The organism is Streptantibioticus ferralitis (assembly GCF_029223525.1).
GTDB lineage: Bacteria > Actinomycetota > Actinomycetes > Streptomycetales > Streptomycetaceae > Streptantibioticus_A > Streptantibioticus_A ferralitis.
This window is the reverse complement of record NZ_JARHTQ010000013.1, coordinates 54,835-112,505: the sequence shown is the minus strand read 5'-3', so window position 1 is coordinate 112,505 and position 57,671 is coordinate 54,835. Positions and strand designations below refer to the sequence as shown.

52 protein-coding genes (2 of these 52 only partly in view) are annotated in these 57,671 nt (G+C 70.4%); 29 read left to right on the top strand and 23 right to left on the bottom strand.

The window, feature by feature from the left end:
* From lepA to hemW, 4 genes are all read left to right on the top strand, one after another.
* Positions 1–1,830, top strand: partial view of a translation elongation factor 4 gene (lepA, locus tag P2L57_RS20915; protein WP_275816755.1) — the 3' portion only. 39 nt of this gene lie to the left of the window's left edge; only the last 1,830 of its 1,869 coding nucleotides appear in the window; the start codon falls outside the window, past its left edge; its stop codon occupies positions 1,828–1,830.
* Between the two features lie 151 nt (positions 1,831–1,981).
* A complete protein-coding gene (locus tag P2L57_RS20910) occupies positions 1,982–2,323 on the top strand; it encodes a hypothetical protein (RefSeq protein WP_275816753.1) in 342 nt (113 codons plus the stop codon).
* 298 nt (positions 2,324–2,621) lie between these two features.
* Positions 2,622–4,502, top strand: a complete 1,881-nt coding sequence (locus tag P2L57_RS20905) for an AMP-dependent synthetase/ligase (RefSeq protein ID WP_275816751.1) — start codon at positions 2,622–2,624, stop codon at positions 4,500–4,502.
* An 87-nt stretch (positions 4,503–4,589) separates the two neighbouring features.
* Entirely contained in the window at positions 4,590–5,822 is a 1,233-nt protein-coding gene (gene hemW, locus P2L57_RS20900) for a radical SAM family heme chaperone HemW (protein ID WP_275816749.1), read from the top strand.
* 69 nt (positions 5,823–5,891) lie between these two features.
* Here the strand turns inward: hemW and P2L57_RS20895 are convergent, their stop codons facing one another.
* Positions 5,892–6,716 (bottom strand): DUF3097 domain-containing protein, encoded by an 825-nt coding sequence (locus P2L57_RS20895; protein ID WP_275816747.1) that lies wholly within the window; start codon positions 6,714–6,716, stop codon positions 5,892–5,894.
* Positions 6,717–6,740: 24 nt separating this feature from the next.
* Positions 6,741–7,484: an MBL fold metallo-hydrolase gene (locus P2L57_RS20890; protein WP_275816745.1), complete on the bottom strand. Its 744-nt coding sequence runs from the start codon at positions 7,482–7,484 to the stop codon at positions 6,741–6,743.
* Positions 7,485–7,707: 223 nt separating this feature from the next.
* Here P2L57_RS20890 and hrcA point away from each other — a divergent pair, with 223 nt between their 5' ends.
* The 7 genes from hrcA (at position 7,708) to P2L57_RS20855 (ending at position 16,543) form a co-directional block, all read left to right on the top strand.
* Positions 7,708–8,724, top strand: coding sequence for a heat-inducible transcriptional repressor HrcA (gene hrcA, locus P2L57_RS20885; protein ID WP_275816742.1), 1,017 nt, complete (start codon positions 7,708–7,710; stop codon positions 8,722–8,724).
* Entirely contained in the window at positions 8,725–9,864 is a 1,140-nt protein-coding gene (gene dnaJ / locus P2L57_RS20880; protein ID WP_275816740.1) for a molecular chaperone DnaJ, read from the top strand.
* A 189-nt stretch (positions 9,865–10,053) separates the two neighbouring features.
* The gene (locus P2L57_RS20875) at positions 10,054–11,121 is read left to right on the top strand and encodes a nitronate monooxygenase (RefSeq protein ID WP_275816738.1); all 1,068 of its coding nucleotides are present in this window, start codon (positions 10,054–10,056) and stop codon (positions 11,119–11,121) included.
* On the top strand, positions 11,118–11,855 hold the full coding sequence (locus P2L57_RS20870) for a 16S rRNA (uracil(1498)-N(3))-methyltransferase (RefSeq protein WP_275816736.1): 738 nt from the start codon (positions 11,118–11,120) through the stop codon (positions 11,853–11,855). The genes P2L57_RS20875 and P2L57_RS20870 overlap by 4 nt, the downstream gene beginning before the upstream one ends.
* A gap of 67 nt (positions 11,856–11,922) precedes the next feature.
* Positions 11,923–15,168, top strand: coding sequence for a S41 family peptidase (locus tag P2L57_RS20865; protein WP_275816734.1), 3,246 nt, complete (start codon positions 11,923–11,925; stop codon positions 15,166–15,168).
* 81 nt (positions 15,169–15,249) lie between these two features.
* Positions 15,250–15,609, top strand: coding sequence for a histidine triad nucleotide-binding protein (locus tag P2L57_RS20860; RefSeq protein WP_275816732.1), 360 nt, complete (start codon positions 15,250–15,252; stop codon positions 15,607–15,609).
* A gap of 28 nt (positions 15,610–15,637) precedes the next feature.
* On the top strand, positions 15,638–16,543 hold the full coding sequence (locus P2L57_RS20855; protein WP_275816729.1) for a ribonuclease Z: 906 nt from the start codon (positions 15,638–15,640) through the stop codon (positions 16,541–16,543).
* A 403-nt stretch (positions 16,544–16,946) separates the two neighbouring features.
* Here the strand turns inward: P2L57_RS20855 and P2L57_RS20850 are convergent, their stop codons facing one another.
* The gene (locus P2L57_RS20850) at positions 16,947–17,675 is read right to left on the bottom strand and encodes an MgtC/SapB family protein (protein ID WP_275816728.1); all 729 of its coding nucleotides are present in this window, start codon (positions 17,673–17,675) and stop codon (positions 16,947–16,949) included.
* A 103-nt stretch (positions 17,676–17,778) separates the two neighbouring features.
* On the opposite strand from P2L57_RS20850, the gene P2L57_RS20845 reads away from it, so the two are divergent.
* The gene (locus P2L57_RS20845) at positions 17,779–18,774 is read left to right on the top strand and encodes an adenosine deaminase (protein ID WP_275816726.1); all 996 of its coding nucleotides are present in this window, start codon (positions 17,779–17,781) and stop codon (positions 18,772–18,774) included.
* Positions 18,775–18,912: 138 nt separating this feature from the next.
* A complete protein-coding gene (locus P2L57_RS20840) occupies positions 18,913–21,048 on the top strand; it encodes a trehalose-6-phosphate synthase (protein ID WP_275816724.1) in 2,136 nt (711 codons plus the stop codon).
* Here the strand turns inward: P2L57_RS20840 and P2L57_RS20835 are convergent.
* Complete coding sequence (locus tag P2L57_RS20835) at positions 21,041–22,360, bottom strand: 6-phospho-beta-glucosidase (protein ID WP_275816722.1); 1,320 nt, start codon at positions 22,358–22,360, stop codon at positions 21,041–21,043. The genes P2L57_RS20840 and P2L57_RS20835 overlap by 8 nt on opposite strands.
* A 190-nt stretch (positions 22,361–22,550) precedes the next feature.
* Here P2L57_RS20835 and P2L57_RS20830 point away from each other — a divergent pair, with 190 nt between their 5' ends.
* From P2L57_RS20830 to P2L57_RS20810, 5 genes are all read left to right on the top strand, one after another.
* Entirely contained in the window at positions 22,551–23,636 is a 1,086-nt protein-coding gene (locus P2L57_RS20830; RefSeq protein ID WP_275816720.1) for a carbohydrate kinase family protein, read from the top strand.
* On the top strand, positions 23,633–23,932 hold the full coding sequence (locus P2L57_RS20825; protein ID WP_275816718.1) for a hypothetical protein: 300 nt from the start codon (positions 23,633–23,635) through the stop codon (positions 23,930–23,932). The genes P2L57_RS20830 and P2L57_RS20825 overlap by 4 nt, the downstream gene beginning before the upstream one ends.
* Positions 23,933–24,055: 123 nt before the next feature.
* Positions 24,056–25,093 (top strand): PhoH family protein, encoded by a 1,038-nt coding sequence (locus P2L57_RS20820; protein ID WP_275816716.1) that lies wholly within the window; start codon positions 24,056–24,058, stop codon positions 25,091–25,093.
* 13 nt (positions 25,094–25,106) lie between these two features.
* A complete protein-coding gene (gene ybeY, locus P2L57_RS20815; RefSeq protein ID WP_275816714.1) occupies positions 25,107–25,604 on the top strand; it encodes an rRNA maturation RNase YbeY in 498 nt (165 codons plus the stop codon).
* A 5-nt stretch (positions 25,605–25,609) separates the two neighbouring features.
* The gene (locus tag P2L57_RS20810; RefSeq protein WP_275816712.1) at positions 25,610–26,929 is read left to right on the top strand and encodes a hemolysin family protein; all 1,320 of its coding nucleotides are present in this window, start codon (positions 25,610–25,612) and stop codon (positions 26,927–26,929) included.
* Between the two features lie 53 nt (positions 26,930–26,982).
* On the opposite strand, the gene P2L57_RS20805 is transcribed toward P2L57_RS20810, so the two are convergent.
* The gene (locus P2L57_RS20805; RefSeq protein ID WP_275816710.1) at positions 26,983–27,183 is read right to left on the bottom strand and encodes a hypothetical protein; all 201 of its coding nucleotides are present in this window, start codon (positions 27,181–27,183) and stop codon (positions 26,983–26,985) included.
* Between P2L57_RS20805 and P2L57_RS20800 the strand changes: the two genes are divergently transcribed.
* From P2L57_RS20800 to era, 3 genes are read left to right on the top strand one after another with little or no spacing between them, the layout of a single operon-like run.
* A complete protein-coding gene (locus tag P2L57_RS20800) occupies positions 27,097–27,354 on the top strand; it encodes an MmyB family transcriptional regulator (protein ID WP_308292498.1) in 258 nt (85 codons plus the stop codon). The genes P2L57_RS20805 and P2L57_RS20800 overlap by 87 nt on opposite strands.
* Positions 27,355–27,376: 22 nt before the next feature.
* A complete protein-coding gene (locus P2L57_RS20795; protein ID WP_275816708.1) occupies positions 27,377–27,727 on the top strand; it encodes a cytidine deaminase in 351 nt (116 codons plus the stop codon).
* 60 nt (positions 27,728–27,787) lie between these two features.
* Positions 27,788–28,729, top strand: coding sequence for a GTPase Era (era, locus tag P2L57_RS20790; protein WP_372515815.1), 942 nt, complete (start codon positions 27,788–27,790; stop codon positions 28,727–28,729).
* An 18-nt stretch (positions 28,730–28,747) separates the two neighbouring features.
* Here era and P2L57_RS20785 read toward each other — a convergent pair whose 3' ends face one another.
* Positions 28,748–29,014, bottom strand: a complete 267-nt coding sequence (locus P2L57_RS20785) for a protealysin inhibitor emfourin (protein ID WP_275816703.1) — start codon at positions 29,012–29,014, stop codon at positions 28,748–28,750.
* A gap of 9 nt (positions 29,015–29,023) precedes the next feature.
* Positions 29,024–30,163, bottom strand: a complete 1,140-nt coding sequence (locus tag P2L57_RS20780) for a M4 family metallopeptidase (RefSeq protein ID WP_275816701.1) — start codon at positions 30,161–30,163, stop codon at positions 29,024–29,026.
* A 304-nt stretch (positions 30,164–30,467) separates the two neighbouring features.
* Here P2L57_RS20780 and leuA point away from each other — a divergent pair, with 304 nt between their 5' ends.
* The 4 genes from leuA (at position 30,468) to P2L57_RS20755 (ending at position 34,949) form a co-directional block, all read left to right on the top strand.
* The gene (leuA, locus tag P2L57_RS20775) at positions 30,468–32,237 is read left to right on the top strand and encodes a 2-isopropylmalate synthase (protein WP_275816699.1); all 1,770 of its coding nucleotides are present in this window, start codon (positions 30,468–30,470) and stop codon (positions 32,235–32,237) included.
* 244 nt (positions 32,238–32,481) lie between these two features.
* Positions 32,482–33,201 (top strand): TerB family tellurite resistance protein, encoded by a 720-nt coding sequence (locus tag P2L57_RS20770; protein WP_275816697.1) that lies wholly within the window; start codon positions 32,482–32,484, stop codon positions 33,199–33,201.
* A 154-nt stretch (positions 33,202–33,355) separates the two neighbouring features.
* On the top strand, positions 33,356–34,132 hold the full coding sequence (gene recO / locus P2L57_RS20760; protein WP_275816695.1) for a DNA repair protein RecO: 777 nt from the start codon (positions 33,356–33,358) through the stop codon (positions 34,130–34,132).
* A 13-nt stretch (positions 34,133–34,145) separates the two neighbouring features.
* Complete coding sequence (locus P2L57_RS20755) at positions 34,146–34,949, top strand: isoprenyl transferase (protein WP_275816693.1); 804 nt, start codon at positions 34,146–34,148, stop codon at positions 34,947–34,949.
* Between the two features lie 40 nt (positions 34,950–34,989).
* On the opposite strand, the gene P2L57_RS20750 is transcribed toward P2L57_RS20755, so the two are convergent.
* The gene (locus tag P2L57_RS20750; RefSeq protein WP_275816691.1) at positions 34,990–35,406 is read right to left on the bottom strand and encodes a Fur family transcriptional regulator; all 417 of its coding nucleotides are present in this window, start codon (positions 35,404–35,406) and stop codon (positions 34,990–34,992) included.
* 216 nt (positions 35,407–35,622) lie between these two features.
* Between P2L57_RS20750 and P2L57_RS20745 the strand changes: the two genes are divergently transcribed.
* Positions 35,623–37,005, top strand: coding sequence for a glycine--tRNA ligase (locus tag P2L57_RS20745; protein WP_275816689.1), 1,383 nt, complete (start codon positions 35,623–35,625; stop codon positions 37,003–37,005).
* A 53-nt stretch (positions 37,006–37,058) separates the two neighbouring features.
* On the opposite strand, the gene P2L57_RS20740 is transcribed toward P2L57_RS20745, so the two are convergent.
* From P2L57_RS20740 to P2L57_RS20715, 6 genes are all read right to left on the bottom strand, one after another.
* The gene (locus tag P2L57_RS20740; RefSeq protein WP_275816687.1) at positions 37,059–37,478 is read right to left on the bottom strand and encodes a MarR family winged helix-turn-helix transcriptional regulator; all 420 of its coding nucleotides are present in this window, start codon (positions 37,476–37,478) and stop codon (positions 37,059–37,061) included.
* On the bottom strand, positions 37,475–38,920 hold the full coding sequence (locus P2L57_RS20735) for an MFS transporter (RefSeq protein WP_275816685.1): 1,446 nt from the start codon (positions 38,918–38,920) through the stop codon (positions 37,475–37,477). Before P2L57_RS20735 ends, P2L57_RS20740 begins: the two co-directional genes overlap by 4 nt.
* Before the next feature lie 112 nt (positions 38,921–39,032).
* Entirely contained in the window at positions 39,033–39,623 is a 591-nt protein-coding gene (locus P2L57_RS20730; RefSeq protein ID WP_275816683.1) for a TetR/AcrR family transcriptional regulator, read from the bottom strand.
* 26 nt (positions 39,624–39,649) lie between these two features.
* Entirely contained in the window at positions 39,650–40,654 is a 1,005-nt protein-coding gene (locus P2L57_RS20725; RefSeq protein WP_275816681.1) for an aldo/keto reductase, read from the bottom strand.
* A 95-nt stretch (positions 40,655–40,749) separates the two neighbouring features.
* Entirely contained in the window at positions 40,750–41,331 is a 582-nt protein-coding gene (gene ybiA, locus P2L57_RS20720) for a riboflavin biosynthesis intermediates N-glycosidase (RefSeq protein ID WP_275816679.1), read from the bottom strand.
* A 94-nt stretch (positions 41,332–41,425) separates the two neighbouring features.
* Positions 41,426–42,865, bottom strand: coding sequence for an MFS transporter (locus tag P2L57_RS20715; protein WP_372515824.1), 1,440 nt, complete (start codon positions 42,863–42,865; stop codon positions 41,426–41,428).
* 149 nt (positions 42,866–43,014) lie between these two features.
* On the opposite strand from P2L57_RS20715, the gene P2L57_RS20710 reads away from it, so the two are divergent.
* The 3 genes from P2L57_RS20710 (at position 43,015) to ppdK (ending at position 48,232) form a co-directional block, all read left to right on the top strand.
* Entirely contained in the window at positions 43,015–43,881 is an 867-nt protein-coding gene (locus tag P2L57_RS20710; RefSeq protein WP_275816677.1) for a helix-turn-helix transcriptional regulator, read from the top strand.
* 74 nt (positions 43,882–43,955) lie between these two features.
* Positions 43,956–45,083 (top strand): tRNA dihydrouridine synthase DusB, encoded by a 1,128-nt coding sequence (gene dusB / locus P2L57_RS20705; RefSeq protein ID WP_275816675.1) that lies wholly within the window; start codon positions 43,956–43,958, stop codon positions 45,081–45,083.
* Positions 45,084–45,463: 380 nt separating this feature from the next.
* A complete protein-coding gene (ppdK, locus tag P2L57_RS20700) occupies positions 45,464–48,232 on the top strand; it encodes a pyruvate, phosphate dikinase (protein WP_372515813.1) in 2,769 nt (922 codons plus the stop codon).
* A 373-nt stretch (positions 48,233–48,605) separates the two neighbouring features.
* Here the strand turns inward: ppdK and P2L57_RS20695 are convergent, their stop codons facing one another.
* The 9 genes from P2L57_RS20695 to P2L57_RS20655 all read right to left on the bottom strand — a co-directional run.
* A complete protein-coding gene (locus P2L57_RS20695) occupies positions 48,606–50,450 on the bottom strand; it encodes an APC family permease (RefSeq protein ID WP_372515812.1) in 1,845 nt (614 codons plus the stop codon).
* A gap of 283 nt (positions 50,451–50,733) precedes the next feature.
* Positions 50,734–51,516, bottom strand: coding sequence for an ABC transporter permease (locus P2L57_RS20690; protein ID WP_275816669.1), 783 nt, complete (start codon positions 51,514–51,516; stop codon positions 50,734–50,736).
* Positions 51,513–52,505, bottom strand: a complete 993-nt coding sequence (locus P2L57_RS20685) for an ATP-binding cassette domain-containing protein (protein WP_275816870.1) — start codon at positions 52,503–52,505, stop codon at positions 51,513–51,515. Before P2L57_RS20685 ends, P2L57_RS20690 begins: the two co-directional genes overlap by 4 nt.
* 81 nt (positions 52,506–52,586) lie before the next feature.
* Complete coding sequence (locus tag P2L57_RS20680) at positions 52,587–53,444, bottom strand: DUF4097 family beta strand repeat-containing protein (protein WP_275816667.1); 858 nt, start codon at positions 53,442–53,444, stop codon at positions 52,587–52,589.
* 81 nt (positions 53,445–53,525) lie between these two features.
* A complete protein-coding gene (locus tag P2L57_RS20675) occupies positions 53,526–54,047 on the bottom strand; it encodes a toxin-antitoxin system HicB family antitoxin (RefSeq protein WP_275816665.1) in 522 nt (173 codons plus the stop codon).
* 177 nt (positions 54,048–54,224) lie between these two features.
* Entirely contained in the window at positions 54,225–55,157 is a 933-nt protein-coding gene (locus P2L57_RS20670; RefSeq protein ID WP_275816663.1) for an oxidoreductase, read from the bottom strand.
* 75 nt (positions 55,158–55,232) lie between these two features.
* Positions 55,233–56,069: a carbohydrate ABC transporter permease gene (locus P2L57_RS20665; protein WP_275816661.1), complete on the bottom strand. Its 837-nt coding sequence runs from the start codon at positions 56,067–56,069 to the stop codon at positions 55,233–55,235.
* Positions 56,069–56,983 carry a carbohydrate ABC transporter permease gene (locus P2L57_RS20660; protein ID WP_275816659.1) on the bottom strand — a complete coding sequence of 305 codons (915 nt, stop codon included), beginning with the start codon at positions 56,981–56,983 and terminating at the stop codon, positions 56,069–56,071. The genes P2L57_RS20665 and P2L57_RS20660 overlap by 1 nt, the downstream gene beginning before the upstream one ends.
* 4 nt (positions 56,984–56,987) lie before the next feature.
* On the bottom strand, positions 56,988–57,671 hold the 3' portion of the coding sequence (locus P2L57_RS20655; protein WP_275816657.1) for an ABC transporter substrate-binding protein. It continues 621 nt past the right edge of the window; 684 of the gene's 1,305 nt are visible here — the last part of the coding sequence; its start codon lies off the right edge, out of view; it ends in the stop codon at positions 56,988–56,990.

The following is a 57,671-nucleotide window of genomic DNA, read 5'->3' as shown; positions in this document are numbered from 1 at the left end:
ACCGACCCGGCGCTGATCCGCAATTTCTGCATCATCGCGCACATCGACCACGGCAAGTCGACGCTCGCCGACCGGATGCTCCAGCTCACCGGCGTGGTCGAGCAGCGGCAGATGCGCGCCCAGTACCTGGACCGCATGGACATCGAGCGTGAACGCGGCATCACGATCAAGTCCCAGGCGGTCCGGCTGCCGTGGGCGCCCACCACCGGTGACGGCGAGGGCACCACCCATGTCCTCAACATGATCGACACCCCGGGGCACGTCGACTTCACCTACGAGGTCTCCCGTTCGCTCGCCGCGTGTGAGGGGACGATCCTCCTCGTCGACGCCGCCCAGGGCATCGAGGCGCAGACCCTCGCCAACCTCTACCTGGCGCTGGAGAACGACCTCACGATCATCCCGGTGCTCAACAAGATCGACCTTCCCGCCGCCCAGCCCGAGAAGTACGCCGCCGAGCTGGCGCACATCATCGGCTGCGACCCCTCCGAGGTGCTCAAGGTCAGCGCCAAGACCGGCGAGGGCGTGGCCGAGCTGCTGAACAAGGTCGTGGCCGAGGTCCCGCCGCCGGTCGGCGTCGCGGACGCGCCCGCCCGCGCGATGATCTTCGACTCGGTTTACGACTCGTACCGCGGCGTCGTCACCTACGTGAAGGTGGTCGACGGCCAGCTCTCCAAGCGTGAGCGCATCCAGATGATGTCGACCGGCGCCGCGCACGAGCTGCTGGAGATCGGTGTCTCCTCGCCGGAGATGACCGCGTCCGACGGCCTGGGCGTGGGCGAGGTCGGATATCTGATCACCGGCGTCAAGGACGTACGCCAGTCCAAGGTCGGTGACACCGTCACCCAGCTGCACAAGGGAGCCACCGAGGCCCTCGGCGGCTACAAGGACCCGAAGCCCATGGTCTTCTCGGGTTTGTATCCGCTGGACGGCTCGGACTATCCGGAACTGCGCGACGCGCTGGACAAGCTCCAGCTCAACGACGCCGCACTGGTCTACGAGCCGGAGACCTCGGCCGCCCTCGGCTTCGGTTTCCGCGTCGGCTTCCTCGGGCTGCTGCACCTGGACGTGATCCGGGAGCGTCTGGAGCGCGAGTTCGGCCTCGACCTGATCGCCACCGCGCCCAACGTGGTCTACCGGGTGATCATGGAGGACGGCACCGAGTGCACGGTGACCAACCCGAGCGAGTTCCCGACCGGCAAGATCGCCGAGGTCTACGAGCCGATGGTGCGCGCCACCGTGCTGGCGCCCAGCGAATTCGTCGGCGCCATCATGGAGTTGTGCCAGAGCCGGCGCGGCAACCTGCTCGGCATGGACTACCTCTCCGAGGACCGCGTCGAGCTGCGCTACACCCTCCCGCTCGCCGAGATCGTCTTCGACTTCTTCGACCAGCTGAAGTCCAAGACCCGCGGCTACGCCTCGCTCGACTACGAGCCGACCGGAGAGCAGACCTCCGAGCTGGTCAAGGTCGACATCCTGCTGCACGGCGACAAGGTGGACGCCTTCTCCGCGATCCTGCACAAGGACAAGGCGTACGCGTACGGCGTGCGGATGGCGGGCAAGCTGCGTGAGCTCATCCCGCGGCAGCAGTTCGAGGTGCCGATCCAGGCCGCCATCGGCAGCCGGGTCATCGCCCGTGAGACGGTGCGCGCGATCCGCAAGGACGTGCTCGCCAAGTGCTACGGCGGTGACATCTCCCGTAAGCGCAAGCTGCTGGAGAAGCAGAAGGAGGGCAAGAAGCGGATGAAGATGGTCGGCGCCGTCGAGGTGCCGCAGGAGGCCTTCATCGCCGCACTGTCCACCGACGAAGGGGACAGCAAGGGCAAGAAGTAGCCCTGCCCGCCCTGTAGCCCCGTAGTACCTCTGTAGTACTAGTCACGGGTCCCACTCGTACGACGTAGTCGCACCGTAACGGCCGGGCCGCCCGGCCGTTACGCACGGTGGCTGCGGCGCGAGGGCGCGGCGCGAGAGAAGGGACTGCACTGTGACTGACTCCCCGGTTGCCAAGCGGGCGATCTTCGTGGCGGCGGCCTCGGCGCTGGCGTTCGGAGCGGCGTCCCCGCTGGCGTTCGCCGACGAGGCCAACAGGTTCGACAGCGGCCATCTGAGCGTGAACAACGGTGCTTCCTGTGCCACCAAGGACCTCACCGAGGCCGGGTGGACGGTGCTGACCACCGGCAAGCTCCCGAAGGCCTTCAACAACGCCAGGATCGCTCCGGGGGGCGACAGTGTGAGCGGCCTGTGCCACGCGGTCGACAGCCCGCCGCCCGGCCCCCACCACCAGTCCCAGGGGCTGCTCGGCGGACTGCCCGTCGGCCGTCACTGATCGCTGTCTTTGGGTCCGGCGCCATCGCGCGCCGGGCCCTTCGCGCGTACGGGCGGTCCGGTCCGCATTCGGCAGACCCCTTTTTCCGTGCTGGCCCGTTTTAACGGGTTGGCGCGTCTTAATCGCACCGGCCCCATTTTCCATGCATCGGGCACCTAACTCGGTCGTCACGGTTTGAACGAGGGGCCCGTAGACCCTTACGTGCCGGGTGCCTGGCGTCTAACCTGATCCCTGCTCGAAGGTTACTGATGAGTCACAAGCAATGACCTGGCAATGATGCGGGCCCCCGGAGGTTGTCGTGACCGAGACACAGACATCGATTGAGAGCCGGCCGCCGTCCGTGGCCCATCTCTTCCTCCAGCGGGTCGAGGCAACACCCGATACCGAGGCGTACCGCTATCCGGTACCCAGCCCGGACGGTGGCCAGGAGCAGTGGCGCTCGCTGAGCTGGGCCCAGGCGGCGCAACGGGTGTATACGATCGCGGCCGGGCTCATCGACCTCGGAGTGCGGCCCGAGGAGCGGGTCGCGATCGCCTCGGGCACCCGTATCGACTGGATACTGGCCGACCTCGGGGTCCTGTGCGCGGGCGCGGCCACCACCACCATCTACCCCAGCACGAACGCCGACGAGTCCGCCTTCATCCTCGCCGACTCCGGCAGCCGGGTGCTGATCGCCGAGGACGCCGCGCAGTTGGAGAAGGCGCGTGCCCGCCGCGCGGACCTGCCCGACCTGACCCATGTCGTGGTGATCGACTCCGCGGACGTGGCGGACAACGGCGACGGCGACTGGGTGCTCTCCCTGGAGGAGCTGGAGCGGCGCGGCGCCGCCTATCTGGAGAAGCACCCGGAGGCCATCAAGAAGGCGGTCGCCGGAATCACCTCCGAGCAGCTCGCCACCCTCATCTACACCTCGGGCACCACCGGCCGCCCCAAGGGCGTACGCCTGCCGCAGGACTGCTGGTCGTACATGGCCAAGGCGATCGCCTCCACCGGTCTGCTCGGCCCCGAGGACGTCCAGTACCTCTGGCTGCCGCTCGCGCACGTCTTCGGCAAGGTGCTCACCGCCGGGCACATCGAACTGGGGCATGTGATCGCGGTCGACGGCCGGGTCGACAAGATCATCGAAAATCTGCCGGTGGTCCAGCCGACCTACATGGCGGCCGTGCCGCGCATTTTCGAGAAGGTCTACAACGGCGTGTCGGCCAAGGCCCGCGCAGGCGGTGGCGCCAAGTACAAGATCTTCCAGTGGGCGGCCGAGGTGGCCCGCGAGTACGCCAGGACCTCCCAGGAGAACCGCCGGGCGAGCGGCAACCCCTCGGTGCCGTTCGGTCTCGCGGCGAAGCACGCGGTCGCCGACAAGCTGGTCTACGCGAAGATCCGCGAGGCATTCGGCGGGCGCCTGCGGGCCTGTGTCTCCGGCTCGGCCGCCCTCGCCCCCGAGATCGGCTACTTCTTCTCCGGCGCGGGCATCCACATCCTGGAGGGCTACGGACTCACCGAGTCCAGCGCCGCCAGCTTCGTCAACCCCGGCGACAACTACCGCACCGGCACCGTCGGCAAGCCGCTGCCCGGCACGGAGGTACGGATCGGGGAGGACGGCGAGATCCTGTTGCGCGGCCCCGGCATCATGCAGGGCTACCACGGTCTGCCGGAGAAGACCGAGGAGGTGCTGGAAGCGGACGGCTGGTTCCACACCGGCGACATCGGCGAGCTGTCCGACGACGGCTTCCTGAAGATCACCGACCGCAAGAAGGACCTGATCAAGACCTCCGCCGGCAAGTACATCTCGCCCGCCGAGGTCGAGGGCCAGTTCAAGGCGGTCTGCCCGTTCGTGAGCAACGTCCTGGTGATCGGCGCCAACCGGAACTTCTGCACGGCCCTGATCGCGCTGGACGAGCCCACCCTCATGGGCTGGGCCAAGGAACACGACCTGGGCGGCAGGACGTACGCGGACGTGGTCGCCGCCCCGCAGACCAAGGAACTGGTCGAGGGCTATGTCGGCCGGATCAACGAGGGCCTGCAGCGCTGGCAGATGATCAAGAAGTTCCGCCTGCTGCCGCGCGACCTGACCGTCGAACACGGCGAGCTGACCCCCAGCCTGAAGCTCAAGCGCCCTGTGGTGGAGCGGGAGTTCAAGGACCTGATCGACGAGATGTACGCGGGCGCGCGCGAGTCGTAGCCGCAGCACGCCAGAGCGCGTCGGGCCGGGCCCCCTCGGCGAAGCGGGCCCGGCGGGCTTGCCGTGGGCATACGGGACAATGGCGGTATGCCATCCGTACTGCCCGACGGCGAGCCCGTGCCGCACGACGGTTCGCTGCCCGCCCCTGCCCTGGCGGGCGCGGCCGACCGGCCGCTGGGCTTCTATCTGCATGTGCCCTACTGCGCGACCCGCTGCGGGTACTGCGACTTCAACACCTACACCGCCACTGAGCTGCGCGGTTCCGGCGGCGTGCTCGCCTCGCGGGACAACTACGCGCAGACGCTGGTCGACGAGGTCCGGCTGGCCCGCAAGGTGCTGGGCGACGACCCGCGCCAGGTGGAGACGGTCTTCGTCGGCGGCGGCACCCCGACCCTGCTGGCGGCCGCCGACCTCGGGCGGATGCTGGCGGCGATCCGGGATGAGTTCGGGCTCGCGGACGGCGCCGAGATCACCACGGAGGCGAATCCGGAATCCGTGGATCCGGCGTATCTGGCTCAGCTGCGGGCGAGCGGCTTCAACCGTGTCTCGTTCGGTATGCAGAGCGCCCGGCAGCACGTGCTGAAGATCCTGGACCGCACCCATACGCCCGGACGGCCGGAGGCCTGCGTCAGTGAGGCGCGCGCGGCCGGGTTCGACCATGTCAACCTCGACCTGATCTACGGCACGCCCGGTGAGAGCGACGAGGACTGGCAGGCGTCCCTCGACGCGGCGATCGCGGCCGGTCCCGACCATGTCTCCGCGTACGCGCTGATCGTCGAGGAGGGCACCCAGCTGGCCCGGCGGATCCGCCGGGGTGAGATCCCGATGACCGACGACGACGTCCACGCCGACCGCTACCTGATGGCGGAGGAGACGCTGTCGGCTGCCGGGTTCGGCTGGTACGAGGTGTCGAACTGGGCGACCTCGGTCCCGGGCCGGTGCCGGCACAACGAGCTCTACTGGCGCGGCGCCGACTGGTGGGGCGCCGGGCCTGGCGCCCACAGCCATGTGGGCGGTGTGCGCTGGTGGAACGTGAAGCATCCCGGGGCGTACGCCCAGGCGCTCGCCGAGGGACGGTCGCCCGGGGCCGGGCGCGAGGTCCTCTCGGCGGAGGACCGCAGGGTGGAACGGATCCTGCTGGAACTGCGGCTCGCCCAGGGCTGCCCTCTGGAACTGCTCGCCCCGGCCGGGGCCCGTGCCGCGGCGCGGGCCGTCTCCGACGGTCTGCTCCAGTCCGAGCCCTATGCGGAAGGGCGGGCGGTGCTGACGCTGCGGGGGCGGTTGTTGGCCGATGCCGTCGTGCGGGATCTGGTGGACTGAGCGGGCTGGCCTTCCGGCCCGCCCACCCGTGCGGGTGGGCGGTTGCTCGCCGTCGGCGACCGCGTCGCCTCAGGGCGCCGTCACGAAGTCGATCAGTTCCTCGACGCGGCCCAGGAGCTGCGGCTCCAGGTCCTTGTACGAGTGGACGGACCCGAGGATCCGCCGCCACGCCTGGCCGGTGTTCTGCGGCCAGCCGAGGGCCCGGCACACGCCGGTCTTCCAGTCCTGGCCCCGCGGCACCCTCGGCCACTCGGGGATGCCGATGGCCGCGGGCTTCACCGCCTCCCAGACGTCGATGTACGGGTGGCCGACCACCAGGACGTCGTCGCCGCTGACCTGCTCGGCGATCCGGGACTCCTTCGAGCCGGGGACCAGGTGGTCCACCAGGACGCCAAGCCGTGCGTCGGGGCCGGGGGCGAACTCGGCGACGATCGCCGGGAGATCGTCGACGCCCTCCAGATACTCCACCACCACGCCCTCGATGCGCAGGTCATCGCCCCAGACGCGTTCGACGAGCTCGGCGTCGTGGCGGCCCTCCACATAGATGCGGCCCGCCCGGGCGACCCGCGCCCGGGCGCCGGGGACCGCTATCGAACCGGAGGCGGTGAGCTTCGGCCCGTGTGACGCCGCCGCGGGGGCCGGACGCACCAGCGTGACCGCCTTGCCGTCCAGCAGGAAGCCGCGCGGTTCCATGGGGAAGACACGGTGCTTGCCGAAACGGTCCTCCAGGGTCACCGTGTGGCCCTGCGCGGTCTTCTCACAGCGCACCACCGCACCGCAGAAGCCGGTGGTGACCTCCTCCACCACCAGGTCCGGTTCTGCCGCGACCTCGGGGGCGGGCTTGCTCCGCTTCCAGGGCGGGGTCAGATCCGGGCCGTAACTCCTGCTGCGCATACGCCAGATGGTATCCGCGACCCGTCACGACACCCCGAAACGCCGGGCGAGCGCGTCGCGTTGGCGGCGTACGAACCGGGCGTCGACGGTCGCGCCGTGTCCGGGGACGTACAGCGCCGTCTCGCCGCCCAGTTCCAGCAGCCGGTCGAGGGTTCCCGGCCACTCACCGGGTACCGCGTCCGGCCCGGCCTGCGGCTCGCCGGACTCCTCGACGAGGTCGCCGCAGAAGACCACGGTCGGCGTGCCCGGGACGAGCACGGCCAGGTCGTGGTCGGTGTGGCCGCGCCCGGGGTGGACGAGCCGCACCTCGCGGTCGCCGAGATCGATCTCGTACCGGTTGTCGACCAGGCGGTTCGGACGGACCAGCGCGTCACACGCCTCGGCGGCGTCGTCCGGCGCGGTTCCGTGCCGTACCGCGTCCGCGCGCAGCGCCTCGCGTTCCTGTGCCAGATAGACGTCCAGCGCCTTGCCCCCGTACACCTGGGCGCCGGTGAAGGCGGCGGTGCCGAAGACATGGTCGAAGTGGCCGTGGGTGAGGGCGACATGGCAGACCGGGCGCCCGGTCAACTCGTTCACCTGGCGGTTCAGCTCGGCGCCGGTACGTACCGTGGACCCGGTGTCGATCACCAGCACGTCGTTCGTGCCGACCACCACGCCGATCGTCACATCGAGGAACGGCAGTCGGCGCCGGGCGACCCCCGGTGCGAGCCTTTCCCAGACCTCGCCGCCTTCACCGGCGTGCGCCGCCTTGCCCTCCGCGTTATCCACAGGACGACGCTATCGGCGGGTGGCGGGCGGCGCGCGCGGTACCGTGGCTGGCGGGTTGTCGCAGCAGGTCAAGGCGGGGTCGGGGCACACCCTTGCCGTGCCCTTACTACTCGGCCGTACACTGGCTGCGGGATTTCTGGCACTCGTGGCTAATGAGTGCCAGGGGGAAGTACCTGAAGGACTGAACGACCCGCAACGGGACCACGGCTTGGAGGTGTGCGCAATGCTCAGCGAACGCAGACTCGAAGTGCTGCGCGCCATCGTCCAGGACTACGTCGGCACCGAGGAGCCGGTCGGCTCCAAGGCGCTCACCGAGCGTCACCGGCTGGGGGTGTCGCCTGCCACGGTGCGCAACGACATGGCGGTGCTGGAGGAAGAGGGCTTCATCCAGCAGCCGTACACCAGCGCGGGCCGGATCCCGACCGACAAGGGCTACCGTCTCTTCGTCGACAAGCTGGCCGGGGTCAAGCCGCTGACCGCCGCCGAGCGCCGTGCGATCCAGAGCTTCCTGGACGGCGCGGTGGACCTCGACGACGTGGTGGCGCGTACGGTACGGCTGCTGGCGCAGCTCACCCGGCAGGTCGCGGTCGTCCAGTATCCGTCGCTGACCCGGTCAACCGTGCGCCATGTGGAGCTGCTCTCGCTCGCTCCGGCGCGGGTGATGCTGGTGCTGATCACGGATACCGGTCGGGTCGAGCAGCGGCTGGTGGACTGCCCGTCGCCGGTCGGCGAGACCGTGCTGGCGGACCTGCGGGCCCGGCTGAACAGCCGGGTGGTGGGCCACCGCTTCTCGGACGTGCCGTCGCTGGTGCAGGATCTGCCGGACTCCTTCGAGCACGACGACCGCCCGACGGTCGCCACCGTGCTCGCGACGCTGCTGGAGACGCTCGTCGAGGAGACCGAGGAGCGGATCATGCTCGGCGGCACCGCGAACCTGACCCGCTTCAACCATGACTTCCCCCTGACAATCCGCCCGGTCCTTGAGGCGCTGGAGGAGCAGGTGGTACTGCTCAAGCTCCTCGGCGAGGTCAAGGACTCTGGTGTAACGGTACGAATCGGCCATGAGAACGCCCATGAGGGCCTGAGTTCCACGTCGGTCGTCGCGGTGGGCTACGGTTCGGGCGACGAGGCGGTCGCCAGGCTCGGCGTGGTCGGCCCGACCCGCATGGACTACCCCGGAACGATGGGAGCGGTACGCGCAGTGGCGAGGTACGTCGGACAGATCCTGGCGGAGTCGTAAGTGGCCACGGATTATTACGCGGTCCTGGGTGTACGACGCGACGCAGGCCAGGACGAGATCAAGAAGGCGTTCCGCCGTCTCGCTCGCGAGCTGCATCCGGACGTCAACCCCGACCCGAAGACCCAGGAGCGGTTCAAGGAGATCAACGCCGCTTACGAGGTGCTCTCCGACCCGCAGAAGAAGCAGGTCTACGACCTGGGCGGGGACCCGTTGTCGGCGTCCGGCGCCGGTGCGGGCGCAGCGGGCGGCTTCGGCGCGGGCTTCGGCAACTTCAGCGACATCATGGACGCCTTCTTCGGCCAGGCGTCGCAGCGCGGCCCGCGGTCGCGGACCCGGCGCGGCCAGGACGCGATGATCCGGCTCGAAATCGAGCTGGACGAGGCCGCGTTCGGCACCACCAAGGACATCCAGGTGGACACCGCCGTCACCTGCACCACCTGCAGCGGTGAGGGCGCGGCGCCCGGTACGTCGGCGCAGACCTGTGACATGTGCCGCGGCCGCGGTGAGGTCTCCCAGGTCACCCGGTCCTTCCTGGGCCAGGTCATGACGTCGCGGCCGTGCCCGCAGTGCCAGGGGTTCGGCACGGTCGTGCCGACGCCGTGCCCCGAGTGCGCGGGGGACGGCCGGGTCCGCTCCCGCAGGACCCTCACGGTCAAGATCCCCGCGGGCGTCGACAACGGCACCCGGATCCAGCTGGCGGGCGAGGGCGAGGTCGGCCCCGGCGGCGGCCCGGCCGGTGACCTCTACGTCGAGATCCGTGAGCTGCCGCACTCGGTGTTCCAGCGGCGCGGCGACGACCTGCACTGCACGGTGACCATCCCGATGACGGCGGCGGCGCTGGGCACCAAGGTCCCGCTGGAGACGCTGGACGGCCTCGAAGAGGTCGACATCCGCCCCGGCACCCAGTCGGGCCAGTCGATCCCGCTGCACCAGCGCGGCATCACCCACCTGCGTGGCGGCGGCCGCGGCGATCTGATCGTCCATGTGGAGGTTCAGACGCCGTCCAAGCTCGACCCCGAGCAGGAGGAGCTGCTGCGCCGCTTGGCCGTGCTACGCGGCGAGGAGCGGCCGTCCGGTCACTTCCAGCCGGGCCAGCAGGGCTTGTTCTCCCGCTTGAAGGACGCGTTCAACGGCCGCTAGCACAGGCGTGCTCGATGGGGGTGGTTTCCGGGGGCTGCGCCCCCGGGCCCGCCTTCGGGGGTGGCTCTCGGCCGCGAAGACGAGGGTTCCGCTTCCGGGCCCCCGCTTCGGGGTTGAGGTCCAGGGGCACCGCCTCCGGGCGGCACCCCGGCCGATGGTGCTGTCACACCACCGTGACAGGATGTACCCATGGCCGCGTTGACCGACCTCCTCGTACTGCCCGTCATCCAGGCCCCGATGGCGGGCGGCGCGTCATGTCCGCTGCTCGCCGCCGAGGTGAGCGAGGCCGGGGGCCTAGGGTTCCTCGCGGCCGGGTACAAGACCCCTGAGGCGATGTACCAGGAGGTCAAACAGCTGCGGACGCTGACCTCGCGGCCGTTCGGCGTCAACCTGTTCATGCCGCAGCCGAACACCGCCGACCCGGCCGCCGTTGAGGTGTACCGGGAGCAACTCGCCGGTGAGGCCAGCTGGTACGACATCGCGCTCGGCGATCCGGACGCGGGCACCGACGACGCCTTCGACGCCAAGGTCGCGGTGCTCACGGATGACGCCGTTCCGGTGGTCAGCTTCACTTTCGGCTGCCCCAGCCGTGCCGTCATCGACCGGTTCGCCCGCGTGGGTACGTACACCGTGGTCACCGTCACCTCGGTCGCCGAGGCGCAGGCGGCCCAGTGGGCGGGCGCGGACGCGGTGTGCGTCCAGGGCGTCGAGGCGGGCGGCCATCAGGGCACGCACCGCGACGACCCGCAGCTGGACGGGGCCGGGGCCGGGCTGCTCTCGCTGATCCCTGCGGTACGCGAGGCGGTTCAACTACCGATCATCGCCGCGGGCGGCATCATGCGCGGTGCGCAGATCGCCGCGGTGCTGGCGGCGGGTGCCAGTGCGGCCCAGCTCGGCACCGCGTTCCTGGTCTGCCCCGAGTCGGGGGCGAACGTGCTGCACAAGCGGGCGCTGACCGACCCGCTCTTCAGCCACACCGAGCTCACCAGGGCTTTCTCCGGCCGTCCGGCCCGCGGCCTGGTCAACCGCTTCATGCGGGAGCACGGCCCGTACGCGCCTGCCGCGTACCCGCAGGTGCACCATCTGACCTCGGGGCTGCGCAAGGCGGCCGCCGGGGCGGGCGATCCGCAGGCGATGGCGCTGTGGGCCGGGCAGGGGCACCGGCTGGCCCGAGAGCTGCCCGCCGCCCGTCTGGTCGATGTGCTCGGTGCCGAACTCGAGGCGGCACGCGAGTTGTTGGCGAAGGGCCGTTCGTGACCGCGCCGGTCTTCCTGGTCGAGCCGGGCGAGTTGACCGGTGAGCGCCTCACGCTGACCGGCCCCGAAGGCCGCCACGCGGTCTCGGTGCGACGGCTGCGGGTCGGCGAGGAGATCGTGCTGACCGACGGCGAAGGCACCGGCGCCTACGGCACGGTCGCCGCCGTCGAAGGCAAGGACCGGCTTGAGGTCACCGTCACGCAGGTGCGGACCGAGCCCGCGCCGGCCCCCCGGATCACCGTCGTCCAGGCGCTGCCCAAGGGCGACCGGGGCGAGTTGGCCATCGAGACGATGACCGAGACCGGTGTCGACGCGGTGGTGCCGTGGGCGGCGTCCCGCTGTATCACCCAGTGGAAGGGCGAGCGCGGCACGAAAGCGCTGGCGAAGTGGCGCGCCACCGCGCGCGAGGCGGGCAAGCAGGCCAGGCGGCTGCGACTGCCGCAGGTGCACGACCTCATGACTACCCGTCAGGTTGCCGAACTGCTCTCCGGCGCCGCCTTCGCCGCAGTACTGCACGAGGAGGGCAGCGCCCCGCTGGCCACCGCCCCGCTGCCCACCGAGGGCGACATCGTGCTGGTCGTCGGCCCGGAAGGCGGGGTCGCGCCGGACGAGTTGGACGCCTTCGCCGCGGCGGGCGGTAAACCGTACCGCCTCGGCCCGACGGTGCTGCGCACCTCGACGGCGGGCGTCGCCGCGACCGCGCTGCTGCTGGGCCGCACCGGCCGCTGGGCCTGAGCACGATCCGGAAGCGGTTTTCCGGGCGCTGACGCGTCGGAAAAAACACAGTATTAGTGTGGCCGCTGTGACGCAGCCTTCGTACCTTCGGTATCCGCATCCGCACGGCGATCTGATCACTTTCACAGCCGAGGACGACGTCTGGGCGTCGCCGCTCGACGGTGGTCGGGCCTGGCGGGTCAGCGCGGACAACATGCCCGTACGCCATCCGTGTATCTCGCCGAACGGCGAGTACATCGCCTTCACCTCAACGCGTGACGGCGCACCCGAGGTGCATGTGGCGCCGGTCGACGGCGGCCCGGTCAACCGGCTGACGTACTGGGGGAGTTCGAAGACCGCGGTCTGCGGCTGGACGCCCGACGGCGAGGTGGTCGCGACCAGCAGCTACGGACAGGCTTCGGTGCGCCGCACCTGGGCCTGGGCGGTCCCGGTGGACGGTGGACCCGCGCGCGTCCTGCCGTACGGTCCGGTCGGCGCGGTCGCCTACGGGCCGGGGGCCGCCGTACTGCTGCTGTCCACCACCATGGGCCGCGATGCCGCCGCCTGGAAGCGCTACCGGGGCGGCACGGCGGGCAAGTTGTGGCTCGACGCGGACGGCAGCGGGGAGTTCCAGCGGATTCACGCCGATCTCGCCGGGAATCTCGAATGCCCGCTGTGGGTGGGGGACCGGATCGCGTTCCTGTCCGACCACGAAGGCACCGGAGCCCTCTACTCCAGCCTGCCCGACGGCTCCGACCTGCGGCGGCACACGCCCCTTGAAGGTTTCTACGCCCGCCAGGCGGCCACCGACGGCACTCGTGTCGCCTACACCCGCGCCGGTGAACTCCATCTGATCGACGACCTGCCCGGCGGTGCCGAGCCGCGTCCGCTCGCCATCCGGCTCGGCGGCCAGCGCAGCGACCTGCGCCCGCACCCGATCCGCGCCGCACACCACCTCGGCGACGCGTACCCCGACCACACCGGCCGCGGCAGCGCCGTGGAGGTGCGCGGCTCGATCCACTGGCTGACCCACCGCGAGGGCCCGGCGCGCGCGCTCGCCGCCGAGCCCGGGGTACGCGCCCGGCTGCCCCGTACGTTCCGGGTGGGCGGCGAGGGCGCGCCGCAGGTCGTCTGGGTGACCGATGCCGAGGGTGAGGACGCGCTGGAGCAGGCGCCCGCCACCGGTCTCCCGGCCGGCAGCGCACCGCGTCGGCTGGCAGCGGGCCGGCTGGGCCGGGTCCTTGAGCTCGTCGTCTCACCGGACGGCCGCCGGATCGCCGTCGCCTCGCACGACGGGCGGGTGCTGCTCGTGGAGCGGGAGACCGGCGAGGTGCGCGAGGTCTCCACCAGCGAGCACGGCGACGCCAGCGGGGTGGCGTTCTCGCCCGACTCCGGGTGGCTCGCCTGGTCGCAGCCGGGTCCCGACCCGCTGCGGCAGTTGCGGATCGCCAACACCACGACGCTCGCGGTCGCCGACGCGACACCGCTGCGCTTCAACGACTTCGCGCCCGCGTTCACCTCGGACGGCAAGCACCTGGCGTTCCTGTCCGAGCGGGCCTTCGACCCGGTCTACGACGCGCATGTCTTCGACCTGTCGTTCCCCAACGCGTGCCGCCCGCACCTGATCACGCTCGCCGCCGACACACCGTCCCCGTTCGGTCCGCAGCGCCATGGGCGTCCCCTCGGCGCACCGCCCGAGGAGAAGCCGGACGGCGACAAGCACGACGGCGACACCGCGAGCGGTGACGAGCACCGTGCTCCGGTCACCCGCGTCGACCTCGAAGGCCTCGCCGACCGCATCGTGCCCTTCCCCGTGGAGGCCGCCCGTTACTCAGGGATGCGGACCGCCAAGGACGGCGTGCTGTGGCTGCGCCATCCGCTCTCCGGCGTCCTCGGCTCGGCACTGGCCACACCGCAGGCACAGCCGCCCGCCACCACGCTGGAGCGGTACGACCTGCAGCGGCTGCGCACCGACGAACTCGCCGAGGACGTCGATGACTTCGCGGTCACCGGAGACGGTGAGCGGCTGCTGCTGAACTGCGGCAGCAAGCTGCGGCTGGTACCGGCCGACAGCAAGGCGTCCGATGAGGAGGACGGCGACAGCAGCGTCACCGTCGACCTCTCGCGGGTCCGGGTGACCGTCGACCCGGCGGCCGAGTGGCGCCAGATGTACGGGGAGACCGGCCGTCTGATGCGAGACCACTTCTGGCGGCCGGACATGTCGGGGGTGGACTGGGACGCGGTACTGGACCGCTACCGTCCGGTCCTGGACCGGGTCGCCACCCATGACGACCTGGTCGACCTGCTCTGGGAGGTGCAGGGCGAGCTGGGCACCTCGCACGCGTATGTCTCGCCGCCCGGCGGACACGGTGACGCGCTGCGCCGCCAGGGCCTGCTCGGCGCCGACATCTCCCGCGACCAGCAAGGGGTTTGGCGGATCGACCGGGTGCTGCCCTCGGAGACCTCCGACCCGGCGGCCCGCTCACCGCTGGCGGCGCCGGGTGTCGCGGTACGTGCCGGGGACGGCATTCTGGCGGTCAACGGTCATCCGGTGGATCCGTTGACCGGACCCGGTCCGCTGCTGATCGGCACCGCGGGCAAACCGGTCGAACTGACCATCGCTCCCGGCAACTCCGGTACCCCGGAGACCCGCGCGGTCGTCGTGGTCCCGATCGCCGACGAGGAACCGCTGCGGTACCACGACTGGGTCGCGGGCCGCCGCGCCCATGTCCACCGGCAGACCGGCGGCCGTCTCGGCTACCTCCACGTACCCGATATGGTCGGCTCCGGCTGGGCGCAGCTCCACCGCGATCTGCGGGTCGAGGTGGCCCGCGAAGGGCTGTTGGTCGATCTGCGGGAGAACCGCGGCGGCCACACCTCGCAGCTGGTCGTGGAGAAGCTGACCCGCCGGATCGTGGGTTGGGACGTGCCGCGCGGTGTGCGGCCGTCGAGCTACCCGGTCGACGCACCGCGCGGCCCGGTCGTGGCGATCGCCAACGAGCACTCGGGCTCCGACGGCGATATCGTCAACGCCGCCATCAAGGCCCTGGGCATCGGCCCGGTGGTCGGCACCCGCACCTGGGGCGGGGTGATCGGCATCGACTCGCGCTACGACCTGGTGGACGGTACGGGGGTCACCCAGCCCAAGTACGCGATCTGGCTTGAGGGATACGGCTGGGACGTGGAGAACCACGGGGTGGACCCCGACGTCGAGGTGGTGCACGCCCCGCAGGACTGGGCGGCGGGCCGCGATCCGCAACTCGACACGGCCATCACCCTCGCACTGGAGGCACTGGCGTCCTCTCCCGCGAAGACGCCGCCCGTCCTTCCGTAGCCCGGCGCACCGCCACTCCTACGGGGCGCGCCCGGTAGCATGCGCCCCGTAGGTCACACACCCGATGAGGGAGACACATCCGTGCCGGGAGAACCGCAGGCCGACTGCCTGTTCTGCAAGATCGTGACGGGGGATGTCCCCGCGACGATCGTCCGGGAGACCGACACGACGGTCGCGTTCCGCGACATCAACCCGCAGGCCCCCACGCACGTCCTGGTCATCCCCAAGGCGCACTACCCGGACGCGGCCACCCTCGCGGTCCAGGCCCCGCAGCTGTGCGCGGACATACTGCGCGAGGCGGGCGAGGTCGCCGCGCAGGAGAAGGTGGACGGCACCGGCTACCGCGTCGTCTTCAACACCGGTTCCGGCGCGGGCCAGACCGTGTGGCACGCGCACGCCCACGTGCTCGGCGGCCGCGGTTTCAACTGGCCGCCCGGATAAAGGCGCTTCGCGCCACGAGAAGGATTCCTTGTCCCAGCGAGAGCTCATCGTCCTCGGCACCGCCAGCCAGGTGCCCACCCGGCACCGCAACCACAACGGTTACGTCCTGCGCTGGGACGGCGAGGGCATCCTCTTCGACCCCGGCGAAGGCACCCAGCGGCAGATGGTGCACGCCGGGGTCGCCGCGCACGACCTCACCCGGATCTGTGTCACCCACTTCCACGGGGACCACAGCCTGGGCCTGGCCGGGGTCATCCAGCGCGTCAACCTCGACCGCGTCCCGCACCCCATCACCGCGTACTACCCGGCCAGCGGGCAGCGCTTCTTCGAACGGCTGCGGTACGCCACCGCGTACCGCGAGACGGTGCGGCTGCGCGAGCAACCGATCGCGGAGAGCGGCGAGTTGACGACCACGCAGGGCTTCACGCTGTACGCCCGCAGGCTCGACCATCCCGTCGAGTCCTTCGGCTACCGGTTGGTGGAGCCGGACAGCCGCCGGATGCTGCCCGAGCGGCTTGCCGCCTGCGGGATCCAGGGCCCGGACATCGGCCGCCTGCAGCGCGAGGGCGAACTGCGCGGGGTTCTGCTCGAAGACGTCAGCGAGCCGCGGCGCGGCCAGCGGTTCGCCTTCGTCATGGACACCCGGCTGTGCAACGGCGTGTTCGCCCTCGCGGAGGACTGCGACCTGCTGGTCATCGAGTCGACCTTCCTCGACGAGGACGAGCCGCTGGCCAGCGAGCACGGCCATCTCACGGCGGGCCAGGCCGCCCGGGTCGCCGCCTACTGCGGCGTGCGGCATCTTGTGCTGACGCACTTCTCCCAGCGCTACCCGGATCCGGCGGAGTTCGCCCGCCAAGCCCGGGAGGCCGGCTTCACCGGGGAGTTGACCATCGCCCGGGACCTGGACCGGATCCCGGTACCCAGGCGGGCTTAGCGCCCTTTCGGTGGATATCGGGTTTCGGGGCTGCGGTTGGTTCGGCACCGCCGGTCCACGCCGTGGGGGTCGCTCGCCATCGCGGCGGACGTTTTTCGGGGGCAAGCCCCCGAGCCCCTTGGCCGCTCGACTCGTTGGGTCGGCCCCCGCGGCGTGCTGCTCTGTTGGGTGGGCGGGCTCCCAAGCCCCGCGGTGGGCAGATCGTTCGGGTGACCAAGCCCCGCCGATCCGCCGAAGGCAAGCCCCTGAGCCCCCACGGGTGTTGGAGGCTTGCCCCGACAGATCGCCCCGCTGGGGGTTTGGGGGCTTGCCCCCAAAAAAATGACCGCCGCGACAGCGAGCAACCCCCACGGCCCGGCTGTGCCGAACCGACCGCAACCCAAACCCCGAAATCCGGCCGGAACTAGGCCCTCGCTTCGGCGCTCTCCTCCAGAGATTCCGTCTCCAGATGCCAGTGCAGGTCGCGGACGCCCGGTTCCAGGGACAGGCGGGAGACGAGCTGCTCAAGCCCCTGGGCCGGGTCGCCCGTGACGCTGACCACGGCCTGCAGACGGGTGCTCTCGGACTGGTCGCGGCGAGCGCGCAGCGCGGTCGGGGTGAGGCCCACCGCGGTCAGGGCCTGCAGCAGCAGCGCGCGGATGTGGGTCTCGTCGCGCCGGTCGCAGACCAGATGCACCGTGGCCTGCGCCGGGCCGGTGTCGGGGTCGTCCTGCGGAACGCGGTCGATCAGCCGCCCGGCCGGCCGCAGCAGCAGATGTACGCCGATGACGCCCAGCGTGCCGAGGACGGCCAGCGGCAGCCGCCCGGAAGCGGCCAGTACCCCGACGGCCGCCGAACACCACAGGGTGGCCGCGGTGTTCAGGCCCCGTACGCTCGCGCCCTCGCGCAGGATCACACCGCCGCCGAGGAAACCGATGCCGGAGACCACATAGGAGGCGACCCGGGTCGGGCTGCCGGTGTCCCCGACCGCCTCGCTGTACAGGACGAACAGCGTCGCGCCGGTCGCCACCAACGCGTTCGTCCGCAGCCCGGCCATCCGGGCGCGCCACTGCCGCTCGACGCCGATCAGCGCGCCGCAGCCCAGGCCGGTAATGAGCCGGACGACGAAGTCCACGGTGGACAGGGTGTGCATGGGCGCACCTCCTCGAAGACGGTGACGGGACGGTGTCCGTCCCGTTCGTGGCAGCTATTTGCGTGCCCGCGCAAATATAGCGTCGGCACATTACGATGGCGGAATGCCTGCGAAGCCTCTCCCCACGGCCGAACTGCACCTTCACATCGAAGGCACTCTCGAACCCGAGCTGGCGTTCGCGCTCGCCGAGCGCAACGGCGTCACCCTCCCGTATGCCACCACCGACGAGCTGCGCCGCGCGTACTCCTTCTCGGACCTGCAGTCCTTCCTGGATCTGTACTACGCGTTGATGGCCGTACTGCGAACCGAGGATGACTTCGCGGAGCTGGCCGACGGCTATCTGGCCCGCGCCGCCGCGCAGGGCGTGCGGCACGCCGAGATCTTCTTCGATCCGCAGGCCCACACCGCGCGCGGGGTGCCGATAGGCGTCGTTATCGAGGGGCTCGGCCGGGCGCTGGACCGCAGCGAGGAACGGCACGGCATCAGCACCCGGCTGATCATGTGCTTCCTGCGCGACGAGTCCGCGGAGTCCGCCCTTGAGACGTTCGAGGCGGCCAGGCCCCATCTGCGCCGCATCCACGGGGTCGGCCTGGACTCGGCCGAGGTCGGCAACCCGCCGTCGAAGTTCCGCGAGGTCTTCCAACGCGCGGCGGAGGCCGGACTGCACCGCGTCGCGCACGCGGGCGAGGAGGGCCCCGCCGAGTACATCACCGAGGCCCTGGACGTCCTCGGCGTCGAGCGGATCGACCACGGGCTGCGCTGCCTGGAGGACGCGGCACTGGTCGAGCGGCTGGCCCGGGAGCGGGTGCCGCTCACCGTGTGCCCGCTGTCCAACGTGCGACTGCGCTGTGTGGACACCCTCGCCGAGCACCCGCTGCCCAAGATGATCGACGCGGGACTCCTGGTCACCGTCAACTCCGATGACCCGGCCTACTTCGGCGGCTACGTGGCGGACAACTTCGGCGCCGTAAAGGACGCTCTCGGCCTTGACCACGAGACGCTGCGCATGCTCGCCGCCAACTCCTTCAAGGCGGCCTTCCTGGACGAGCAGACCCGGGCGGGGTACCTCGCGGAAGTGGCGGCGCACAGGTTCGGCTGAGCTGCGCCCGGCGCCCGGTGACACAGAGCGGAACGTCAATTACCCCGTGTACTGTTCCAGTTGATGTTCCGTTCACCCTGGTCCGAGATGTGCTCCGGCCCATCGGTTGGGGCCCCGCGCAGCCATAGAGGGCGCTGAATGAAGATCCTGGTCGCCGACCTGGACGGCACGCTCCTGGAGGGTGGCGAGGCCGACCGGCGCAGCCTGCGTGCCGCTCTGGACCGCCATCCGGAGGTGACGGTGGTCTTCGCGACCGGCCGCGGACTGCCCTCGGTGCGCGCGGCGCTGCGGGACCCACTGGTGCCGCGGCCGCGCTGGATCATCGCCGACGTCGGCGCGAGCGTGATCGACGGTACGGACCTGGCGCCGGTCGAGCCGCTGCAGCGGGGATTACGGGCCGGCTGGCCCGGCGCGGATCGGATCCGTGCCGCGCTGCGCCGCTTCCCGGAGCTGACCTACCAGGACGGGGCGGCCCAGGACGGCCGCTGCTCGTTCTACCTGCGCCCCGAGCGGTTGACGCGCGAGATCACCGACGCCGTGGTGGAGTTGGGGTGCGGGTGGCTGTACTCGGCGGACCGCTACTTCGACGTACTGCCGCCGGGTGCGGGCAAGGGCAGTGCCCTCGCGGCCCTGGCCCGCGAGCGGCACTGGCCGATGACCTCGATCCTGGTCGCGGGCGACTCCCTCAACGACCTGTCGCTGTTCCGACTCGGCGCACACGGGGTGATCGTCGGCAACGCCGAGCCCGCACTGCTCGCGGCGGTACCGCCCGGCGGCAGCACTTCGCGGTCCGACCGGCCGGGGGCGGCCGGGATCCTGGCGGCGCTTGAGGAACTCGGCTGGGTGGAGCGCCGATACCCGCTGGTGGTCGGCTACCACCGCCCGCCGGTGCGCTGGACGCCCGGCGGCTGGCAGGAACCGTCCAGCCCCAACGGCATCCTGCCCACCCTGCGCGGCATGTTCACCGGAGACCTGCGGGCCGTGTGGGCGGCCGCCGCGGTCCTCGGGCAGGACGTCCCGGCGGCCCGTCTCGACGGGCACAACACCGGGCTGCCCCTGTCCTTCCTGCGGCTGAGCCCCGCCGAGTGGGCCGGGTACTTCCACCGGGCCTGCAAGGAGACGCTGTGGCCGGTGCTGATGAGCCAGCCGGAGCGGCTGCGCCCGGATCCGGCCGCCTGGGCGGCCTACCGGGCGGTCAACGCGCGGTTCGCCGACCACATCAGCGACATCGCGGCCCCGGGCGCGACCGTCTGGCTGCACGACTACAACCTGTGGCTGGTGCCGGGCATGCTCCGCCCGACCCGCCCCGACCTGCGGCTGGGGCTGTTCCACCACACCCCGTTCCCGCCGCCGGAGATCTTCGCCGCGCTGCCCACCGCCCCGGAGATCCGCGCCTCGCTCGGCTGCCTGGACTGGGCCGGATTCCACACCACCGACTTCGCCGAGCACTTCCGGCAGACCCTGGCGGGCACCCCTCGGCCACCGCGGCTGGGCGTGCATCCGCTGGGCATCGACCGTGACGCCGTCGAAGCGCTGGCCCGGGCGCGGATGCCGCACCATCAGCCGATCGACGGGCCGCTGGTGCTCTCCGTCGAGCGCCTGGACTATGCCAAGGCCCCGGTGCAGAAGGTCGAGGCCGTCGCGGCACTGCTCGGCCGCTGCCCGGAGTTGCGCGGACGCCTGCGGTTCCGGCTGGTGTGCCCGCCCCCCGAACCCGGCATCACCGCCTACGACGCGACCCGGCGGGCACTGGAACAGCGCGTAGCCGAGGTCAACGATGCCTGGCGCACGGGTGATTGGCGGCCCGTCGAGTACCTGCCCCGTAGTCTGCCCATCGCCGAACTGGTCGACCACTACCTCGCCGCCGACGTGTTCTGGGTGACCTCACTGCAGGACGGCATGAACCTCACCGCGAAGGAGTTCATCGCCGCCCAGGCCGCCCAGGCCGCCCAGGCCGCCGCGGGCCGCTGCGGAGTGTTGGTGCTCTCCCGGTACGCGGGTGCCGCCGCGCAACTCGGCTCCGCGGCGCTCTTCACCGATCCCCGCTCACCCGAGGACCTGGTCGAGGTCCTGCGGCGGGCCCTGGCGCTCGCCCCGGCGGAACGCCGTACCCGCCTGGCGCACCTGGCCCGCCTCCTCGGCCACGATCATCCCGCGGACTGGGCGGCCAGGATCGTCAGCGCCATCCAGCGCCCCGACCAGGACGGCCGGGCCGCCCGGCACCCCTCGGCGGTCGGCCTGGGCGCGGCGGCGGCCGACTGCGAGGTCAGCTGATCCCCGCCCGGTCCAGGATGCGCGAGGCCACCGCCGCCGAGTCCACCAGCGGGTGCAGCGCCAGCGCGCGCAGTGCGGCGGTGCGCGAACCGGTCGCCGCCGCCTCGATGGTGGCGCGCTCGGCCGCCTTGACCGACAGCATCAGTCCCGCCTGATGCGCGTCCGGCGCGGCGACCCGAAGCGGCCGGGGACCGTCCGGACCCACCGCGCACGGCACCTCGATCACCGCGTCGGGGTCGAGCAGCGGCAGGGCCGTGCCATTGCGGACGTTGAGGATCAACTGCGTGCGCTCGCCGCGGGCTATCGCCCGCATCAGCGCCAGCGCCACCCGGTCGTATCCGCCGCCCTCCAGGTCGGCGGCGTCCCGCTGCCAACCGCCGGTCGCCGCGCGGGCGTCGGCCATGTACATCTCCTCGCGCTCCAGCCGGGTCGCCTCCCACAGCTCGTACGCCTTCGAGGAGTCGGCGCCCGCCTGCGCGAAGAACTCCGACTGCTGCCGGTCGAGGAACTCCCCCCGGGTGGCCGCGGCGGCGCGGGCCGCGGCGAGCGTCTCGCGGGTGAAGTAGTAGTAGAGCAGGTACTCGTTGGGCAGCGAGCCCAGCGCTCCCAGCCACTCGGCCCCGAAGAGCCGCCCCTCCTCGAACGACCCCAGCGCCGCGGGGTCCGCCAGCAGCTCCGGCAGCAGATCCCGGCCGCCCGACTCCAACCGCCGCAGCCAGCCGAGGTGGTTGAGCCCCACGTAGTCGTAGCTCACCGCGTCCGGGTCGACGCCCGCCGCCCGCGCCGCCCGGCGCACCAGGCCCACCGGCGAGTCGCAGATGCCGACGACCCGCTCGCCGAGGACCCGCTGCATCGCCTCGGTCACCATCCCCGCCGGATTGGTGAAGTTGATCACCCAGGCGTCGGGTGCCACGGCCCGCACCCGCTCGGCGATGTGCACCGCCACCGGCAGCGTGCGCAGCCCGTACAGCACCCCGCCCGCGCCGACCGTCTCCTGGCCGATCACGCCCTCGTCCAGCGGGATCCGCTCATCGCACACCCGGCCCGCCATACCGCCCACCCGGATCGCGGAGAAGACGAAGTCCGCGCCGCGCAGCGCGTCGTCCAGCCCCTGGGCGATCCGCACGATGGGCGCGCCGGGTGCGCTGTGCGCCTGAGCGGCCAGTACGCAGGCGATCACGGACAGCCGCTGATGGTCGGTGTCGTAGAGCACCAACTCCTTGACCGCGCCCGGCGATCCCGGCTCCGCGAACAGGGCCCGGTACACCAGCGGGACGCGGAATCCCCCACCGCCGAGAATCGTCAGCCGCACGCTTCCTCCCTCTGGAATCGCTTCTCCGCCCCGAGGCGGCAGGTGCGGGCGAGTATGCCGTGTGCGGCCAGGCAGCCGCGGATGCGGCGTACCGGCTGCGCGTCCTGTAATGCTGCATTCACCGCGTCCCCCGATGTCCTGGGGCACAGTGTGCAACACGCGATCACGCGTCCGCCGGAAGGAGCCACTGGTGGCAGACCAACCCGTCCTCGACCCGCTCGCCGCGGTCCGCGCCCCGGGTGACCCGGCGACCGATGTGTATCTGACCGGCACCGTGTTCCTCGACATCATCTTCACCGGCCTGGACAGCGCGCCGGTGCGCGGCACCGAGTCCTGGGCCCGCGGGATGGGCTCCAGCCCCGGGGGCGTGGCCAACATGGCCACCGCGCTCGCCCGGCTGGGCCTGCACACCTCCCTCGCGGCGGCGTTCGGCGACGACATGTACGGCGACTACTGCTGGGAGAGCCTGGAGCATGACGAGGGCATCGAGCTGTCGCTGTCCCGCAGGGTGCCGGGCTGGCATTCGCCCGTCACCGTCTCCATGGCGTACGAGGGCGAACGGACCATGGTCAGCCACGGCCATGAGGCGCCGCCTCCCGAGGAGCCCGCACCGGTGTGCCCGCCGCCCGCCCGAGCCTGTGTGGCCTCCCTCAGCCCGGGCCGCCGGGAGGAGTGGATCGGGCACGCGGCCCGGTACGGCAGCCGGATCTTCGCCGACGTCGGGTGGGACGACTCCGGGCGCTGGGACCCCCATGATCTGACCGACCTGCGGCACTGCGAGGCGTTCTTGCCCAACGCGGCAGAGGCCATGCGCTACACCCGTACCGAGTGCCCGCGCCGTGCCGCCCGCAAGCTCGCCGAACTGGTGCCGCTGGCGGTCGTCACTTTGGGCGAAGAGGGTGCGTACGCGGTTGACTCGTCCAGCGGGGAGGCCGCGGAGGTGCCCGCGCTCACTGTCGACGCCCTCGATCCGACCGGCGCCGGTGATGTCTTCGTGGCCGGGTTCATCACCGGGACGCTCGCCGACTGGCCGCTCACCGACCGGCTCGCCTTCGCCAGCCTGACCGCGGCCCTGTCCGTCCAGGAGTTCGGCGGGTCGCTCTCCGCACCCGGCTGGATCGAGGTCGCCGCCTGGTGGCAGCACGCCAAGCAGTACGACGACCAGGACCGCAGCGCCCTGCGCCGCTACGCCTTCCTGGACGACCTGCTGCCCACCGGCGCCCGCCCCTGGCCACTGCGCCGCGCGGTGCCGACGATCGGGTTCCGGCAGATGTGAGCCCCGAAACAGCCGAGCGACACGCCTTCGAGCGCTTCGCGAACGAGCCGTACTACCCGTACTGCGAGGAGGCGGCGACACGGGCCGCGGCCCTGCTGCACAGCATGTCGCTGCTCGAACCGTTCGAGGACGGCAACGCGGCGGTCGGCGCCGCGTGTGCCCGGATGTACCTGGAGGAGTCGGGCGAGCCGATCTCTCCCCCGGCGGGAGCCATGGCCGAGTTGGTCCGCGGCATCCGCTCGCACAAGACCGACCTGCGTGGCGCCGCCCTCACCCTGCGCGGCCGGGCGGCCTGAGCGGTCCGGGAATCGGGGCGGAAAACCTCTCGGGCCTGCCCCCGACCCGTCGTACCCTTGAACCCCAGGCCCTAACAGGCATGTCGAGTACGGAAGCGGGACGCAGGCCGCAGAGCCGAGCCCATGACACAGACACCCACGCAGCAGCAACCGCAGGCGCGCGCACATTTCGTCGTACCGGCCAAGCACCCCATGGTCACTGTCCTGGGATCGGGTGACTCGCTGCTGCGCGTGATCGAGCGGGCGTTCCCGACCGTGGACATCCATGTCCGTGGCAACGAGGTCAGCGCTGCCGGAGACGCGGCGGAAGTCGCGTTGGTGCAGCGCCTTTTCGATGAAATGATGCTGGTGCTGCGCACCGGCGCGCCCATGACGGAGGACGCAGTGGAGCGGTCGATCGCCATGCTCCGGCAGGACAGCGGACCGGACGGTCTCGAGGAGACCCCGGCACAGGTCCTCACCCAGAACATCCTCTCCACCCGCGGTCGCACCATCCGCCCCAAGACGCTCAACCAGAAGCGGTACGTCGACGCGATCGACAAGCACACCATCGTCTTCGGCATCGGCCCGGCCGGTACCGGCAAGACCTACCTGGCGATGGCCAAGGCCGTACAGGCGCTGCAGTCCAAGCAGGTCAACCGGATCATCCTGACCCGGCCCGCGGTCGAGGCGGGCGAGCGGCTCGGCTTCCTGCCCGGCACGCTCTACGAGAAGATCGACCCGTATCTGCGCCCGCTGTACGACGCGCTGCACGACATGATCGACCCCGACTCGATCCCGCGGCTGATGGCGAACGGCACGATCGAGGTCGCCCCGCTCGCCTACATGCGCGGCCGCACCCTCAACGACGCCTTCATCATCCTGGACGAGGCGCAGAACACCTCCGCCGAGCAGATGAAGATGTTCCTGACCCGCCTCGGCTTCGACTCCAAGATCGTCATCACCGGTGACATCACCCAGGTCGACCTGCCCGGCGGCACCAAGAGCGGGCTGCGGCAGGTCGTGGAGATCCTGGACGGCGTCCAGGACGTGCACTTCTCCCGGCTCACCAGCACCGACGTGGTCCGCCACAAGCTGGTCGGCCGGATCGTGGACGCCTACGAGGCCTACGACAACCGCAACGGTGGCCATACCAGCGGCCACGCCGGCAAGGGAAAGTAAAAGACACCGCACCATGGCGATCGACGTCAACAACGAGTCCGGCACGGAGATCGACGAGCAGTCGGTGCTCGAAGTCGCCCGTTACGCACTCCAGCGCATGCGTATCCACCCCATGTCCGAGCTCTCGATCATCGTCGTCGACGCCGAAGCCATGGAGCAGTTGCACATCCAGTGGATGGACCTGCCCGGTCCCACCGATGTGATGTCCTTCCCGATGGACGAGCTGCGTCCGCCGGGCAAGGACGAGGAAGAGCCGCCGCAGGGCCTGCTCGGCGACATCGTGCTGTGCCCCGAGGTCGCCAAGAAGCAGGGCGAGCAGGCGCCGACCCAGCACTCGATGGACGAGGAGCTGCAACTCCTCACCGTGCACGGTGTGTTGCACCTGCTCGGCTACGACCACGAGGAGCCGGGCGAGAAGGCCGAGATGTTCGGCCTGCAGAAGGCGATCCTGGACGACTGGCGCGCTGCGCGCGGCGTCGAGGGGCCGTCTCCGGCCCCCACCACCCACTGACCGCCGTGATCATCGCAAGCGTCCTCCTGGTCGTCATCGCCTGGCTCGCTGCCTGCGCCGAGGCCGGTCTGGCCCGTACCTCGCGGTTCCGCGCCGAGGAGGCGGCCAGGGCCGGCCGGCGTGGCAGCGCGAAGCTCCTCCAGATCGCCTCCGACCCCACCCGCTACCTCAATGTGGCGCTGCTGGTGCGGGTCGGCTGCGAGATGGCCGCGGCCGCCTTCATCACCACGGTCTGCCTGCGCTCCTTCGACCGCACATGGCAGGCGCTGGCCGTCGCCATCGGCGTGATGGTGCTGGTCAGCTATGTGGCCGTCGGGGTCTCACCGCGCACCATCGGCCGCCAGCACCCGCTGAACACGGCCACCGCCGCCGCGTACGTGCTGCTGCCGCTGGCCCGGATCATGGGGCCGGTACCCAAGCTGCTCATCCTCATCGGTAACGCGCTCACTCCAGGCAGGGGCTTTCGCCAGGGCCCGTTCGCCTCCGAGGCCGAACTGCGCGCACTCGTGGACCTCGCCGAGCAGGACTCGCTCATCGAGGACGAGGAGCGCCGGATGGTGCACTCGGTCTTCGAACTCGGTGACACGATCGTGCGCGAGGTGATGGTGCCACGAACCGATCTGGTCATGATCGAGCGGACGAAGACGATCCGTCAGGCCCTCACCCTCGCGCTGCGCAGCGGCTTCTCCCGTATTCCGGTCACCGGCGAGAACGAGGACGACGTGGTCGGCATGGTCTACCTCAAGGACCTGGCACGGCGGGTGCACATCAACCGCGAGTCCGAGAACGATCCGGTCGCCACGGTCATGCGACCCGCCACGTTCGTGCCCGACACCAAGAACGCGGGCGATCTGCTGCGCGAGATGCAGCGGGACCGCAACCATGTCGCGGTCGTCATCGACGAGTACGGCGGTACGGCCGGGATCGTCACCATCGAGGACATCCTCGAAGAGATCGTCGGCGAGATCACCGACGAGTACGACCGCGAACTGCCGCCGGTCGAGGAGTTGGGGGACGGCAGCTTCCGGGTCACCTCCCGGCTGGACATCGGTGACCTCGGCGAGTTGTACGGGGTGAAGCTGGACGACGAGGACGTGGAGACGGTCGGCGGACTGCTGGCGAAGGCCCTTGGCCGGGTGCCGATCCCGGGCGCCAGCGCGGTCGTGGAACTCCCCGCGGATGCCTCCACTCCGCATGCCCCGGCCGTCCCGACCGCGCTTCGGCTGACCGCCGAGTCCCCGGCGGGCCGCCGCAACCGCATCGGCACGGTCCTGGTGTCCGCGGTATCCCGCACCGACGAGGGCGAGTTGGCGGCGGACGGGTAACGCCCGCGCCGACGGGTTCAGCCGCATCGCGCTGTCGCGGCGGAAGGATTCCTTCAGCCGCGACGGCCGGCGACCACCATGCCGCGCGGCGGTTCCGAGCCCACCGCGACCCCGCCGCCGCCTTCGAGTACTCGGACGACGAGGGGTTCCGCACGGTCGTCAGTGAACTGCTGGCTGTCAGCGAGGAGTTCGCCGAGCTGCGGGGCCGCGGCGATGTGCGGCCCGGCGGGCAGATGGTGAAGGAGATCGCGCACCCGGGGATCGGCTTGCTGCGCTTCGAGAGCACCCAGCCGCCGATTTCGGCCCGGCCGGACCTGACGACCGTGATGCACAATCCCGTGCCCGGCACGGACACCGCGGAAAAGCTGGAGCGGTTGGCGTCCCCGGAGGGGTGGCGGGAGACGATCCGCCCGGTGGCGAGCTGACCGCCCGCCGTATGCTCGCTCCATGAGCGACGCAGCAGCCATCGATCCCGAGGACCGCAAGATCATCACCCTTGCCCGGTCGGTGCGCGCCCGCAACGGTGTGCCCGAGGGCGCGGCCGTACGGGATGAGACGGGCCGTACGTATGTCGCCGGGTCGGTGGATCTGGCTTCGCTGAAGCTGAGCGCACTGCGGACCGCCATCGCGATGGCGGTCGCCAGCGGCGCGAAGTCGCTGGAGGCGGCGGCCGTCGTCTCCGACGCGGACAGCGTGCCGGAGGAGGACCAGGCGGTCGTACGTGAGCTCGGCGGCCAGGGCACGCCGATCCTGCTCGCCTCGGGCGACGGAACGCTGCGGGCCCGGCTGGACGCCTAGCGCGTCGATCACGAGCGGAGCGGGCCGGGGCATGGCCGCCCATCGGGGACAATGGGCGGCATGAGCGTTCGTACAGACTCCCCGCAGAACTCCCACCGGGCCGGTTTCGCCTGCTTCGTCGGTCGGCCCAACGCGGGCAAATCCACCCTTACGAACGCTCTGGTCGGCCAGAAGGTGGCGATCACCTCCAACCGTCCGCAGACCACCCGGCACACCGTGCGCGGCATCGTGCACCGCCCGGACGCGCAGCTCGTCCTGGTGGACACCCCCGGGCTGCACAAGCCGCGCACGCTGCTCGGCGAGCGGCTCAACGACGTCGTACGGACCACCTGGTCCGAGGTCGACGTGATCGGCTTCTGCCTGCCCGCCGACCAGAAGCTCGGCCCCGGCGACCGCTACATCGCCAAGGAACTGGCCGAGATCAAGAAGACGCCGAAGGTCGCCATCGTCACCAAGACCGACCTGGTCGACTCCGAGCGGCTCGCCGCCCAGCTGATCGCGGTCGATCAGCTGGGCAAGGAACTCGGCATCGAGTGGGCGGAGATCGTGCCCGTGTCGGCCGTGGGTGACAAGCAGGTCTCGCTCCTCGCCGACCTGCTGGTGCCGCTGCTGCCGGAGGGCCCGGCGCTCTACCCCCAGGGCGACCTGACCGACGAGCCCGAGCAGGTCATGGTCGGCGAGCTGATCCGCGAGGCGGCCCTGGAGGGGGTACGGGACGAGCTGCCGCACTCGATCGCGGTCGTCGTCGAGGAGATGCTGCCGCGCGAGGGGCGCCCGGAGAACAAGCCGCTGCTCGATGTGCACGCCAACATCTACATCGAACGCCCCAGCCAGAAGGGCATCATCATCGGCCCGAAGGGCGCCCGTCTGAAGGACGTCGGCACCAAGGCCCGCAAGCACATCGAGGCGCTGCTGGGCACGCCGGTCTTCCTGGATCTGCATGTGAAGGTCGCCAAGGACTGGCAGCGCGACCCGAAGCAGCTGCGGAAGCTGGGCTTCTGAGTACGGCGGCCCGAGCCGCTACGCCCCTTCCTTCAACACCTGCTGGATCAGCTTCCGTTGGGCCCCGCTCAGGTGCGGGTCGGCGCACCGTACGGTGCGGCCGTCCACCGTGATCTCGTAGACGAACCCGTCCGGGACGCCGACCGGCGTCCCGGAGTCGCTCGCGGTGAGTACCTCGTGGGCGAGGGCGTGCAGGCGCCCCGCGTCGGGGCGGCCGGTGGTGTCCAGCTCCGCCCGGCGGGTGATTCCGGCGAAGCCGCCGGTCCTGGTCACCGCTATCCGCATGATGGTCGTCTACCCCTGGGACGGGGGCTGTGCACCTTCCGGTGCCTGCTGCTGGGGGGACGCCTGCCGGGGGAGTGCGGTGCCGGTCGGCGCGGCCGGCACCCCGACCTGGGACCAGGCCTTGAGCACCGTCTGGTACTCCTCCCCGTCCCCGTACCGGGTCTGCGCCGCGGTCGCGGTGGCCCGGGCGAAGGCGGCGAAATCGGCGTCCGACGCCAGGGCGCCGCCGGTGAGGGTGTCGTACCAGATCTGGCCCGCGCGCTCCCAGCTGTGACCGCCGAGCGCCGCGGCGACCAGGTAGAAGGCGTGGTTGGGAATGCCCGAGTTGATGTGCACACCGCCGTTGTCCTGCGAGGTGCTGACGTAGCCGTCCATGGTGGCGGGCTGCGGGTCCTTGCCGAGCGTGGGGTCGTCGTAGGCCGTTCCGGGCGCCTTCATCGAGCGCAGCGCGGTGCCGTGGATCCCGGGCGCGAGGACGTCCGCGCCGATCAGCCAGTCGGCCTGGTCGACGGTCTGCCGCAGTGCGTACTGCTTGATGACCGAGCCGAAGACGTCGGAGACCGACTCGTTGAGCGCCCCCGACTGCCCGAAGTACTCCAGGTTGGCGGTGTACTGGGTGACGCCGTGCGTCAGCTCGTGGCCGATCACGTCGACGGAGCCGGTGAAGTCCTGGAAGATCCGGCCGTCGCCGTCGCCGAAGACCATCTGCTTGCCGTCCCAGAAGGCGTTGTTGTAGCCCTGCCCGTAGTGGACGCTCGCGTTCAGCGGCAGGCCGCGGCCGTCGATGGAGTGCCGTCCGTACGCCCTCAGATAGAGCGTGAAGGTGGCGCCCAGCCCGTCGTAGGCGTGGTTGACCGGCTGGTCCTTGGCGGGACCGGCGCCCTCCGCCCGCACCTTCTCGCCGGGCAGCGTCTGCTGGTGCCGGGCGTCGTAGATCGTGCGGACGGGGTGGTCGGGGCCGGTGGCCGTGTCGGGCACGGCGGTCGGCAGGGCGCCGATCCGGCGCCGGGTGCGGTGAGCGGCGTCGAGCTCCAGCGTGTACCGCGCCGGAAGGTGCACGTCGGGATCCTCGTGCCGGGCGAGCGAGTCAAGCAGATGCGGCGGGACGATCGAGCAGAAAACAGGACGGCTGGCAGGCGCATTGGTCATTCCCGCAATCTGGCACTGCGTAGCTCGGTTGTCACCGCTCGTGTCCGGAATTCCCAAGAACGAGTGGAAGATCAACGTTTACGACGTGTTGGCCCGCCGTCTTGCATACTGAGAGGAACCGGGCTTCTCCTGTGCGTCGTGGGGCCTGCCGGGCTAGGCTTCCCACATCATGCGTTTCGGGCTGCTTCTTCTTAGCTGCCGCGGCGAGGGCCTGTAGTCGAGGCCGACCCCCTCCCCGCGGAGTTCGGTGATGCCACATCCCGCCGTCGGCCGTCCGAGCCAAAGGACTCAGGAGCCTCACAGCATGAGCAGCACCCCCAACAGCGTCGGTCGACCCACGCCCATCACCGCCGCCACGGTGCGCCAGCGCCCGTCCCGGATGCCGATCCACAAGTACGGCCCGTACGAGGCCGTGGACATCCCGGACCGCACCTGGCCGCAGCAGCGGATCACCAAGGCGCCGCGCTGGCTGTCGACGGACCTGCGGGACGGCAACCAGGCGCTGATCGACCCGATGTCGCCGACCCGCAAGCGGGCGATGTTCGACCTGCTGGTCTCCATGGGCTACAAGGAGATCGAGGTCGGGTTCCCGTCGTCCGGCGAGACCGACTTCGCGTTCGTGCGCTCCATCATCGAAGAGGGCGCGATCCCGGAGGACGTGACGATCTCCGTCCTGACGCAGGCCCGCGAGGAACTGATCGAGCGGACCGTCGAATCGCTGCGCGGCGCCCCGCGCGCCACCGTGCACCTGTACAACGCGACCGCGCCGCTGTTCCGCCGGGTGGTCTTCCGCGGCGGGCGCGAGGAGACCAAGCAGATCGCCGTGGACGGCACCCGGCTGGTGATGGAGTACGCCGACAAGATCCTGGGCGAGGAGACGGCCTTCGGCTACCAGTACAGCCCGGAGATCTTCACCGACACCGAGCTGGACTTCGCGCTGGAGGTCTGCGAGGCGGTGATGGACGTCTGGCAGCCGGAGGACGGCCGCGAGATCATCCTCAACCTGCCCGCCACGGTGGAGCGTTCCACGCCGAGCACGCACGCCGACCGCTTCGAGTGGATGTCGCGGAACCTGTCCCGCCGCGAGCACATCTGCCTGTCGGTGCACCCGCACAACGACCGCGGCACCGCGGTGGCCGCCGCCGAGCTGGCGATCATGGCCGGGGCCGACCGCATCGAGGGCTGCCTGTTCGGGCAGGGCGAGCGCACCGGCAACGTCGACCTGGTCACCCTGGGGATGAACCTGTTCTCCCAGGGCGTCGACCCGCAGATCGACTTCTCCCGGATCGACGACATCCGCCGCACCGCCGAGTACTGCAACCAGATGGAGATCCACCCGCGCCACCCCTACGCGGGCGATCTGGTCTACACCGCCTTCTCCGGCTCCCACCAGGACGCCATCAAGAAGGGCTTCGAGGCGCTGGAGGCGGACGCGGCGGCGCAGGGCAAGACCGTCGACGAGATCGAATGGGCGGTTCCGTACCTGCCCATCGACCCCAAGGACGTGGGCCGTTCCTACGAGGCCGTCATCCGCGTCAACTCCCAGTCCGGCAAGGGCGGTATCGCCTACGTCCTGAAGAACGACCACAAGCTGGACCTGCCGCGCCGGATGCAGATCGAGTTCTCGAAGATCATCCAGAACAAGACCGACGCCGAGGGCGGCGAGGTCACCCCGGCCGAGATCTGGTCGGTCTTCCAGGACGAGTACCTGCCGACGCCGGACAACGCCTGGGGCCGGATCGCGCTGCGCTCCGCCCAGACCTCGACCACGAACGACGGTGGGGACGCGCTCACCGTCGAGGCGGTGGTGGACGGCACCGAGACCGTGCTGACCGGTACCGGCAACGGCCCGCTGGCCGCGTTCATCGACGCCCTGGCCGCGGCCGACGTGGACGTACGGGTGCTGGACTACGCCGAGCACGCGCAGACCGAGGGCGCGGCCGCCCAGGCGGCCTCCTACGTGGAGTGCGCGATCGACGGCAAGGTGCTGTGGGGCGTCGGTATCGACGCGAACATCGTGCGCGCCTCGATCAAGGCCGTGGTGTCCGCGGTCAACCGGGCGCACCGCGCCTGACCTGGCGGACGAACCCCGCGGTTCCGGCCACCAGGCGGTGGCCGGAACCGCGTTTTCGTAACCCGGTGGGTACGCGGTACTGACTGCACGTCATCGGTGTGGCTAACATCACTCCAACACGGCGACGTTGCCGGAGCGTTACCTATGCGCGGCATCGCGCTGGCTCCCACGCTCGCGCCGTGCGACGCAACGCGACGTAGTGGGATGTTCGCACGTGCCAGGACGAGCCGCCGGAGGGTGCATCGTGGGCCTGCCATCGCTGGAACTGCGCTGTCGGGGCCGGTACGTCTGGGGGGTACGGACCGTCTGGCACACCGAGGGCGACGGTGAGTTCTACTGCCCGAACTGCGGCGGTGACCGCAACTACTGCCGCCGCAGCGGCGTTCGGCGCCTCACCGTGCTGGGGGTGCCGCTGCTCTCCCGGGGCCCGGCGGGCACCATCGCCGAGTGCGGCGTCTGCCACCGCCGCTACGGGCTCGACGTACTGGACGCGCCCACCAGCAGCCGCTTCTCCGCGATGCTCAGGGACGCGGTGCACACCATCGCCCTCGCCGTGCTGACCGCGGGCGGCGCCAGCTCCCGGCACGCCCGCCAGGCCGCCCTGGAGGCGGTGCGCGAGGCCGGGTTCAGCGACTGCACCGAGGACCAGCTCATCGGCCTGCTGGCCGCGCTGGCCGCGGACGAGGGACGGCTGCCCGGCGCGTACGACTCCCTGGCGGGCGCCCTGGACGGCTGCGGGACCTGGCTGTCGATCGAGCTCCACGAGGCCCTGGAGCCGCTTACCAGGCACCTCGCTCCGCAGGGCCGCGAGCGCGTCCTGCTCCAGGGCGCGCGGATCGCGCTCGCCGACGGCCCGTACCTGCCCGCCGAACGTGAGGCCCTCGCCGCCGTCGGCCGCTCGCTGCGGCTGCCCGCGGAGGACACCGACCGGCTGCTGGAGGCGGCTGCCCGCACGCCGTCGTAGGGCGTCCATGCGGGACAATGAGTGGCATGAGTCTGTTCCGCGATGACGGCATAGTGCTGCGCACCCAGAAGCTGGGCGAGGCGGATCGGGTCATGCTGTTTTCTTCCGGGGGGCGACCCCCGTACCCCCAGCCGGGCAGTGGCGGGTGCGGTCGATGACTCTGTTTCGCGATGACGGCATAGTGCTGCGCACCCAGAAGCTGGGCGAGGCGGATCGGATCATCACGTTCCTCACTCGGCGGCAGGGGCGGGTGCGGGCCGTGGCCCGGGGCGTTCGCCGTACCAAGTCGAAGTTCGGCGCTCGCCTGGAGCCGTTCTCCCACGTCGATGCGCAGTTCTTCGCCCGCGGCGGCGAACTGGTCGGCCGTGGGCTGCCGTTGTGCACCCAGGTCGAGTCGATCGCGGCCTACGGCAGCGGCATCGTCACCGATTACGCCCGCTACACCGCCGGTACGGCGATGCTGGAGACCGCCGAGCGGTTCACGGATCACGAGGGAGAACCTGCCGTGCAGCAGTACCTGCTGCTGGTCGGGGGACTGCGGACACTGGCCAGCGGCGCGCATGACCCACGGCTGGTGCTGGACGCCTTCCTGCTGCGCTCGCTCGCTGTCAACGGCTATGCGCCCAGCTTCGAGGCCTGCGCCAAATGCGGGCTGCCCGGGCCGAACCGGTTCTTCTCGGTCGCATCGGGCGGAGTGGTATGCGCTCAGTGCCGCGTTCCCGGCAGCGTCGTACCCTCTGCGGAGTCACTGGAACTCCTGGGGGCGCTGCTCACCGGGGACTGGGAAACGGCGGATGCCTGCGAGGAGCGCCACTCCCGGGAGGGCAGCGGGATCGTGGCCGCGTACCTGCAGTGGCATCTGGAGCGGGGGCTGCGCTCGCTGCGGTTCGTGGAGAATGCGGTCCGTCGGGAAGTAGAAGCAGGGAAGTAGGGGAAAAGAGCACATGGCACGTCGTGGGATCCTCAGTCGTGGTCGGCGCGAATACCAGGTGCCGGACCCGCACCCGTCGGGCGCGCGACCGCCGAAGATCCCTGCCGAACTGGTCCCGAACCATGTCGCGATCGTCATGGACGGGAACGGCCGCTGGGCGAAGCAGCGCGGACTGCCGCGTACCGAGGGCCACAAGGTGGGCGAGGGCGTGGTGCTCGACGTCCTCAAGGGCTGCATCGAGATGGGGGTCAAGAACCTCTCGCTGTACGCCTTCTCGACGGAGAACTGGAAGCGGTCGCCGGAAGAGGTCCGCTTCCTGATGAACTTCAACCGCGATGTGATCCGCCGCCGCCGCGATGAGATGGATGCGCTGGGCATCCGGATCCGGTGGACCGGCCGGATGCCGAAGCTGTGGAAGTCCGTTGTCCAGGAACTGCAGATCGCCCAGGAGCAGACCAAGGACAACGACGCCATGACGCTGTACTTCTGCGTCAACTACGGCGGCCGTGCGGAGATCGCGGACGCGGCGGCGAGGTTGGCCGCGGACGTCAAGGCGGGCAGGCTCGACCCGTCCAAGGTCAACGAGAAGACGCTCGCCAAGTACATGTACTACCCGGACATGCCGGACGTCGACCTGTTCGTCCGCCCCTCCGGCGAACAGCGCACGTCCAACTACCTGATCTGGCAGAGCGCTTATGCGGAGATGGTGTTCCAGGACGTACTGTGGCCGGATTTCGACCGTCGCGATCTGTGGCGCGCCTGCCTTGAGTACGCCTCGCGCGACCGCCGCTTCGGCGGCGCGCTCCCGAACCCCTAGGGAGAGAGCGTTCCGGGGGGGCTCGGCCCCCCGGAAGCGGCTACTTCTGCGCGGCGGCCGCGCAGTCCGCGCAGGTCCCGAAGATCTCGATCGTATGGTCCACGTCCACGTAGCCGTGCTCGGCGGCGATGGCGTCGGCCCACTTCTCGACCGCGGGGCCCTCGACCTCGACGGCCTTGCCGCAGCTGCGGCAGACCAGGTGGTGATGGTGGCCGCTGCTGCAGCGGCGGTAGACGGCCTCGCCTTCGCTGGTCCGCAGCACGTCCACCTCGCCGGCGTCGGCGAGCGACTGCAGGGTGCGGTAGACGGTGGTCAGGCCCACCGAGTCGCCGCGGTGCCGCAGCAGGTCGTGCAGCTCCTGCGCGCTGCGGAACTCGTCGACCTCCGCGAGGGCGGCCGATACCGCGGCACGCTGTCGGGTGGCACGTCCCTGGACGGGGGGGTTGGCGGTGGCCACGGTCTCGTCCTCCTCGTTCCTGCGGGCACTGCGGTTCGCTGGCTCGCTCCCATTGTGCCAGTGGTTGATGATCGTAAAGGGAAACCGATTTGGTCCGGAGGGCTCAAGCGCCGGTAACCTGAGTTATTCGCTGGGCCGCAGCGGGCCGCACCGTTACGACGCGCGAGGTGCCGGCGGATCCCACATTGACCGCTTCGTCGTACTGAAGAGAGCACCGTGGCCGCCGACAAGATCGACACCATCGTCAGCCTGAGCAAGCGCCGTGGCTTCGTCTACCCCTGCTCCGAGATCTACGGTGGCCAGCGTGCCGCCTGGGACTACGGACCGCTGGGCGTGGAGCTCAAGGAGAACATCAAGCGCCAGTGGTGGCGCTCCATGGTCACCTCGCGCGACGACGTGGTCGGTATCGACTCGTCGGTGATCCTGGCCCGCGAGGTCTGGGAGGCCTCCGGTCACGTGGCCACCTTCACCGACCCGCTCACCGAGTGCACCTCCTGCCACAAGCGTTTCCGCGCTGACCACCTGGAGGAGGCGTACGAGGCGAAGCACGGCCGTATGCCGATCAACGGCCTCGCCGACATCAACTGCCCCAACTGCGGCAACAAGGGCGGCTTCACCGAGCCCAAGCAGTTCTCCGGCCTGCTCTCCACCCACCTCGGCCCGACCCAGGACTCCGGCTCGGTCGCCTACCTGCGTCCGGAGACCGCGCAGGGCATCTTCACCAACTTCGCCGCCGTCCAGCAGACCTCGCGCAAGAAGCCGCCGTTCGGTATCGCCCAGATCGGCAAGTCCTTCCGCAACGAGATTACTCCGGGCAACTTCATCTTCCGCACCCGGGAGTTCGAGCAGATGGAGATGGAGTTCTTCGTCAAGCCGGGCGAGGACGAGCAGTGGCACGAGTACTGGATGGACCAGCGCTGGAACTGGTACCGCGACCTGGGCATCCGCGAGGAGAACATCCGCTGGTACGAGCACGCGAAGGAGAAGCTCTCCCACTACTCGAAGCGCACCGCTGACATCGAGTACCGCTTCAACTTCGGCGGCACCGAGTTCTCCGAGCTCGAGGGCGTGGCCAACCGCACGGACTACGACCTGAACGCGCACTCCAAGGCCTCCGGCCAGGACCTGTCGTACTTCGACCAGGAGGCGGGGGAGCGCTGGACCCCGTACGTGATCGAGCCCGCGGCCGGTGTCAACCGCGCCATGCTCGCCTTCATGCTCGACGCCTACAACGAGGACGAGGCGCCGAACGCCAAGGGCCAGATGGAGAAGCGCACCGTGATGCGCCTCGACCCGCGGCTCGCCCCGGTGAAGGTCGCCGTGCTGCCGCTGTCCCGCAACCCGCAGCTGTCGCCGAAGGCCAAGGGCCTCGCCGCCGACCTGCGGAAGAACTGGAACATCGAGTTCGACGACGCGGGCGCCATCGGCCGCCGCTACCGCCGCCAGGACGAGATCGGTACCCCGTTCTGCGTGACGGTCGACTTCGACACCCTTGAGGACAACGCGGTGACCGTGCGTGAGCGCGACACCATGAAGCAGGAGCGGGTGTCGCTGGACCAGGTGCAGGCCTACCTGGGCAGCCGTCTGCTCGGCTGCTGAGGCCACGATCGGCAAGGGGGCTGGGGGCTTCGGCCCCCAGCCCCCTTGCCGTGTCAGTCCAGCAGTCGGGTGACGATCCGGTCCAGTGCCGCCAGGTCGTCGGGCGGCAGGGCGAGCAGCGCGTCGGGCGGGGTGTCCAGGATGCGGTTGCCCTCCTCGGCCGCGGCTCGGCCGGGCGGCGTGACGCGGACCAGTTTGGAGCGGCGGTCCGCCGGGTTGGCGGTGCGCTCCACCAGGCCGCGCTTGGCCAGGTCGTCGACGATCACGGTGGCGTAGGGCGCGTCGATCACCATGAACTCGGCGAGGGAGCGCAGGGTGCACGGCTGGTTGGCTATCCGGCGCAGCGCCTTGACCCGGTTGAAGCTCATCCCGAGTGCCTCGGCGACCTCCTTGCGGCGGTCGTGCTGCTCCAGGAGCAGGACGCGCAGGCCGTGCCATGCGTGCTCGGCGGTCTCGATCCTGTCGTCCATCATGCGTTCACCGGCATCTTGATCTCGTCGGTCGTCAGGCGGTCCGCGGTACGGTCCGCCGTGCGGCGCGCCCAGCGGCCGGAGGTGATGCTGCCGATGACGAAGATGGCGGCTCCGCAGCCGGCGATGATCCACCAGGCGGTCCGGCTGGCGTCGGTGAAGCCCGCGCCGTAACCCCCGGCCGCGCCGGAGGCCATCACCGAGCCGATCACCGCGACCCCGAGCGAGCTGCCGACCTGGCGGCTGGTGGAGGCGACGGCGGCCGCCACACCGGCCTGGGAGCGCGGCATACCGGACACCGCTGTGTTGGTGATCGGGGCGTTGACCAGGCCGAAACCGATGCCGAAGACGATGTATCCGCCGATCACCAGCCCGAGCGAGGTGCTCGCGGAGAACTGCGTCGCCATCACCACACTGCTCAGGCACATCGCCGTCCCGGCGAGCAGCAGCGGCAGCCGCGGCCCACGGGCGCCGACGATCCGGCCGGACAGCGGGGCGAAGAACAGCGACATCGCGGCCATCGGCAGCATGGTCAGGCCCGCGTGCAGTGCGTCGAGGTGCCGCAGGTTCTGCAGGTACAGGGTGTTGAGGAAGAGGAACCCGCCGAGCGCGGCGAAGCCGCAGATCGCTATCACGGTCGCGCCCGAGAACGGGGCGCTACGGAAGAACCGCAGGTCGAGCAGGGGTTCGTCGCGCCGCGGCTCGTACCACAGCAGTCCGGCGAGCGAGGCCGCGGCGACCACCGCGCAGGTGACGATCAGCGGGTTGGTCACGCCCTTGCCGGGGGCCTCGATGATCGCGTAGGTCACCCCGGCGAGCAGCGCGATCATCAGCAGCTGGCCGATCGGGTCGACCCGGCGCGGCTTGGGGGCGCGGGACTCCGGGACGAACAGCTTGGTCAGCGTGAGGGCCAGCAGACCTATGGGGACGTTCAGCCAGAAGATGGTGCGCCATCCGGTGGTCTCCACCAGCAGCCCGCCGATCACCGGACCGGCCGACATGCTGATGCCGACCACCCCGCCCCACACGCCGATCGCCCGGGCGCGCTCCTTCGGCTCGGTGAAGACGTTGGTGATGATCGACATCGCCACCGGGTTGAGCATCGAACCGCCGATCGCCTGCAGCATCCGGAAGCCCACCAGCCAGGGCAGGCCGGGAGCGAGGCTGCACAGCAGGGACGCGAGGGTGAAGACCGTCAGGCCGACCTGGAACGTACGGCGGCGGCCGATCCGGTCGGCGGTCGAACCGGAGAGCATCAGGAAGCTGGCCAGCACCAGCGTGTAGGCGTCGATCGTCCACTGCAGGCCGGAGACGGTGGTGTGCATCTCCTTCTGCATCGACGGCAGCGCGACGGTGAGCACCGTGTTGTCCAGGCTGACCATCAGCAGGGACATGCAGCAGATGGCCAACACGAGGAAGCGTCTTCTGCGGCTCAGCTCTGGCACGGCCCACCCCTATGAGTATTAGTTGTATGTATGTAATTATTTCAAGAGTACAACTAACTCGTTGGTGGCTCAAACGGGTTGGCCGCCCGCCGGGGGCGACGGGCCCGGACGGCTATCCGCCGAGGCCGCGAAGGACCAGTGCGCAGACCGCGTCGAAGGCGGGGTGAATGCTCTCGTCGCCCCAGTCGGTCGCGTAGGCCGGGTCGTGGAATCGGCAGGTGGCGTCCCATACGGCGCGGGCCGTCACGGCCGGTTCCGTGTCGGCGGGGAGGCTCAACTCGCCCTTCCCCACGCCCTCTTCGATGATCTGCGCCAACTGCCCGACCACTGTGTCGATGTGACGGTCGACGACCTCGCTGCTCTCGCCGGCGAGCACCATGTACGTGGCGAACAGTTCCGGATCGCCGCCCGCCTTGGCCCGCTTGGCCGCGAACAGCGCCGCCAGCCAGTCGCGCAGCCGCTGCGGTGTGGGGCCGGCGGCCCGCGCGATCTGGGACAAGGCGGCGTGCGACTGGTCGAGCCAGCGTTCGGTCACCGCCTCACGCAGCGCGGCCTTGCTGGGGAAGTGCCGGTACACGCTGCCGTGACTGACCCCCAGCGCCCGTGCCACGTCGACCACGGTCGCCTTGGCGGGGCCGAATCGGCGCAGCACGTCCTCGGTGGCTTCGAGGATGCGGTCGGGGGTCAGGGGCTCCGGCGGCATGGAGGGGGTCCGGCCTTTCTCGTCTGCTACTGCTGCTCGCTGTCGAGGTAGCTCATCTGCGCGGTCGGGTAGCGCTCGCCCGCGGCGGCCCCGGCCGGGACGGCCTTCTCGATCGCCGCCAGGTCCTCCGCGTCCAGGGTCACGTCCAGCGCGCCCAGTGCCTCGGTGAGGCGGTCCCGGCGCCGCGCGCCGACCAGGGGCACGATGTCCTCGCCGCGGGAGAGCACCCAGGCGATGGCGATCTGGGCGACGGTAGCACCCTTGGCGTCGGCGATCTGCCGCAGTGCGTCGACCAGGCCGAGGTTGCGGTCCAGGTTCTCGCCGCTGAAACGCGGGCTCCCGCTGCGGAAGTCGCCCGCCGCGGTCTGCCGGTCGCGGGTCCAGTGGCCGCTGAGCAGGCCGCGGGAGAGCACGCCGTAGGCGGTCACCGCGATGCCGAGCTCACGGCAGGTCGGCAGGATCCGCTGCTCGATGTCGCGGGAGAACAGCGAGTACTCGATCTGCAGATCGCTGATCGGCGCCACCGAGGCGGCCCGGCGGATGGTGTCCGCGCCGACCTCGGACAGGCCGATGTGCCGTACGTGCCCGGCTTGTACGGCCTCGGCGATCGCGCCGACGGTCTCCTCGATCGGTACCGCAGGGTCGGCCCGGGCGATCCGGTAGACGTCGATGTGGTCGGTGCCGAGCCGCTGGAGCGAGTAGGCGAGGAAGTTCTTGACCGCCTCGGGGCGGCCGTCATGGCCGGACCAGCCTCCGTCGGGGTCGCGCAGGGCGCCGAACTTGACGCTCAGCAGCGCGTTGTCGCGGCCCTGCCTGCTGCTCTCCAGGGCCTCCCGGATGAGCAGTTCGTTGTGGCCCATGGCGTAGAAGTCGCCGGTGTCGAGCAGGGTGATTCCGGCGTCGAGGGCGGCGTGGATGGTGGCGATGGACTCGCCGCGGTCGGTCTCGCCGTACAGCGCGGACATGCCCATGCAGCCGAGGCCGATCGCCGAGCTGACGGGACCGTTGGTACCGAGGGTTCGGGTGTGCATTGCGGGTTGCTCCTTCAGAAAAGGGGGGCGCCCGACAAGCATGGCATGCGCGATGACAGATTTCAATATCTGTCATCGCATCTTCGATTGTGGGTTTACCGGCTCAACCGTGACCTGGTCTCCATGAGGGCGAAGCCCAGCAGATTGAGGCCCCGCCACCGCGCCGGATCCGGTGCGCGCTCGTCATCGGCCGCCAGCCCGATGCCCCAGACCCGGTCCAGCGGGCTCGCCTCCACCAGCACTCGGGACCCGGTGCTCAGCAGGAAGTCGCGCAGCGCCGGATCCTGACCGAACTTGGCCACGTTCCCCTCGACCACCAGGTGCCAGCGGTGCCGTGCCCACAACTCCTCGTCGAAGCCGCGCACTTGGCGGCCGAGTGTCTTCGCCTCGTTGGGGTGCCCGGCGGCCAGCACCGCGGCCGCGGTCTCCTCGTCCTCGAACAGCCGGGCCTTTCCCGCCATCATCCAGTGCTCGGCCGTCGGGTACCGGACGCCGTCGACGGTGAACTCCGCGGGCCACCACTGGCTGAGGCACCCGGCCCCCAGGCTTCCGTCCCGCTTGGGCCGATGGCCCCAGAACATCAGGTACTTGGGGGTCACCCCGGAAGCCACCAGGGCGGCCAACGCGCCGCGGTCCCGGGCCTCGGACGGGTGGGTGATCGGCTGTGCTTCGCTCATGCCGTAGATCGTGTCAGCGGGGTGTGACAACGGGCCCGCGGATACACGGCGATCACCCCCGTATCGCCGTGCCCCGCGGGCCCGTGGCCGACCGTCACCGCACCTGACGCGGTAGCCGCAGGCTCAGCACGACCGCCGCCGCACCCCCCGCGACCTGCACCAGGATCGCCGTCACCAGCGCGTCGCGCATGCCGACCGAGGACGCCAGCGACAGGAACAGGGTGCCCAGCGTCGCGACGCCGAGCGCCAGCGATGACTGCTGGGTGGTCACCATCACGCCGCTGCCCACCCCGGCGCGGTCCGCCGGAACCTCCGACAGCACGATCCGGAACACCGTGCTCATCGCCAGCCCCTGGCCGAAGCCGAGCACCGCCATGCCCGGCGCGAAGTCCAGCGGCCCCATGTGCGGCCAGCTCGCCAGCGTTGCCGCCACCACGATCAGCAGCCCGACGCCCTGCACGGCCAGCCCGGTGGTCACCACCCGGCGCCCGTGCCGCACCACCAGTCGCGGTGCGAGCAGCGAGGCCGTGAAGAACGCCACCGCCATCGGTGCGAGCGCGGTGCCCGCCGACACCGGACCAAGCCTCAGCCCCTGCTGAAGCCCGACCGCCATCACGAACATGAAGCCGCCGAACCCGGTGAAGAACGGCAGCGCCACCAGCAGACCGCTGCGCATCCCGTGATTGCCCAGCAGCGACGGCGGCACCAGCGGGTCGCGGCCGGTGCGCTCGGCGCGCCGCTCGGCCAGCCAGAACCCGGCCGCCACGAACGGCGCGGCGGCCAGCAGCAGCCAGCACCACAGCGGCCAGCCGACCGCCCTGCCCTCCATCAGCGGCACCAGCAGCGCGAGCAGCGTCGCACCCAGCAGAACCGTGCCCGTGACGTCGATCCGCGCGGGCTTCGCCGACCGCGTCTCCGGGACCGTACGCAGCGCGAGCACCATCGCGGCCGCCGCCACCGGTACGTTCACCAGGAATATGGAGCGCCAGCCGGTGCCCGCGATGTCCGCGGCCACCAGCCAGCCCCCCAGCACCTGGCCCGCCACCGCCGCTATACCGCCGGTGGCGCCGTACAGGCCGAGTGCCCGGCCGCGCCGGGCGCCGGTGGTGGTGGACTGGATGGTCGCCAGCACCTGCGGCAGCATCAGCGCGGACGCCGCGCCCTGGGCGACCCGCGCGCCGACCAGCGTCCAGGCGTTCGGCGCCAGGCCGCAGGCCAGCGAGGTCAGCGCGAACAGCGCCGTTCCGATGAGGAAGAGCCGGCGGCGCCCGATCATGTCGCCGAGCCGGCCGCCGAGCACCAGCAGCACGGCGTACGCCACGCCGTAGCCCGCCGCGACCATCTCCAGCAGTGCGGGGCCGGTGTGCAGATCGCGCTCGATGGTCGGGAGCGCGACATTGACGATAAAGAAGTCGATCATGGGGAGTGCCGCGCCGAGGAGCAGGGTGAGCAACCCGAGCGGGCCGAGCGCCGGGGACGCGGCCGAGTCCGGGCCGGACGCCTGGGCGCCGAGGCGGCGCACGCTCGGCAGCACCGTGGCCCTCGAAGGCCGGACTTCGGTCTGTGCGGTCTGTGTCTTCACGGCCACTACGATGCTGGCTGATTTAAGGGGGTACCAGAGTGTGGTTATCCAGGTATTGGAAGAACCTGGCAACTGGCTGAAGGGTGCGGCAAGCTGGTCCCATGAGCGTGAGCACCGATGTACGCCGACGTGAACTGGCCGACTTCCTGCGCAGTCGCCGCGAGCGGATCACCCCCGACCAGGTGGGCCTGCCCGCCGGTTCACGGCGCCGCACCCCGGGGCTGCGCCGTGAGGAGGTGGCGCAGCTGTCCGCGGTCGGCGTCACCTGGTACACGTGGCTTGAGCAGGCCCGCGACATCCAGGTCTCCGCGCAGGTGCTGGACGCGGTGGCCCGTACGCTCATGCTCGATCCGGGCGAGCGTGCCCATCTGTTCGTGCTGGCCGGGGCCTCCGACCCGATGCCGCCCAAGGACTGCCCCACGGTGACGCCCGCGGTACGGGCCGCCATGGAGCAACTGGAGCCGCTGCCCGCCTGCGTCATGAACAGCCGGTACGACATCCTCGCGTACAACCGCACCTACGGTCGGCTGGTGAACGACCTGGACGCGCTGCCCGCCGAGGACCGCAACGTGTTGTGGCTGGTGTTCACCGATCCCGCCTGGCGCGAGGCGGTGGTCGACCGGGACGAGGTCATGCGCCGCTGCACCGCCCAGTTCCGGGCCGGGATGGGCGAGCATGTGGCGGAGCCGGTCTGGACGCACCTGGTCAAGCGGCTGGAGCGGGGGTCCGAGGAGTTCCGCGAGATCTGGCGGGAGCATGAGGTGGCCCCGCCGTCCAACCGTCCCAAGCGCTTCCTCAACAGCCGGGTCGGCCTGCTCAACCTGGAGCACACCAGTATGTGGCTGCGGCCGCGCAGCGGCACCCGGATGGTCGTCTACACCCCGCTGGACGACCAGACCCGCAGCCGCCTGGAGCGGTTGCACCAGCTCGCCGTGGCGGCCTCGGAACGGGTGCCGGTGGCCGTCTGAGCGAGGCCTCGCGCCGGTGGGGGACAATGGGAGATCGCCCGTACCATCCGCCGCCCGAAGGAAATCCCGCCGCGATGACGAACCTGCAGATCGGTCCGCACACCGTGTCGCCGCCCGTCGTGCTCGCGCCGATGGCGGGGATCACCAACGCACCGTTCCGTACGCTCTGCCGGGAGTTCTCGGGCGGCAAGGGACTGTTCGTCTCCGAGATGATCACGACCCGGGCGCTGGTCGAGCGGAACGACAAGACCATGCAGCTGATCCACTTCGACCAGACCGAGCGACCGCGCTCGATCCAGCTGTACGGCGTGGACCCGGTGACCGTCGGCAAGGCGGTCCGCATGATCGTCGACGAGGACCTCGCCGACCACATCGACCTCAACTTCGGCTGCCCGGTGCCCAAGGTGACCCGCAAGGGCGGCGGGTCGGCCCTGCCGTTCAAGCGGAACCTGCTGCGCGCCATCCTGCGGGAGGCGGTGGGCAACGCGGGCGCGCTGCCGGTGACGATCAAGATGCGCAAGGGCATTGACGACGACCACCTCACCTACCTCGACGCGGGCCGGATCGCGGTGCAGGAGGGCGTCACCGCCGTCGCGCTGCACGGCCGTACGGCGGCGCAGCACTACGGCGGCACCGCCGACTGGCCGGCCATCGCCCGGCTGAAGGAGGCTGTTCCGGAGATCCCGGTTCTGGGCAACGGCGACATCTGGTGCGCGGACGACGCGGTGCGGATGATGCGCGAGACCGGCTGTGACGGTGTGGTCGTCGGCCGCGGCTGCCTGGGGCGGCCGTGGCTGTTCGGCGACCTGGTCAACGCCTTCGAGGGCGGGGGAGACAGCGCCCGGCCGTCGTTCAAGGAGGTGGCGCTGGTCATGCGCCGCCATGCCGAACTCCTCGCCGAGTGGCTGGGCGACGAGGAGCGCGGCGTCATCGACTTCCGTAAGCACGTGGCCTGGTACACCAAGGGCTTCTCGGTCGGTTCGCAGATGCGCCAGCGGCTGGCCATGTCGTCCTCGCTGGCCGAACTCGACGATCATCTGAGCGCGGTGGACCTGGATCAGCCGTGGCCTGAAGGTGCCGAAGGCCCGCGCGGACGCACCGCTGGCACGAAGCGGGTGGTGCTGCCGGACGGCTGGCTGAAGGATCCGTACGACTGCGCCGTGGTGAGTGCTGACGCGGAACTGGACACTTCCGGCGGCTGAGTGTTTCCAGGGCGTTCCGGGCGTCCAGCATGTGAGATGCGAGCGGCGTCGAGCGCGTGATTCTCGCCACGCATGATTAGTCACCTGCTCATTTGAGCGGCAAGCAGACGTGGCATTGAGTGTCGTTACGTTTCCAATGGATGGCACCGGGTGTCACGCTCGTTGGGTTCACCGGCTTGAGGTAAGGGCTACACTGAGTAGTCATCGACAAGTTAAACGCGCGACTTCCGCGCTCATGTGTTCAGGTATTAAACACGGATGAGCGATCGGACTGCGCGTGTAGATCCCAGGCCGGATGAGCCATTCCGCTTTGGATCTGCTGGCAGACGGGTGGTTACGCCCATATGACATGGCCATAGACGCACTGCGCCGCCTTGGAGATGGGTACGCTCCCCGCCGTCAGGGCACACCCCCGTGGGCGAGGAGTCGGATCCGTGTCGCTACAGCAAACACCCCGGAAGTTCGTCTACGACTTCACTGAGGGCAACAAGGACCTGAAGGACCTGCTCGGTGGCAAGGGCGCGAATCTGGCCGAGATGACCAACCTCGGTCTGCCGGTACCGCCCGGCTTCACCATCACCACCGAGGCGTGCAAGGTCTACCTGGATTCCGGCAGTGAGCCCGCCGAGCTGCGCGACGAGGTGAGCGCGCACCTCGACGCACTGGAGCAGCGGATGGGCAAGCGCCTTGGCCAGAGCGACGATCCGCTGCTGGTGTCGGTGCGGTCCGGAGCGAAGTTCTCCATGCCCGGAATGATGGACACCGTCCTCAACATCGGCCTGTCCGACACCTCGGTATCCGGCCTCGCCGCCCAGGCGGGCGATGAGCGGTTCGCCTGGGACTCGTACCGCCGCCTTGTCCAGATGTTCGGCAAGACGGTGCTGGGCGTGGACGGCGATCTGTTCGAGGAGGCCCTGGAGGAGGCCAAGCAGGCCAAGGGCGCCGGCAGCGACCTCGACCTGGACGCCGCCGACCTGCGGCAACTGGTCGAGGACTTCAAGCAGATCGTGCTCAAGGAGGCGGGCCGGGAGTTCCCGCAGGACCCGCGCGAGCAGATGGACCTCGCCATAAGGGCGGTCTTCGACTCGTGGAACACCGAGCGCGCCAAGCTCTACCGCCGCCAGGAGCGCATCCCGCACGACCTCGGCACCGCCGTCAACGTCTGCTCGATGGTCTTCGGCAACCTCGGACCCGACTCGGGCACCGGTGTGGCCTTCACCCGTGACCCGGCCAGCGGCCAGCAGGGCGTCTACGGCGACTACCTGCAGAACGCGCAGGGCGAGGACGTCGTCGCGGGCATCCGCAACACCGTGCCGCTCTCCGAGCTGGAGCGCATCGACAAGTCCTCGTACGACCAGCTGATGCAGATCATGGAGACGCTGGAGACGCACTACAAGGACCTGTGCGACATCGAGTTCACCATCGAGCGCGGCAAGTTGTGGATGCTGCAGACCCGGGTGGGCAAGCGCACCGCCGCCGCCGCGTTCCGCATCGCCACCCAGCTGGTGGACCAGGGGCTGATCGACGAGGCCGAGGCGCTGCAGCGGGTCAACGGGGCGCAGCTCGCCCAGCTGATGTTCCCGCGCTTCGATGAGAGCGCCAAGGCGGAGAAGCTGGGCCGGGGCATCGCGGCCTCGCCGGGCGCGGCGGTCGGCAAGGCGGTCTTCGACTCGTACACCGCCGTCAAGTGGTCCCGCTCGGGCGAGAAGGTCATCCTGATCCGCCGGGAGACCAACCCCGATGACCTCAACGGCATGATCGCCGCCGAGGGCATCCTGACCTCGCGCGGCGGCAAGACCTCGCACGCGGCCGTGGTCGCCCGCGGCATGGGCAAGACCTGTGTGTGCGGCGCCGAGGAGCTCGAAGTCGACACCAAACGGCGGCGGTTGACCGCTCCCGGCGGCGTCGTGGTCGAGGAGGGCGACCTGGTCTCCATCGACGGCTCCACCGGCAAGGTCTACCTCGGCGAGGTGCCGGTCGTGCCGTCCCCTGTCGTGGAGTACTTCGAGGGCCGGATGCACGCGGGCGCCGACGACGCCGACGAACTCGTCCAGGCCGTGCACCGCATCATGGCCTACGCGGACCGGGTACGCCGCCTTCGAGTACGCGCCAACGCCGACAACGCCGAGGACGCGGCCCGCGCACGGCGGTTCGGCGCGCAGGGCATCGGACTGTGCCGCACCGAGCACATGTTCCTCGGCGACCGCCGGGAGCTGGTCGAACGGCTGATCCTCGCCGACCACGACGACGAGCGCGCCAGCGCACTCGAAGCCCTACTGCCGCTCCAGCGCCAGGACTTCATCGACCTGTTCGAGGCGATGGACGGACTGCCGGTCACCGTACGGCTGTTGGACCCGCCGCTGCACGAGTTCCTGCCCGACATCACCGACCTGTCGGTACGGGTGGCGCTCGCCGAGTCGCGCAAGGAGTCCCACGAGAACGACCTGCGGCTGCTGCAGGCGGTCCACCGGCTGCATGAGCAGAACCCGATGCTCGGCCTGCGCGGTGTGCGGCTCGGCCTGGTCATCCCCGGCCTGTTCACCATGCAGGTACGGGCCATCGCGGAGGCCGCGGCCCAGCGCCGCAAGGCGAACGGCGACCCGCGCGCGGAGATCATGATCCCGCTGGTGGGCACGGTGCAGGAGCTGGAGCTGGTTCGCGAGGACGCGGAGAAGGTCATCGCGGAGGTGGAGGCCGAGCACGGCGTCGAACTGGGGCTGAAGCTCGGCACGATGATCGAGCTGCCGCGCGCCGCGCTCACCGCCGGGCAGATCGCGGAGGCCGCGGAGTTCTTCTCCTTCGGCACCAACGACCTGACCCAGACGGTGTGGGGCTTCTCCCGCGATGACGTCGAGGCCAGCTTCTTCACCGCGTACCTGGAGAAGGGCATCTTCGGCGTCAGCCCGTTCGAGACCATCGACCGCGATGGTGTGGGCTCGCTGGTGAAGTCGGCGGTCGAGGCGGGCCGGGCCACGCGTCCCGACCTCAAGCTCGGGGTGTGCGGTGAGCACGGCGGTGACCCGGAGTCCGTCCACTTCTTCCACGAGGTGGGACTGGACTACGTTTCCTGCTCGCCGTTCCGCATCCCGGTCGCCCGTCTGGAGGCGGGCCGCGCCGCGTCGCAGAGCGAGGGCAGCGACCACCGCTGAGGCTTGGCCTCAGCGGCGTTCCGACGACTGGTTGCGGCCGGTTCGACACCGCCGGTCCGCGCCGTCGCTGCGGAAGAAGGCTTCCGCAGCGACCGTGAGATTCGCCCGACTCCCTAAGCCACTACCGGAAACCCTCACATGGGGCGGCGCCTTGTGCGGAAGGCGCCGCCCCGCCCCCCTTTTTGTGTTCGTTCGCCGCCGGGCGCTTTACCCTGTGCCGACACTCCTCGCCGGGCGGTCGCCGCGCTCCCGTGTCTTCGTCTCTTTCGGCAGCGGCGCGCTCCGCGGCCGGAGGCCGCTGATGTCACTGCGGCTCGCTCACCTTGCCGGAAACGGGGGTGCCCGGTGCGTGCCATCACGGGTGTGGGTGCCGTTACGTGTTGAGGCGGAAGCGGAGGCGGCAGATCACCGCGTCGGTGTCTCTGCGGACCGCGTGGGCCAGGACCGCGCCGCGTTGGTTCTGCAGCAGGCGCTGCCACACATGGGCGGGCTCGACCTCCGGGATCATCACGGTGATCCGGGTGCCGGGGCGCTCGGCCGTCAGCTCGCGGATCAGCTGGGTCACCGGGCGGCCCAACGCACGACGGGGGCAGGGGAGTTCGATCAGCGGTACGCCCGGGTTCCACAGGTCCCAGTCCCGTCGGAGCGACTCGGTGTGCGCCCGGTCCTCCGGGTCGGACGCGGCGACCGTCACCGCCATCACCTCGTCGCCGAGTGAGGTGGCCGCCGTCAGCGCCTCGCTGGTCAGCCGGGACAGTGTGGAGACCGGCACGATGACCAACGAGCGGTCGCGGCGCGGCGGTTCCGGCACCCGGCCGAGGCCCAGGGACTCACCGATCCGGCCGTACGCCCGGTGGATCCGTTCGAAGAGCACCACCAGCAGCGGCAGCGCGACCACGATGATCCAGGCGCCCTCGGTGAACTTGGTCGCCGTCACGATGACCGCGGCGATCCCGGTCAGCACGGCGCCGAAGGCGTTGAGCGCGGCCTTGGCGGCCCAGCCGGGGGACTGCTCCGCGCGCCAGTGGATGACCATGCCCACCTGGCAGATGGTGAAGCCGACGAAGACGCCGATGGCGAACAGCGGCACGATCGTGTTGGTGTCGCCGCCGGAGAACACCAGCAGTGCCGCCGAGACGGCCGCCAGCGCCAGCACGCCGTGCCGGTGCACCTGGCGGTCGGCCTTCAGCGCGAAGACATGCGGCAGGTGGTTGTCGCGGGCCAGCAGCGCCATCAGCACCGGCAGCCCGCCGAAGGAGGTGTTGGCGGCCAGCGCCAGCAGGATCATCGTGGCGAACTGCACCACGTAGAAGGCCCAGTTGTGGCCGAGCGAGGCGTCCGCGAGCTGGGCGAGGACGGTGACCCCCTCCACCGGCTGCAGATGGAACCGGCCGATCAGCACCGACAGACCGATCAGCATGACGCCGAGCAGCGCGCCCAGCGCGACCTCGGTGCGCTGCGCCCGCTTCACCTTCGGTGTGCGGAAGGACGGTACGGCGTTGGCGATCGCCTCGACACCGGTCAGTGCGGAGCACCCGGCGGAGAACGCCTTCAGCAGCAGTAGCGCGCCCACCGTCGTGGCGTTGCCGGCCAGTACCGAGCTGTGCCCGGCGGCCGTCGCCGTGCTCACCGGGTGGTCGCGGAAGAGGCCCGCCACTATCAGGGCCAGGATCGACCCGACGAAGACCAAGGTCGGGATCATGAACACCCGCGCGGACTCGGCGATGCCGCGCAGGTTGACCCCGGTGACCGCGACGAGCACCGCGAGGCACAGCCACACCCGGTCGCCGTAGAGGGACGGGAAGGCGGAGGTGAGCGCCGCCACACCGGCGGTCACCGAAACGGCCACGTTGAGGACGTAGTCCAGGATCAGCGAGGCGGCCGCCACCAGACTGGTACGGCGCCCCAGATGAGTCTTGGCGACCGCGTAGGACCCGCCACCGTTCGGGAACGCCGCGATGACCTGCCGGTACGAGGCGACCAGCACCGCGAGCAGCGCCGCGATCGCCAGCGTCACCGGGAGGGTGAACCCCAGACCGTGTGCCCCGGCCGCGGCCAGCACCAGCACGATCGACTCGGGTCCGTACGCCACGGACGCCATCGCGTCCAGCGAGAGCGCGGCCAGTCCGCCGAGGGCGGTGAGCTTGTGGCGGTCGCCGGTATCGGGCGGCTGCTCCCGGGTCGCGGCGGGCGATTCTGGCGCTGTGGGCTGCGACACTGCGGACATCCTGTGGTACCTCCGTGCGGGAGATCCCAGCGTGCGGGTGCGCGCCGGGGCGCACGGCAGGTCCTAGCGCGCTCTTGTCACCCAGTGCCGCCGTCTTGGCGCGATCTTGACGCCTGAGCCGCGCTTTGGGCGCGCCTCGTCAGAGTTCCGTCAAGACATTCCGTCTGGCGCCGGCTTCCCACCAAGGTGCGGGACGTCTGAGTGCGGACACACAAGGGCGGGGTGCTCACTCACCGGCAGGGAGTGAGCACCCCGCCCTTGTGTGTTCCGGTGTTCAGCGTGTGGTGCCGCTGTTGAAGAGCGACCGCGACCAGACGTAGCCGACCAGGGCGATACCGGCGCACCAGGCGAGCGAGATCCAGCCGTCGTTGCCGATCGCCGTGCCGGTCAGCAGGCCGCGTAGTGTCTCGGTCATCGGCGTGAACGGCTGGTACTCGGCGAACCAGCGCAGGCCCGGCGACATCGACTGGGCGGGCACGAACGCCGAGCCGAGGAACGGCAGGAACTGGACGAGCAACGGCTTGTTGCTCGCCGACTCGACGGTCTTGGAGATCAGGCCGAGCGCCGCGGACAGCCAGGTCACCGCGAAGGCGATGGCCGCGAGGAGGCCGGCCGCGGCCAGCCACTCCAGCGGGGTCGCCCCGGACCGGAAGCCGACGGCGAGCGCGACGCCGACGACCAGCACGGCGCTCACCATCGTCTGGATGACGCTGCCGATGACATGCCCCGTCATGAACGACGAGCGCGTGATGTTCATGGTGCGGAAGCGGTTGATGATGCCCTCGGTCATGTCGGTGCAGACCGCGATCGAGGTCGACATCGAGCCGGCGGCCACCCCCATGATGAGGATGCCGGGCGTCAGATAGTTCGGATACGCGTCCCGGCCGCCGCCCATGCCGGCGCCGATCGAGTCGCCGAAGGCGTACACGAACAGCAGCAGCATCAGGATCGGCATCATGGCGCTGCCGAGCCCCACGGACGGATAGCGGATCGCGTGCTTGAGATTCCGCCGCAGCATCGTCATCGAGTCGTGCACGGCGTAGGTGAGGGTGCTCATCGCAGGGTCTCCTTCACGTGGAGCGCGGTGTTGGTGCTGCCGTCGCCGGTCAGGGCGAGGAACACGTCGTCGAGGTCGGGGGTGTGCACGGAGAAGTCGGCGGCGCGGATACCGGCGGCGTCGAGCCGGTCGAGCAGGGCGCGCAGCGCGTCGAGGCCGCCGTCGCCCGCGACGCGCAGAGCGAGCTCCTCGTCGCCCCGGACCGCGCCGGGGAAGACGGCGGCCGCGCGCTCGTACTCGTCGGGGTCGGTGAAGCGCAGGCGTACATGGCTGCCGGGGATCTGCGCCTTGAGCTCGTCGGCGGTTCCTTCGGCGACGATCCGGCCGCCGTCGAGCACCGCGATCCGGTCCGCCAACTGGTCGGCCTCCTCCAGGTATTGCGTGGTGAGGAAGACGGTGACGCCGCCGGCGACCAGTGAGCGCACGGTCTCCCACATGGTGCGGCGGCTGCGCGGGTCGAGGCCGGTCGTCGGCTCGTCGAGGAAGATCACCTTCGGGTCGCCGACCAGCGTCATGGCGATGTCGAGCCGACGCCGCATACCGCCGGAGAAGAACGCGGCGCGCTTGTGCGCGACGTCCGCGATGTCGAACCGCTCCAGCAACTCCTTGGCCCGCTTGCGTCCTTCGCGCTTGCCGAGGCGCAGCAGGTCGGCCATGAGGAGCAGGTTCTCCTCGGCGGTGAGCAGGTCGTCGAGCGCGGCGAACTGCCCGGTGACGCCGATCGCGGCGCGCACCCCGTCCGGCGACGTGGCGACGTCGTGGCCCGCGACCTGGGCCTGCCCGCCGTCGGCGGAGATGAGCGTGGACAGGATCTGCACGGTGGTGGTCTTGCCGGCGCCGTTCGGCCCGAGCAGCGCGAACACGGTTCCGGCCGGGATCCGCAGATCGATGCCGTCGAGAACGGTCTTGTCGCCGTACGACTTGCGCAGGTCGGCGGTGGAGACGGCGACGGGCCGCTGCCGGCCGTTGCGCTGCCTTGGTGTGGGCATGACAGAAGAAGGCATGGGGTCCTCCCATTCGAAGGCGTGGTGAGCGGTGAAGTGGCCTTGGTTGTAAGGAGATTGGGCGGGTCAGGCCCGGGCGCGGCGGATGTCGATGTTGCCGTAGCGAGTACGGGCCCTGACCTCGACCGTGTCCTCGGTCTTCTCCGGGCTCTCGGACGCGGTGAGCGAGTTGTGCACCTGGCCGGAGCTTGAGCTGACGTCGAGCCAGGCGGCCGTGCCCTCGCGGATGCCGACCTCGATGGCGCCGTAGGAGGTCTCCAACTGGGCGGTGCCGCGGACTACTTCGTCGAGGCGCAGGGTGCCGTGTGCGGTGGTGGCGGTGACCGAGCCCTCGGCGTGCTCGATGATGATGTCGCCGTTGGCGCCGCTCACCCGCAGATCGCCCAGGGCGTCGCCGACGGACGTGGTGCCGTGCGAGTTCTTCAGGACGGCCGGGCCCTCGACGGTGCCGACGCGCAGACTGCCGGAGCTGGAGGTGATCTCGGCGGGCCCCTCGACGCGGTCCACGGTGATGCTGCCGTGGGACGCGGTCAGGTGCAGCGGCCCGGTGGTGTCGAGGCGGACGTCGCCCGACGAGATCTTCACCCGGACCTCGCCGAGCCGGCCCTCGCCGTGCACCTGGGCCCAGGCGCCGGTGATCTCCGCCTGCGAGCCCGTGGGCAGTTCGACCGTCACGTCGACGGTGCCGGTGCGCCCGATGAGGTAGCGCTGCTTCGGCGTCCTGATGGTCAACAGGCCGCTCGCGTACCGCACTTCGGTCTGCTCGGCTGCCCGTACGTCCAGTTCCTTCTTCGGGTCGCGGGGCTGCACCTCGACGACGGTGTCGAGACGGTCAGCCGCGATGAACCGGATGGATCCGGCTTCCACGTGGGCGGTGGCCGAGATCGGTTCGGGAGTGTCGAAAGGAGCGTCGAAAGAAGGCATAGCTGTCCCGTCCTCCTGGGTCTTCGTGGCGTCCCTGCTGGTGGGACGTGGTGTGGGTGAAGTGGGGTGGCCGGGGCGCGGCTAGCGCACCCAGCCCGTGAAGCTCTGTCCGACGGTGCGGGTGGTGCGGGTCTCCGCCGTACGTGACCGGGTGCCGCCGTCGACCGCGGCCGACACGGCTCGTACCAGCCACGCGTTGACCGACAGGCCCTCGCGGCTCGCGGCCTCCTCGGCGCGCGCCTTGAGGTGGGCGGGCAGGCGCAGGTTGACGCGGGCGGTGCCGCCGTCGTCACCGTCGGCCGGGGCCGGTGCCTTGAGCGGCTCGGGGGGCCCGCTCCTGTCCTCGTACGCCTCGTCGCCCGCCGGCCGCGTCACCACGAAGTCGGGGTCGAGCCCGCGCAGCCGTACGTCGACCGAGCCCGGGGCGAGTTCGCGGGTGATCTCGTCCATCGCGGCGGAGAGCACATTGAGCATCGTCAGGCGGGTCGCCGACTCCAGGGGAGCGGTGAGCCGCTCGGCCAGCTCGCGGGCTTCTTCGCCGCCTGCTTCGGCGGCCACCGCGAGTTCGCGGCGGAGGTTGTCGACATACGGCGTGAGGTCCATGACGTCATGGTGGCACCACTGTGGCGCCACATGCAAGCCCGTAGCGGGAGCGGTTGTGGGTCAGGGCTAATGTGACGGCTCTGACCTGTGGAAACGTGTCGACGTCGAGTTGCGTCAATGCGGTGCCACGTAGAGTCTCCGCCTCTCTGGCGCATCTAGTGGCACCACGTGATGCCACTACTGGGTCACGGCCGCCAACCCCGCGTACCGCACATCGGTCAACTGCTCCGACGCGGTCCACAGGCGCTCGGCGGCGACGTCGTTGAGCGTCCAGGGGGCCCGCCACGAGCTGGCGGGACCGCCCCACACCGACAGCATCCGGGGACCGAAGAACGCATCCGGCCGTACGTCCGCGGCGGTCGCCGCGTAGAGCGTCGGCAGCGCGCCCGTGACGGGGGACTGGGCGAGAAGCTGGTTGCCGAGCTGGGCGATCCGCTCCGCGAACCTGCGGTCGTCCAACTTGGGCCCGGCCGTCTGCAGATTCGTGTCCGCGTAACCGGGGTGCGCCGCGGCGGCGATCACATCGGATCCGGCCGCCCGCAACCGGCGGGCCAACTCGTGGATGAACAGCAGGTTCGCGCTCTTCGAGCGCCCGTAGGCGGTCCAACGCCGGTACCTGCGCTCGCTGTTGAGGTCGCCCGGGTCGATGTTGCCGATCACGTGCAAACCGCTGGAGACGCTCACCACGCGGGCGCCCGGGGTGGCCAGCAGCTTCGGCAGCAGCAACCCGGTCAGCGCGAAGTGGCCGAGGTGGTTGACGCCGAACTGGGTCTCGAAGCCGTCCATCGTCCTGGCATACGGCAGTGCCATCACGCCCGCGTTGTTGACCAGCAGGTCGAGCCGGTCCTCGGAGTAGTCCTTGGCGAACGCGCGTACCGACGCCAGATCCGCGAGGTCCAGACGGCGGTGGGTGACCCGGGCGGACGGCACCTCGCACGTCAACCGGTCGACGGCGTCCTTGCCGCGCTGCTCACTGCGGCAGGCGAGCAGGACGTGTGCGCCGTGCCGGGCCAGCTCACGGGCGGCGCAGTAGCCGATCCCGCTGTTGGCGCCGGTGACCACTGCGGTACGGCCGGTCTGGTCGGGTATGTCGTTCGCGGTCCAGCCCATGACACCAGCCCATTCCTCGCTCGGTTTAGCGGGCGCCTACCCTGTTTTGACATGATCAGCCTAAGTCCGGCTCGGTCAGTCGTCGATCCCGCTACGCTCCACACCTGCGACGATGAAGCGCTGCAGCACGACGAACACCACCAGCAGCGGCAGGATCGACACGGCCGCAGCGACGAACAGTTCATGCAGGTTGACGGTCTGCCCTGTGGTGAACGTGGACAGCGCCACCTGCACCGTCCAGGACTGCTGGTCCTGGCCGATGACCAGCGGCCACAGGAACGAGTTCCAGGAGCCGATGAAGACGATCGTGCCCACGGCGGCGAAGACCGGGGCGGAGTTCGGCACCACGATTCGCCAGTAGGTACGCCAGTAGCCGAGCCCGTCCACCCGCGCGGCGTCCTCCAACTCCTGCGGAAACCCCAGGAAGTACTGCCGGAACAGGAACGCGGCGAACGCGCTGAACAGCGTGGGGACGATCAGCCCGCGCAGCGTCGAGACCCAGCCGAGCGACGAGACCAGCACGAAGCTCGGCACGAAGGTGACCGCCGACGGGATCATGAGGGTGCCGAGGATCCCGTAGAAGACCTGGTCCGCCCATGGGTAGGGGATACGGGCCAGACCGTATCCGGCCAGCGATGCCAGCAGCAGTGTTCCGGCCGTGGTCGCCACCGCGATCTGTGCGGAGTTCCACAGCGCGTGCAGCATCGGCACCGACGGGTCGTCGAACAGCTCGCGGAGGTTGCCCCACTGCAGGTGCCGTGGGAAGAAGGTCCAGTTGGGGGCGGTGATGTCGGACTCGGTGGCCAGGCCGTTGCGTACCAGAAGGTAGAAGGGGACCAGGAACAGCACCGCGAGCGCGACCAGGATGACCAGCCGCAGGGCCCGCGCGAGCCCGCGCAACCCGGTGTCCATCACGCCTCCTTGCGGCCGAGACCGAACCAGCGGGCCTGCACCACCGTGACCACGGCGATGATCAGGGCGAGGATCACCGCGCCCGCGCTGCCAAGACCGAGGTCCTGCCCCTGCCCCAGGGCCACGTAGTACAGGTAGACCAGCGGCGGCCGGGCGTACGGCGGGTAGCCGCGCGCGGTGGACAGCAGGTTGTAGAACTCGTCGAACGCCTGGAACGCGTTGATCACCAGCAACAGCAGCACCGCCACCGAAGTGGCCCGCAGCTGAGGGAAGGTGATGTGCCGGAAGACCTGCCAGCCGGGCCGGGCGCCGTCCACCGCCGCCGCCTCGTACAGGGTGCCCGGAATGCGCTGCAGCCCGGCCAGGAACAGCACCAGGTAGAAACCGGCCTGAAGCCACAGCCGTACGGTCACGATCACCACCCAGTACCAGGGCGGACGCGTGGTCGACAGCCAGGCGGCCGGATCCGCGCCGAACCAGCCCAGCACGGTGTTCGCCAGCCCGAACCGCACCCCGTTGAAGACCGACAGCTTCCAGATCATCGAGGCGACGACATAGGAGCAGGCGGTGGGCAGGAAGAACACCGAGCGGAAGAAGGCGCGGGCGAACCGCAGCCGGTTGACCATCAGCGCCAGGGCGAGCGAGAGCGCGTAGGTCGCGGGGACGATGAACAGCGAGAAGACCGCGAAGGTGGCCAGGCTGGAGGTGAAGGCCGTATCGGACAGCATTGAGCCGTAGTTGGCGAAGCCGACGAAGTGCGTGGGCGTCACCGTGTTGTGGGCGTCGAAGAAGCTGAGCCCGATGCTCCACAGCAGCGGGATGTACGCGAACACCGCCAGCCCGATGACAAAGGGGCCGGTGAACACCCAGAACCACAGATACCGCCGCTGCGGTCCGAGCAGCCGGGACAGCACCGGTTCAGCCCGTCTTCCGGCGGACGCGCTGGAGTTCGGCGTTCGCCGTCGCCACCGCCGCTTTGACCTGCGCCGCCGGGTCTGCGCCGTCCTTGATGATCCGGCTGACCGCGTCCTCCAGCGCCACCTGCGACTTGGGCGTCCACAGCAGCGGAAGGGCGTGCCCGTGGTCGGTGCTGAAGCGCACCGCGTCGGCCGCCGGGCCGGAGCGCAGCTTCGCCGCCTTCTTCGCCAGCGAGATCCGGGCCGGGATGTGGAATCCGTAGGAGAGCGCGAAGTCCCCCTGGTATTCGGTGCGGTCCACCCACAGCCACTTCGCGTACGCCTTGGCCGCGTCGATGTGCTTGCCGCGGGCGCTGACCGACGAGGCGTAAGCGCCCACCGGTACGGCAGGGCGCCCCGCCGAACCGTCCCTGGGGAACGGCAGCACGCCGAAGTCGTCGCCGAGCGCCTTGCTGATCTGCGGCAGCGCCCACAGGCCGGACCACTGCATCGCGGTCAGACCCTGGGTGAACGCCGAGGGATCGGACCAGTCCGCGGGCGCGCCGAGCAGCAGTGACCCGCTGGCGTACAGGGTGTGCAGCTTGCCCAGGGTCTGGGCGGCGGCCGGGTCGTCGAAGCCGGTCCTTCCGTCGTCGGTGACGAGTTGCAGCCCGGCCGCGAACAGCGGAAGGCCGCCCTGGCCGAG

What these genes read in the sequence shown, in the direction of transcription:
- hrcA (WP_275816742.1), top strand. Translation starts at nt 7,708, where the DNA reads ATGCTCAGCGAACGCAGACTCGAAGTGCTGCGCGCCATCGTCCAGGAC.
- P2L57_RS20895 (WP_275816747.1), bottom strand. Translation starts at nt 6,716, where the DNA reads ATGCGCAGCAGGAGTTACGGCCCGGATCTGACCCCGCCCTGGAAGCGG.
- P2L57_RS20665 (WP_275816661.1), bottom strand. Translation starts at nt 56,069, where the DNA reads ATGGACACCGGGTTGCGCGGGCTCGCGCGGGCCCTGCGGCTGGTCATC.
- ybiA (WP_275816679.1), bottom strand. Translation starts at nt 41,331, where the DNA reads ATGAGCGAAGCACAGCCGATCACCCACCCGTCCGAGGCCCGGGACCGC.
- P2L57_RS20675 (WP_275816665.1), bottom strand. Translation starts at nt 54,047, where the DNA reads ATGGACCTCACGCCGTATGTCGACAACCTCCGCCGCGAACTCGCGGTG.
- hemW (WP_275816749.1), top strand. Translation starts at nt 4,590, where the DNA reads ATGCCATCCGTACTGCCCGACGGCGAGCCCGTGCCGCACGACGGTTCG.
- leuA (WP_275816699.1), top strand. Translation starts at nt 30,468, where the DNA reads ATGAGCAGCACCCCCAACAGCGTCGGTCGACCCACGCCCATCACCGCC.
- ppdK (WP_372515813.1), top strand. Translation starts at nt 45,464, where the DNA reads ATGGGTACGCTCCCCGCCGTCAGGGCACACCCCCGTGGGCGAGGAGTC.
- P2L57_RS20685 (WP_275816870.1), bottom strand. Translation starts at nt 52,505, where the DNA reads ATGCCCACACCAAGGCAGCGCAACGGCCGGCAGCGGCCCGTCGCCGTC.
- P2L57_RS20670 (WP_275816663.1), bottom strand. Translation starts at nt 55,157, where the DNA reads ATGGGCTGGACCGCGAACGACATACCCGACCAGACCGGCCGTACCGCA.
- P2L57_RS20780 (WP_275816701.1), bottom strand. Translation starts at nt 30,163, where the DNA reads ATGACCAATGCGCCTGCCAGCCGTCCTGTTTTCTGCTCGATCGTCCCG.
- P2L57_RS20740 (WP_275816687.1), bottom strand. Translation starts at nt 37,478, where the DNA reads ATGATGGACGACAGGATCGAGACCGCCGAGCACGCATGGCACGGCCTG.
- recO (WP_275816695.1), top strand. Translation starts at nt 33,356, where the DNA reads ATGACTCTGTTTCGCGATGACGGCATAGTGCTGCGCACCCAGAAGCTG.
- P2L57_RS20845 (WP_275816726.1), top strand. Translation starts at nt 17,779, where the DNA reads ATGCCTGCGAAGCCTCTCCCCACGGCCGAACTGCACCTTCACATCGAA.
- ybeY (WP_275816714.1), top strand. Translation starts at nt 25,107, where the DNA reads ATGGCGATCGACGTCAACAACGAGTCCGGCACGGAGATCGACGAGCAG.
- P2L57_RS20680 (WP_275816667.1), bottom strand. Translation starts at nt 53,444, where the DNA reads ATGCCTTCTTTCGACGCTCCTTTCGACACTCCCGAACCGATCTCGGCC.
- P2L57_RS20875 (WP_275816738.1), top strand. Translation starts at nt 10,054, where the DNA reads ATGGCCGCGTTGACCGACCTCCTCGTACTGCCCGTCATCCAGGCCCCG.
- dusB (WP_275816675.1), top strand. Translation starts at nt 43,956, where the DNA reads ATGACGAACCTGCAGATCGGTCCGCACACCGTGTCGCCGCCCGTCGTG.
- P2L57_RS20690 (WP_275816669.1), bottom strand. Translation starts at nt 51,516, where the DNA reads ATGAGCACCCTCACCTACGCCGTGCACGACTCGATGACGATGCTGCGG.
- P2L57_RS20785 (WP_275816703.1), bottom strand. Translation starts at nt 29,014, where the DNA reads ATGCGGATAGCGGTGACCAGGACCGGCGGCTTCGCCGGAATCACCCGC.
- P2L57_RS20730 (WP_275816683.1), bottom strand. Translation starts at nt 39,623, where the DNA reads ATGCCGCCGGAGCCCCTGACCCCCGACCGCATCCTCGAAGCCACCGAG.
- P2L57_RS20820 (WP_275816716.1), top strand. Translation starts at nt 24,056, where the DNA reads ATGACACAGACACCCACGCAGCAGCAACCGCAGGCGCGCGCACATTTC.
- P2L57_RS20725 (WP_275816681.1), bottom strand. Translation starts at nt 40,654, where the DNA reads ATGCACACCCGAACCCTCGGTACCAACGGTCCCGTCAGCTCGGCGATC.
- P2L57_RS20840 (WP_275816724.1), top strand. Translation starts at nt 18,913, where the DNA reads ATGAAGATCCTGGTCGCCGACCTGGACGGCACGCTCCTGGAGGGTGGC.
- P2L57_RS20795 (WP_275816708.1), top strand. Translation starts at nt 27,377, where the DNA reads ATGAGCGACGCAGCAGCCATCGATCCCGAGGACCGCAAGATCATCACC.
- P2L57_RS20850 (WP_275816728.1), bottom strand. Translation starts at nt 17,675, where the DNA reads ATGCACACCCTGTCCACCGTGGACTTCGTCGTCCGGCTCATTACCGGC.
- P2L57_RS20710 (WP_275816677.1), top strand. Translation starts at nt 43,015, where the DNA reads ATGAGCGTGAGCACCGATGTACGCCGACGTGAACTGGCCGACTTCCTG.
- era (WP_372515815.1), top strand. Translation starts at nt 27,788, where the DNA reads ATGAGCGTTCGTACAGACTCCCCGCAGAACTCCCACCGGGCCGGTTTC.
- P2L57_RS20755 (WP_275816693.1), top strand. Translation starts at nt 34,146, where the DNA reads ATGGCACGTCGTGGGATCCTCAGTCGTGGTCGGCGCGAATACCAGGTG.